The sequence below is a fragment of the Hydrogenophaga laconesensis genome (assembly GCF_031457235.1).
Classification (GTDB): domain Bacteria; phylum Pseudomonadota; class Gammaproteobacteria; order Burkholderiales; family Burkholderiaceae_C; genus Hydrogenophaga; species Hydrogenophaga laconesensis.
Window position 1 is genome coordinate 55,819 of record NZ_JAVDWE010000012.1, and the last position, 57,064, is coordinate 112,882.

The following is a 57,064-nucleotide window of genomic DNA, read 5'->3' on the forward strand; positions in this document are numbered from 1 at the left end:
CACAATGCTCTCGGGACTCTGATCGTTCTCCATGTAACGCTCGATGATCGCGTCCAGCACGGCGTATTCGGGCAGGCTGTCCTGGTCTTTCTGGTCAGGCCGCAGTTCGGCGCTGGGTGGACGCGTGATGATGCGCTCGGGGATCGGGTTGGTGCCGGTGCCGTAGGGGTCGTGTGCGTTGCGCCAGCGCGCCAGCTTGAACACCATGGTCTTGGCCACGTCCTTGATCACGGCGAAGCCCCCTGCCATGTCACCATACAGCGTGCAATAACCCGTGGCCATCTCGCTCTTGTTGCCCGTCGTCAGCACGATGCTGCCGAACTTGTTCGACAGCGCCATGAGCAGCGTGCCCCGGATGCGGGCCTGCAGGTTCTCTTCGGTGGTGTCCTCTGGCAAGCCGGCGAACTCGCCGGCCAGGCTGGCCTTGAAGGCTTCGAACTGGGGAGCGATGGCGATTTCGTCGTAGCGCACGCCCAGGCGTGTCGCCATATCGCGTGCGTCGATCCAGGAGATGTCTGCTGTGTATGGCGAGGGCATCATCACCGTGCGCACGCGGTCCTTGCCCAGGGCATCGACCGCAATGGCGAGGACCAATGCCGAATCGATGCCGCCCGACAACCCCAGGATCGCGCCCGGGAAACCGTTCTTGCCAAGGTAATCCCGCACACCCAGGACCAGCGCATGCCACAGATCGGCTTCCGGGCTGTGCGCCCGGTCGGTGTCGGCATCGATCTGCCAGCCCTTGCCCTGCCGGGTGAAAACCACGTCAAACAAGGTTTCTTCAAAGCTCACGGCGCGACCAGCCAGTGTGCCGTCAGCCGCCAGCACAAAGCTGCGTCCCTCAAACACGATCTCATCCTGCCCACCCACCAGGTGGGCATACAGCAAGGGCAGGCCCGTGGCGCTGACGCGTTCGCGCATGGTGGCTTCACGTTCCCCGCCCTTCCCCGCATGAAATGGTGAAGCGTTGATGACGGCCAGCAATTCAGCGCCCGCCGCCTTCGCGTCGGCGGCTGGCGCGTCGAACCAGGCGTCTTCGCAGATGAGCAGCCCCACGCGCACGCCTTCCACCTCGATCACGCAGGGCTGGTCGCCAGGTACGAAATAGCGGCGCTCATCGAACACCTGGTAGTTGGGCAGTTCTCGCTTGGCATAGGTATGGGTCACGTGGCCTTCGCTCAGCACGCTGGCCGCGTTGTACAGCCGGGCCACGGCCACACTGCGATCCCGGCGTTCCGCTGCGTTCGGGTGCGCACGCAGCGGATGTCCCACCACGATGTGCAGGCCTTTGAGGTGGGCCGTCCCGGTCGCGACCGCTTTGAGGGCATCATCACAGGCGTCGATGAAAGCCGGCCGCAGAAACAGATCCTCGGCGGCGTAACCGCAGAGGGCCAGTTCAGGGGTGAGCAACAGGCGCACACCACGGGCATGGGCCTGAATGGCAGCCTCGACAATTTTCCGGGCATTGCCCGCCATGTCACCCACCACGAAGTTGAGTTGGGCCACGCAAATGGAGAGAGTCATGGGGTCTGGAAACCTTGCAGGAAAGGCCGCGAACTGGCGGCCGGCGGGAGCCGTGCTTGTCTGAAATCGATTATGTCACCCGGGTCTTCTCGTCTCCGCTGGACATTCCCGCCGACGACTGGAACGCCCTGCTGGCGAACGGGGCAGATCCCAGCCCGTTCATGCGCCACGCGTACCTCGCGGCGCTTCACGAAAGCGGCTGCGCGCGTGAGCAGGCAGGCTGGCAACCCCGGTTCATCACACTGTGGCGGGGTGTGGAACTGCATGCAGCCTGTGCGATGTACCTCAAGAACCACTCGTATGGCGAATACGTGTTCGACTGGGCCTGGGCCAACGCTTATGCCCAGCACGGCCTGGACTACTACCCCAAGGCGCTGGTGGCGGTTCCCTTCACACCCGTGCCCGGGGCTCGCCTGCTGGCGCGCAACGACGCTGCACGCCGGGCATTGGTGAAAGCGCTGATCAACCACACCCAGGACGAGCAGCTGTCGTCCCTGCATCTGCTTTTCGCTCAACCGCAGGATGTTGACGCCTGCCACGCGGCCGGCATGCTCCTGCGGCACACCGTCCAGTTTCACTGGACCAACGCCGATGCGTCAGGCCAGCCCTATGAGGATTTTGGACACTTTCTCGCCAGCCTTCAGCAGGAAAAGCGCAAGAAAATCCGGCAGGAACGCCGCAAGGTGCAAGACGCCGGTGTCAAATTCCGGTGGTCGCGGGGCCCAGCCATTTCAAACGCCGACTGGGACTTTTTCTACCGTTGCTACGAGCGCACCTACCTCGAGCACGGCAATGCGCCCTACCTGAACCACGATTTCTTCCAGCGCATGGCTCGAACCATGCCAGAGCACTGGCTGCTCTTCGTGGCCGAGCGCGAGGGCCGCGCCATCGCCTGCAGCCTGATCGGCATCGATGACCACAGCCGCACCGCCTACGGGCGCTACTGGGGCGCGCTGGAACGGGTCGATTGTCTTCACTTCGAAGCCTGCTACTACCAGCCGTTGGACTGGTGCATCGCGCACGGTTTCCTGCGCTTCGAGGGTGGCGCCCAGGGTGAGCACAAGATGGCCCGCGCCCTGCTGCCGGTCAAGACGACCAGTGCCCACTGGCTGGCCCATCCTGCATTCGCCGATGCGGTCGAGCGGTTCCTGCAGAGAGAAGGCCAGGGGATCGGGCATTACCTCGATCACCTGGCCTTGCGAAACCCGCTCAAGGCTCAGCCTTGAGGGGAACAAGAAGAGAAAGGCCGATCAGGCCTGCTGCGACTTCTGGTAGTTGGCAATGCCGTCAAGGATTTCCTTGTGCGCGGCGTCCTTGCCTTCCCAACCCAGCACCTTCACCCATTTGCCGGGCTCCAGGTCCTTGTAGTGCTCGAAAAAGTGCTGGATGGTCTTCAGGCGCATCGGGTTCAGGTCTTCAGGCTTCTGCCATTGGGTATAGATCGACAGGATCTTGTCGGTCGGGACGGCCAGCACCTTGCCGTCTTCGCCTGCTTCGTCCTGCATCTTGAGGATGCCGATGGCGCGGCAGGGCACCACCACGCCGGGGATCAGTGGCACGGGGGTGATCACCAGCACATCGACCGGGTCGCCGTCGCCCGAGATCGTCTGGGGCACATAGCCGTAGTTGGTCGGGTAATGCATGGCCGTGCTCATGAAGCGGTCCACGAAGATCGCGCCAGTTTCCTTGTCCACCTCGTACTTGATCGGGTCGGCGTTCATCGGGATTTCGATGATCACGTTGAACGATTCGGGAACGTTTTTGCCAGGGGTGACGTTGTCAAGAGCCATGGTGATGAAAGGTTGGTTTGGAAACGTGGGAGCAGCCCGATGAACGGTCTGCAGGTGAACAAAGGCGCGCCGGAACAGGTCGGGCGCGCCTAGGATTTACCCTGATTTTACCGACTCCAGGCTGACAAACCTTGCGCAGACGCATTGCCGTGTGGCATTTCCCCGCTAAATTCAAGGTGTTGGCCAATCGCCCTGTTTCAACGCTGTGCAACGCAGCGCAAAGGCAGCGAGGAAGCAACGCAGCGGGGGCAGCCCCGGAGGCGTTGCCCCCTCCAAGTCGAAACAAGCAGGAGTAACTCTCATGGTTGGACAATCTGCTCTGATCTTTGCGTTGGTCTGCGGACTGGTGGCCGTCATCTACGGTTTCTGGTCGCGCAGCTGGATTCTTTCCCAGGACCCGGGCAACGCCCGCATGCAGGAAATCGCCGGGGCAATTCAGACCGGCGCTGCGGCCTACCTGGCCCGGCAGTACAAGACGATTGGCATCGTCGGCGTCGTGCTGGCCGTGCTCATCGGCATCTTTCTGGATGGCCCCACGGCGATCGGCTTCGTGCTGGGTGCCGTGCTCTCGGGCGCCTGCGGCTTCATCGGCATGAACATCTCGGTGCGCGCGAATGTGCGCACCGCGCAGGCTGCCACCAAAGGCATCGGCCCGGCGCTGGATGTGGCCTTCCGTGGCGGTGCCATCACTGGCATGCTGGTGGTCGGCCTGGGCCTGCTGGGCGTGACGGGCTTCTTCTGGTTCCTGGCGGGCAACGGCAACCTCACGCCAGCCGCCAACCTGGCCAAGCTGCTCAACCCGCTGATCGGCTTTGCCTTCGGCTCTTCGCTCATCTCGATCTTCGCCCGACTAGGCGGCGGCATATTCACCAAGGGGGCCGACGTGGGGGCCGATCTGGTGGGCAAGGTGGAAGCCGGCATACCGGAGGACGACCCGCGCAACCCGGCGGTGATCGCCGACAACGTGGGCGACAACGTGGGCGACTGCGCAGGCATGGCGGCCGACCTCTTCGAAACCTATGCCGTGACCTTGATCGCCACCATGGTGCTCGGTGCGCTCATGGTTGCCGCAGCGCCGATGCAAGCGGTGCTCTATCCGCTGGTGCTGGGCGGCGTGTCCATCATCGCGTCCATCATCGGCTGCTTTTTCGTGAAGGCGAGCCCGGGGATGAAGAACGTGATGCCGGCGCTCTACAAGGGTCTGGCGATCGCGGGCGTGCTGTCGCTGATCGCGTTCTGGTTCGTCACCGCATGGATCATTCCGGACAACGCCATCACCGCCACGGGCAGCCAGCTGCGCCTGTTCGGCGCCTGTGCGGTCGGCCTGGTGCTCACGGCGGTGCTGGTCTGGATCACCGAGTTCTACACGGGCACCCAGTACTCGCCGGTCAAGCACATCGCCCAGGCATCGACCACCGGCCACGGCACCAACATCATCGCAGGCCTGGGCGTGTCCATGCGGTCCACGGCCTGGCCCGTGCTGTTCGTGTGCGCGGCCATCGTCGGGGCGTACCATCTGGCCGGCCTCTACGGAATTGCGGTCGCAGCAACGGCCATGTTGAGCATGGCGGGCATCGTGGTGGCACTGGACGCCTACGGCCCGATCACCGACAACGCGGGCGGTATCGCCGAAATGGCCGAGCTGCCCAGCGCCGTGCGCGACATCACCGACCCGCTGGATGCCGTGGGCAACACCACGAAGGCCGTGACCAAGGGCTACGCCATCGGGTCGGCAGGGCTGGCCTCGCTGGTGCTGTTTGCCGACTACACGCACAAGCTGGAAACCTATGGCGCCAAGGTCAGCTTCGATCTGAGCGACCCGATGGTGATCATCGGCCTGTTCATCGGCGGCATGATTCCCTACCTGTTCGGCGCGATGGCCATGGAGGCCGTGGGTCGCGCCGCCGGATCGGTGGTGGTGGAAGTGCGCCGCCAGTTCAAGGAAATCCCCGGCATCATGGAAGGCACGGCCAAGCCCGAGTACGGCAAGGCGGTGGACATGCTGACGTCGGCCGCCATCAAGGAAATGATCATCCCCAGCCTGCTGCCGGTGATCGTGCCCATTCTGGTTGGCGTGTTCCTCGGCCCGAAGGCGCTCGGTGGCCTGCTCATGGGAACGATCGTGACCGGCCTCTTCGTGGCCATCTCCATGTGCACCGGTGGTGGTGCCTGGGACAACGCCAAGAAGTACATCGAGGATGGCCACCACGGTGGCAAGGGCAGCGAAGCCCACAAGGCCGCCGTGACCGGCGACACCGTGGGCGACCCCTACAAGGACACGGCAGGCCCGGCGGTGAACCCGTTGATCAAGATCATCAACATCGTGGCACTGTTGATCGTGCCCCTGCTGCCGCTGGCGGCCTGAGGCCGGCAGCGCCTGGTCAACTGGCCCGCTTCGGCGGGCCTTTTTGCCGGGGAACCGCCATGGAAGGCTCCAGGGGCACCCCGGCGAGCAGCCGCACAACGGCACTGGCACTGGGCGTGAGGCGCCCCAGCTGCGCGGCCTCTCCTCGTTCGATGGCCTGCAAGACCAGCTCCTGGATGCCGCCCACCGCGGCCACCGCCATGGTCGGCGTGAGCACCTCTTCGCCGGCATTGATGGTGTCGAGCATGAAGTCGGCCAGATGCTGCATCACCTCTCGGCGCACCCGCGCGCCAGCCTCACCCAGATGGTGAATCTCCACGAACAGCATCCGGATGAGCTGCGGACCACTGGCCAAGTGAGCAAAGTACGCGTCCAGCGCATGCTCCACCTGGTCCTGCCAGGGTCGATCCGCCTGAACCGAATCGCGCAGCGTGCGCAAAGCGGACCCACTGGCGGCTCGGTACAGCGCAAGGAAGCAATCGTCCTTGTCCGTGAAGTGCTCATAGAAAGTCCGCTTGGAGACCCCTGCTTCGGCCACGACGGCCGCGATCGACGTGGCCGCCAGGCCTTGCGCGGCGGCCACGGTGGCCATCGCCTGAAGCAGCCTCGCGCGGTGCTCGTTCGGTGCCGCGCTGTCCGCGCTGGTGGTGCTCTTGGACTTCATGTACGGGCATCTTAGGGCCTGCGAACTCACTCGCCCGCGGCTTGACAGGAGAGGATGAAACCCGCACCATCGCGAAATGGTACCAACTCGTACCAAACCCAAATACCACGAAACCATGACTGAACTTGTCGTCCGACGCCTGCTGATCGACCTGGAACAACCCGTGGCGCGCCACTGGTGCGGGGGCGATGCGTTTCTTACCGCCTGGTTCAATGCGCTGTCGATGAGCTTTCCCATCGGGGAACAGTTCTTCATCGACTCGGTGCGCAATGGTTTCAAGACCCTCCCGCCAGACCAGCAGGCTCCCTTGCAGGCAGAGGTTCAGGGTTTCGTGGGCCAGGAAGCGACGCACCGGCGCATCCATGCCCTCTTCAATGCGCAGATCGAGAAGCATGGCCTGGTCAACGACTGGGAGCCCCGCGCCCGCAAGCGCCTGAAGTTGATGGAGGGTACCGATCCGCGCCACGGTCTGGCGATCACGGCCGCCAACGAACACTTCACAGCCCTCTTCGCCGAATGGCTGCTGTCGCACCCGCAATTGCTCGATGGCTGCGAGCCACGCCTGAAAGCGCTGTGGCTGTGGCACAGCGCCGAGGAAGCCGAGCACAAGTGCACGGCCTTCGATCTCTATCAGGTACTGGGCGGCAGCCATGCCTGGCGCACCCGCTGGATGCGACGCGTCACACTGGTTTTCCTCACCGACACCCTGCGCCAGACGGCCAACAACCTTCGGCGCGATGGCAGCCTGTGGCGCTGGAGCACCTGGCGCAGCGGCGCGCGCCACATGCTCGGCCGCGACGGCCTGCTGCGCCAGACCTTCAAGCCGTGGCGCGCCTATTTCCAGCGCGACTTCCACCCGGACCAGCAGGCCAGCGACCTTTCGGCCAACTGGCTGCGAGACAACGCCACGCAGTACACGCGTGTGGGCAGGGCCGAACCGGCCTGAGCGCGCCCCACCACACGCATTCCCTCGTGGAAACCCGGATACCCCAGGGCGTATGACGGCGCGCTAACGTCACTCGCCCATAATCGGTGCATGTCCGAACGCGTCATTCCCCTGATCGACCAGCGCCTGGTGTCTGTGGCCGCGCGCGTACCTCGGGTGTCGGTCGCGCCGACCGGCCTGCTGGCCGATGCACTGGGCCGTCCTCTGCGCGATCTGCGCATCAGCGTGACCGATCGTTGCAACTTCCGCTGCAGCTACTGCATGCCGAAAGACATCTTCGACAAGGACTACCCGTACCTGCCGCACAGCTCGCTGCTGACCTTCGAGGAAATCACGCGTGTGGCCAGGCAGTTCGTCGCGCATGGCGTTCAGAAGATTCGCCTCACCGGTGGCGAGCCCCTGCTGCGCAAGAACCTCGAGATCCTGATCGAACAACTCGCCGCGCTGCGCACGGTGGAAGGCCTGCCACTGGACATCACATTGACCACGAACGGCTCCCTGCTCGCGCGCAAGGCACTCGCCCTCAAGGCAGCCGGTCTGCAACGGGTCACCGTCAGCCTGGACGGCCTGGACGACACCACCTTCCGCGCCATGAACGACGTGGATTTCCCCGTCGCGGACGTGCTCGATGGCATTGCCTGCGCACAGGCTGCGGGCCTGGGCCCGATCAAGGTCAACATGGTGGTCAAGCGCGGTACCAACGACGACCAGATCCTGCCCATGGCACGCCACTTCAAGGGCACGGGCATTGTGCTGCGCTTCATCGAATACATGGACGTGGGCGCGACCAATGGCTGGCGCATGGACGAGGTGCTGCCCAGTGCGGAAGTGGTTCAGCGCATCCACCGGGAACTGCCCTTGGTGCAGCTGGAGCCCACCTCCCCGGGTGAGACCGCAGAACGTTGGGGCTATGCCGATGGCTCCGGCGAGATCGGCGTCATCAGCAGCGTGACGCAGGCGTTCTGCAGCGACTGCAACCGCGCCCGCCTGTCCACCGAAGGCCAGCTGTACCTCTGCCTGTTTGCCAGCCAGGGCCACGACCTGCGCCACCTGATCCGCGGCCAGGCCACCGATGAACAGTTGGCCAGCGCGATCGCCGCCATCTGGCAAGGCCGCGCGGATCGGTACTCCGAACTCAGAGCCAGCCTCCCACCCGATGCGGCCCTTGGTCCCCGACGGGTGGAAATGAGCTACATCGGCGGCTGAACAAGAGAATGATTCCATCTCACCACATCACCGGCCTCGTGCTCGCCGGCGGCCGAGGCTCCCGCATGGGAGGGGTCGACAAGGGGCTGCAGAACTTCAACGGAACGCCACTGGCCTTGCACGCCTTGTTGCGCCTGCAGATGCAGGAAGGCGCGTTGATCGGCGAACAGATGATCAACGCCAATCGCAATCTAGGCGCCTACGACGCGTTCGGTGTGCCGGTATGGCCGGACACACTCACCGACTATGCAGGCCCTCTTGCGGGCTTCCTCACCGGCCTCGAGCGTTGCGAAACCCCGTATCTGCTCACCGTCCCTTGCGACACGCCACTCTACCCACTCGACCTTGCGGCACGGCTGGCCGAGGCTTTCGAGGACGAGAGCACGGAAATCGCCATGGCTGCGGCACGCGAAGAGGATGGTCATATCCGTCCCCAGCCTGTGTTCTGTCTATTGCGACTCGAGCTGCTCGAAAGCCTGGTGGTCTTCACCCAGGCCGGTGGCCGGAAAATCGACCGCTGGACCGACCAGCACCGCACGGTGATCGTGCCCTTCGACCGGCCGGACGACGACCCCAAGGCCTTCTTCAACGCCAACACCCTGGCCGAACTGCACTCGCTGGAAAAAAGCTAGCGTTCCGGTCCTGATTGCCCCATGAAATCCATCGAGCAGATCGCGGCCGAACTGCAGGGCTACGACCCTCAGGCCATCAGCGCCGAGCGCGTGAACGACTTCCTCTCCCGGCTGGTCACCCCCATCACGGCCACCGAAGACATTGGCGTCTTCGACGCCCTGGGACGCGTGCTGGCGCGGGACGTGATCTCGCCGATCAGCGTGCCACCGCACGACAACTCGGCCATGGACGGCTTCGCGTTTGACAGCGCGCAGCTGCGCACCGCCGAGCCATTGCGCCTGCGCGTGGTGGGAACGGCCTTCGCCGGGAAGGGCTGGCCTGGCCGTCTGGCCGATGGCGAGTGCCTCAAGATCATGACCGGTGCGATCATGCCGGCCGGCCTGGACACCGTGGTGCCCCTCGAATTCGTGAAGCAGGAAGGCGACACCATCGCGTTGCCTGCCGGCGTGGTGTCGGCGGGCGACAACCGCCGCCTGCTCGGCGAAGACATCATGGCCGGACAACCGGCCTTGCGTCAGGGCCAGACACTGGGTCCGGCCGCCCTTGGCCTGCTGGCCAGTCTCGGCTTGCCCACGGTGAACGTGTTTCGCCGCATCCGCGTGGCCTATTTCTCCACGGGCGACGAAATCCTCAGCCTGGGCGACGCACCGCGTGAAGGGGCCGTGTACGACAGCAACCGCTACACGGTCTTCGGCATGCTCACGCGCCTGGGAGTGGACGTGGTCGACCTGGGCGTGGTGCCCGACAAGCCCGCACAGCTCGAAGCCGCCTTCCGCGACGCCGCCGCCAAAGCCGACGCGATCATCACCAGCGGTGGCGTGAGCATGGGTGAGGCCGACCACACCAAGGCAATGATGAAACAACTGGGCGACGTCGCCTTCTGGCGCATCGCCATGCGTCCCGGCCGCCCCATGGCCGTGGGCCGCATCGTGGAAGGCGGCAGAAGCGCTGTGCTGTTCGGGTTGCCGGGCAACCCCGTTGCGGTGATGGTGACCTTCCTGGCCTTCGTGCGCCCCGCCCTGCAACGCCTCATGGGCGGCGTGGCCAGCGAGCCCGTGCTGCTGCAGGCGCGCAGCGCAGAAGCCCTGCGCAAGAAGCCGGGGCGCACCGAGTATCAGCGTGGCATCGTCTCCCGTGCTGCAGACGGTTCTCTCAGCGTGCGCACGACGGGCAACCAGGGCTCGGGCGTTCTGAGTTCGATGGTCCAGGCCAACGGCCTGATCGTGTTGCACCACAACCAGGGCAATGTCGCCGTGGGCGATGCGGTCGATGTGATGATGTTCGACGGCGCGATCTGACCGGTCTCAGCGCCTGTTTCTACTTGGCGGGGACAACATCCTCACGACCTTCGTGCTGCGCGGCTTTCTCCATTGAATGCGACTTGTCGCGGGAGAGCAGCGTGTACATGGTGGGCACCACGAAGATCGTCAACAGCGTGCCCACACTCATCCCGCCCACGATCACCCAGCCAATCTGCTGGCGGCTTTCAGCACCTGCGCCCGAGGCCAGTGCCAGTGGAATCGCGCCCAGCACCATGGCACCGGTGGTCATCAGGATGGGCCGCAGGCGCAGCGCGGCCGACTGCCGGACCGCCTCGATTTTTTCCAGCCCCTGGTCGCGCAACTGATTGGCGAACTCCACGATCAGGATGCCGTGCTTGGTGATCAGGCCCACCAGCGTGATGAGCCCGATCTGGCTGAATACGTTGATGGTGCCGCCTGTGAGCTTGAGCGCCAGCAATGCGCCCATCATGGACAGTGGCACGCTGAGCATGATGATGAACGGGTCGATGAAGCTTTCGAACTGTGCGGCCAGCACCAGGTAGATGAACAGCAGCGACAGTGCGAACACGATGGCCAGCGAACCCGAGGCATTGCGGAATTCGCGGCTCTGGCCATTCAGATCGGTGGTGTAACCCGCAGGCAGTATCTCGCGCGCGGTCTGGTCCATGAACTGCAGCGCCTCGCCCAGCGAGTAATCGGGCGCCAGGTTGGCGGTCAGCGACGCACTGCGGCGCTGACCAAAGTGGTTGAGCTCGCGCGGCACCACCACCTCGCTGATCTTGACCAGCGAGGCCAGCGGAATCATGGCGCCGTTGCGCCCCCGCACGAACAGACGGTCGATGTCTTCAGGCGTGCTGCGGTTGCCCGAAACGGTCTGCACCACCACGTCGTACTGCTCGCCATCGCGCTTGTAGCGCGTGACGATGCGCCCGCCCAGCATGGTTTCCACCGTGCGGGCAATGGCGTCAACATTCACACCCATGTCGGCGGCACGCTCGCGGTCCACATCCATGCGGATTTCGGGTTTGTTCAGGCGCAGGTCGGTGTCGATCTGCACGAGGCCCGGGTTCTTGCCGAGGGCGTCCTGGAAGCGGCGCACCGTCTGCGCGAGATTCTCGTAACTGTCGGAGGTGACGATCACGAAGTTGACCGGGCGTTCCCGGAACCCCTGCCCCAGCGAGGGCGGTGTGATGGGGAAGGCGCTGATGCCTGGAAGCCCCGCCAGCTTCGGCGTGAGTTCGCGGGCGATCTGCTGCGTGGACCGCGTGCGTTCCTCCCACGGCAGCGCGCGCATGAACACCGTGCCCTGCGCCACCGACGGGTTGCCGACGTTGGCAAAGACGCGATCGAACTCGGGATAGTCGCGGCCGATCGCCTCGATGGCTTCGGCATAGCGCCGGGTATAAGCAAGCGTGGCGCCGTCCGGCCCGTTGATGTTGGCCAGGATCACCCCACGGTCTTCGATCGGCGCGAGCTCCTGGCGCATGGTCTGCAACATCCACCAACTGCCCAGCGCGCTCGCTGCCATCACCACCACCACCAGCCAGCGCACGCGCAGCGATGCGCTCAGCACCCGGCCGAACCCCCGCGTGACGGCGTTGAGCACCGACTCCATGCCCCGATCGAAGCGCCCCGGGTCCGGGTTGTGCCGCAGCAGCTTGGAGCACAGCATGGGCGAGAGCGTGAGCGCGACGAAGCCAGAGACCACCACCGCACCCGCCAGCGCGAGCGCGAACTCCGCAAACAGCCGACCGGTGCGCCCTGGCGTGAAGGCCAGCGGGGCGTACACCGCCGCCAGCGTGAGTGTCATCGCGACAATCGCGAAGCCGATCTCTCGCGCCCCCTGGATCGCCGCGTCGAACGGCTTCATGCCTTCCTCGATATGCCGGTAGATGTTCTCCAGCATCACGATCGCGTCATCCACCACCAGCCCGATCGCCAGCACCAGCGCCAGCAGCGTGAGCGTGTTGATGGAAAAGCCGAACAGCGCCATCAGGGCGAAGGCACCGATCAGGCTGACCGGGATCGTCACCAGCGGAATCACCGAAGCCCGCAGCGTGCGCAGGAAAACGAAGATCACCAGAGCCACCAGCACCACCGCCTCGGCGATCGTGGTGTACACGGCCTTGATCGAACGGTCGATGAACACGGAGTTGTCGTTGGCGATGTCGACATTGACACCGGCGGGCAGGTCCTGCCGGACACGGTCCAGCATCTGGCGCACGGCGGCGGAGAGCTCCAGCGGGTTGGCCGTCGCCTGGCGGATCACGCCCAGCGAGACCGCGTCGCGGCCGTTGAGGCGCACGGAGGTGCGCTCGTCCTGCGGCGCCTGCATCACACGGGCCACATCGCCGATGCGGATCGTCTGGCCGTTGACGTTGCGGATGGCCACCGCCGAGAACTGCGCTGGCGTCTGCAGGTCCGTCGCAGCGGTGACGTTGAACTCGCGCAATGTGCTTTCGATCCGGCCCGCCGGCACCTCGAGGTTCGAACGCCGCAGGGCATCCTCGATGTCCTGCACGGTGAGCGCGTACGCGGCGAGGCGGTCCGGGTCCAGCCAGACGCGCATGGAGTAGCGGCGCTCGCCGTACACCCGCACCTCGGCCGCGCCCGGCGCCGTCTGCAGCAGTGGCTTGGCCATGCGGTTGGCAAAGTCGCTGAGCTGCAAGGCGCTGTGGGTGTCTGACGTAAGGGCCAGCCAGATCACGGGCGAGGCGTCGGCCTCCACCTTGGCGATCACCGGCTCGTCCACGTCCTGCGGCAGGCGTTGGCGGACCCGGCTGACCTTGTCGCGCACGTCGGCAGCGGCAGAGTCGGGGTCGCGCTCCAGCTTGAAGCGCACCGTGATCTGGCTTTGCTCCTGCCGGCTGATCGAGGTGATCACGTCCAGCCCCTCGATGCCCGCGAGCGAATCCTCCAGCGGCTTGGTCACCTGCGATTCAATGACCTCGCTGGAGGCCCCGCCAAAGCGCGTGGAGACGGTGACGGTCGGCTCATCGATCTTCGGGTACTCGCGCACCGTCAGGCCGTTGAACGACACAATGCCCACCAGCAGGATGAGCAGCGACAGCACCGAGGCGAAAACCGGGCGCCGGATGGAGATTTCAGGCAGTTGCATGAGGGTTCCCGGGCGGGTGCGGCCGTGTCAGCGGGCCGGAGCAGGCGGCGCATCGCCGGTTGTCGGGGCGGGCATGTTCACCACGCGCACCGCCGTGCCGTCGCGCTGCAGCCGCTGCTGGCCCGCGACGACCACGGTGTCGCCCAGTTGAAGCCCGCGGAGCACTTCCACCTCCGAACCCCGGCGCGCACCGAGCGCCACCTCCACGCGGCGCGACAGGCGCTTCCTGGCATCGCCCTCGCCCTGCACGTCGAGCACGTAGGCGTATTGCTTGCCGGCCTGCGGCACCAGCGCTTCCTCCGGCACGACGAGCGCACGTTCATTCACGGAAAAGACGATCAGCACCCGCGCGAACATGCCTGGGCGCAACACGTTGTCGGCGGCAGGCGGCATCGCCGCGCGCACGGCGATGGAGCGACCGTTCGCATCCAGCAGAGGGTCGACAGCGAGCACCTTGGCCTCGAACGGCCGGTTGGGCAGGGCATCAAGCTGCACCTGCACCGCCTGCCCGGGTGCGAGCTGTGTCTGGTACCGCTCGGGCAGGCGAAAGTCCACGGTGAGCATGGAGGTGTCCTCCAGATTCACGAGGTCGTCGCCATCCTTCACATAGGCGCCAAGGTTGATGCTGCGCAGGCCCACCGTGCCCGCGAACGGGGCGGTGATGCGCATGCGCTTGAGCCGCGCCTCCGCCAGGGCCACCTGCGCCTCAGCCACCTGCAGGGCGGCCTGACTCTCCTCCACCACGCGCTGCGCCACGAAGTTCTGCGCCACCAGTTCCTGGTTGCGCTTGAGGTTGGCCCGTGCGATCGACAGTTGCGCCTGTGCCTGGCTGAGCTCAGCCCGCTGCAGTGTGTCGTCGAGTTGCACGAGCAGCTGGCCCGTGCGCACGCGCGCGCCCTCGGCAAATGCAATCTGCGACACCCGCCCGCTGGTCTCCGGCTTGAGCGTGACGCTCTGGCGCGAACGCAAGGTACCCACGGCCTGTGCATCGTCCTGCAGGCGGATCGCCTTGACCTGCGTGACCTCCACACCGGGTGCACTGGAGCCCGCCCCCGCACCCGATGCGGCCGGACCAGCGGCAGCGGCTGTTCCCGGCGCATCCCGATGCTGCAGCCACCAGCCCACACCCGATGCCAGCCCGATGCCGGCAACGGCCACACACACGTAAAGCGCTTTGTTCGCCATGGATTCCACTGCCAGGGAGGGGAAAGCCACGCCCTGAAGGGGCATGGAACCGGTCAATGAAACGAAATGTAGCAGCGGCGAACACGATCGGCGACAGGATTTCCCCTGTACACCGGTGGACGGTGCGGCCCGGGAGCCTAGCCCGGCACGCCCCGATTGGCCAGGGCGTCGGCGCGTTCGTTGCCGGGATCGCCGGCATGGCCCCTCACCCAATGCCATTCGATCTGGTGCGTGCCGCCGTGCACCAGCTCATCCAGCCGGCGCCAGAGGTCGGCGTTCTTGACCGGCTGCTTCGCCGCCGTGACCCAGCCCTTGCGCTTCCAGCCGTGAATCCACTCGGTGATGCCCTGGCGCACGTACTGGCTGTCCAGATAGAGCGATACGCGGCACGGGCGCTTGAGCGCCGCCAGCCCCTCGATCACCGCCGTGAGTTCCATGCGGTTGTTGGTGGTGGCGCGTTCACCGCCCCAGAGCTCCTTCTCGAAACCCTCGGATTTGAGGTAGACGCCCCACCCGCCGGGCCCGGGGTTGCCCTTGCAGGCACCGTCGGTGTAGATCACCACGTGGTTCAAAAAAGACTCCTGAATACAAGAAAGAAAAATGGAAGGGCCAGCCAGGGGTGTTTCAGTGCCGGTGGGTCACCGATACCGGCGCGGACGACGTGGCCCGCCGAGGCTTCCATGCCGGGCCAAGCAGGCGCATGCCACGCACACGCTTGACCGCCACCACGAAGTAGACCGCCCCGAAGATGGGCCACCAGCGAGCACCTGCGCGGTCCAGCCAGGCGTAGCGCTGCAACCAGGCCTCGGTGCGCATCGCGGGGCGATAACAGCCAAACCGATCCGCTTCCACCTCGAACCCGAGCAGGCGCAACCAGTCGCGCAGCCGCCAATGGCCGATGAAGTCACCGGCTTCCGGCAGGTAAAGGCTGGACGCACCAAACGCGTTGAGGCCCAGCCGACCACAGACCCGGCCACGCGCCTGGCGCAAGCCCCAGAGGCTGGTCGGGTTGAAGCCAGAGATCACCACGCGCCCTTCGGGCACCAGCACGCGTTCCACCTCGCGCAGCACGTGGTGCGGATCGGCGCTGAATTCCAGCGTGTGCGGCAGCACCACCAGGTCCAGACTGGCGGCAGGAAACGGCAGGGCCGCGGCATCGGTGATCAAGGCCACGCGTGGGCTGCTGCCTTCGGGCGCCATCGCATCGCCCAGCAACTCTTCGGGCAAGGCCAGCCAGCGGTGCGGCATGCGGTTGGCCTGCAGGCCATCGAGTTCCGCCAGGCCCAGTTGCACCGCGTTGTAGCCGAACAGATCGGCCACGGCCAGATCGAACTGGGCCTGCTCCCAGGCCAGCAGGTACTGCCCGGGTGCGGTCGCAAACCAATCGGTCAACCCTATAATTTTTGCGGTCATGTGCTGTGGGGGGCCTCTCGCCGATTCCGGCAGGAAGTCTGCGACACTGCAAACCCCCGGGAAGGCCAGCCCCGCACTCTACACGCCCTCACCCGACAAGGCCCCATGAACCTCATTCCCATCCCTGCTTTCAGCGACAACTACATCTGGGCACTGCACGACGGGCAGCAGGCGCTGGTGGTGGACCCCGGCGAAGCCACTGGGGTGCTGGGCTGGCTCAAGCAGACGGGCCTGCGGCTCGACACCATCCTGATCACCCACCACCACGCCGACCACACCGGCGGCGTGGCCGAACTCCGCGAGGCCACCGGTGCGAACGTGATCGGCCCGGCCTACGAGCCCATGCCAGAGCCACTGCGGCGCGTGGGCGAAGGTGAAGCGGTGGACGTGCTCGGCTTGCGTTTTGACGTGATCGAGGTCCCCGGACACACCGCCGGCCACATCGCCTACTACACGCCCGACATGGATGGCCTGCCGCTGCTCTTCTGTGGCGACACGCTGTTCTCGGGTGGATGCGGCCGTCTGTTCGAGGGCACCCCTGCACAAATGCTGGACTCGCTCAACAAGCTGGCCGCCCTGCCCGCCGACACGCGCGTGTGTTGCACCCACGAATACACGCTTTCCAATCTCAGGTTCGCGCGCGCCGTGGAGCCCGGCAATGCCGAACTGGCGGCCTACACCGCCCGATGTGAGGCGCAACGCGCGCAGAACTTTCCCACGCTCCCCAGCTCCATCGGGCTGGAAAAACAGATCAACCCCTTCCTGCGCACGGGCGAAACCGCGGTTGTGCAGTCCGCCCAGGCCCATGAGCCGGGCAGCCCCACCGATGCCGTGTCGGTTTTTGCCACGCTTCGCGAATGGAAGAACGTTTTCAGATGACCCCTGCTTTCTCGCCCGCCGCCCCGTCTTTGTCTCCAGTTCCCTCTTTCTCCCGCCGCTGGCTGGCTTTCGCCGGTACCGCCCTCGCGCTGCTGGTGTCTGGCTGCGCCACCACGGTGGTACCCGAAGCGCCTGCCGACCCCTCCGCCAACCCCAGCCCGCCGCCGGCCATCGCCAGCGCGCCGCGCCTGCCGTCCTATCGCCTGCCAAGCAACGTCCCCCTGAGCACGATCGGCATCGCAGAGACCAGCGCACCCAGCGTGATCACGCTCGACGCGCCGGCCGATCTCTGGGACCGCATCCGCCGGGGCTTTGCCATGCCGGATCTGGAAGGCGATCTGGTGCGCGACCGCGAGCAGTGGTACGCCACCCGTCCCGACTACATGCAGCGCATGACCGAACGCTCCAGCCGGTATCTGTTTCATATCGTGGAGGAGATCGAGCGCCGCAACCTGCCCATGGAACTGGCCTTGCTGCCCTTCATCGAGAGCGCCTTCAACCCGCAGGCCGTCTCCAGCGCGCGAGCCGCCGGCATGTGGCAGTTCATGCCCGCCACCGGTCAGTCGTTCGACCTGAAGCAGAACGCCTTCCGTGACGACCGGCGCGATGTGCTGGCGTCCACCCGTGCCGCGCTGGACTATCTGCAGCAGCTCTACGCCCGCTTCGGCGACTGGCACCTCGCCCTTGCCGCCTACAACTGGGGGCAGGGCAACGTCAACCGCGCCATCACCAACAACCAGCGCGCAGGCAAGCCCACCGGCTATACCGACCTCAGCATGCCAGCCGAAACGCGCATGTACGTGCCCAAGCTGCAGGCGGTGAAGAACATCATGGCGCGGCCCGACGCCTACAACACCACCCTGCCTCTTATCGGCAACCACCCCTTCTTCGACACCGTCACCGTTGAACGCGACATGGATGTCGCGCTGATCGCCCGGCTGGCCGAAGTAGAAGAGAAAGACTTCCGAGCACTCAACCCGTCGCTGCGCCAGCCCATCGTGATGGCAGCCGGCACGCCCCATGTGCTGCTGCCCTGGGACAACGCGGTGATCTTCCAGCGCAACCTGCAGCACCACACCGGCCCCCTGGCGACCTGGACGGCCTGGGTCGTGCCCACCACCATGTCCGTGTCACAGGCCGCAGCCCGCACGGGCATGAGCGAATCGGAACTGCGCTCCGTCAACAACATCCCGCCGCGCATGCAGGTTCGTGCAGGCTCCAGCCTTCTGGTGCCGCGCACCGAGAAGCGCAATGGCGACGTGCCGGTGCACGTGGCCGACAACGGCCAGATCAGCTTCCAACCCGAGGTCGTGCTCCGCCGAACCGTGGTCAAGGCCCGCAAGGGCGAGAACGTGACACGGCTGGCCCAACGCTATGGCGTGAGCGCGGTGAGCGTGGCCGGCTGGAACAAGCTCGCGGTGAACGCCCCCTTGAAGCAAGGCCAGAACGTGACGCTCATGCTGCCCCAACGTGTCGCTTCGGCCAAAGTCACTGCGTCGAAGAAGCCGACCACACAAAAGACCGCGGCCAGGACGCCCACGCGCAAGGCATCTCCCACGGCGAAGCAACCGGTGAAAGCCCAGGCCAAGAGCGCGACCAACAACAAGACGCGCGTGGCCTCGAGCGGCAAGTCCGAGAAGAAGAACTGAAAAGCCAGGTCAGGCCCGGAAGCGGACCTTGGCCTTGCGCGCGAAATCATTGGTGTAGGTCTGCGCCAGATCCACGCGTTGCAGTGAACCTGGCTCCTCGAACTGGGCCAGCATGCGCGCCGCCGTGACCGGGCCGGTGTCGGGCATCAGACCATCGACCGTCCAGGCCTCGCGCACCCGGGTGAATGCTGCGAGATAGAGGGCACGATCCCCCTGGAAATGCCGCTCCGGCACCGCCTTGATGATGTCGGACAGCCCCGCAGTCTGCAGCCACTTGAGCGCGTGCACCATCGCGTCCGCCAGCGCCTGGCTGGCCCTGGGGTACTGCGTCAGAAAAGAACCGGGCACGCACAGGCAGCCGGAGGGCATGGGACCGCCGAACACCTCGGCGGTGCCGCGCGTGCTGCGCGTGTCGGCCACGACCTTGAGCGCCCCCATCTGTTCCAGGTGCGTCACGGTGGGATCGGTGTAGCTGATGGCATCGAGCTCACCACGCCGGAACGCCTGCACCGCGGCCGCCGAATTGGCCAGCGGAACGTACTGCACGTCCGTGGCGCGCAGCCCCACCTTGCCGAGCACCAGGCTCGCCACCCTGTGCGAGGCGGCGCTGGTGGCCATGACGCCCACCCGGCGGCCTCGCAGATCGGCCACACCACGGAAGTGCCCCATGGTTTCGAGCGACACGCCCACCACCACCTGCGGCGCACGGCCCTGCAACACGAAGGACTGAAGGCTCTGCCCCCTTGCCTGCTGCGCAATGGTGCTGGCATAAGGGCCCGAGAGCACATGTGCCGCCCCCGTCTGCACCGCGTGCAGAGACTGCGCCGAATCAGGAAACTCGCGCACCTCGACGTCGAGCCCTTCCTGGGCGAAATAGCCCAGGCGCTCGGCAATGGTCAGCGGGAGGTAACAGAACGAGGTGCGGTTGTCGACGGCAATCGCCAGCCGCGTTGCCCCGGGGCGCGGTGCTGCCGGCGCGACAGGTGCCGTCTGCGCGCGCAGGGCAGGCATGGCGACGGCGGCAACGCCCAGTGCACAGACACGACCCCAGTTTCGGCGGCTCCATTTCACGCGCTTGTCCTCTCTCGACACATTCTTCTTGATGGGTCTTGAGACTAGAGGCAGTACCGCGAACCCGCATCAGGACCAATCCCGACCGGGTTTGTACCAAGCGCAAATGCAAGCCGATGTAACGGTCCGCGACCGCAATGCCGTCAGACGAAGAGGATGGCGATGTTGACCACGAGCGCAACCGTCCACACCGCGCTGCGCGCAGTGGGCATGTTGGCCACGTACATCATGATGTGAAGCACCCGCAGCACGACAAACAGAAAGGCCAGGATGTCCAGCCGTATCTGCGCCGCGCCCAGCTGGTGGGCGATGATCACCGCACCAATGAAGAGCGGTAGTGCCTCGAAACTGTTCGCCTGTGCTGCATTGGCGCGAGCGCGCCAGTCGTGTTGCCGGGCCAGCCAATCGCGCGGGTTCTGGTTGTCAAAACCACCCTCGCGCCGAGGCTTCGAAAACATGCCCGACTTCGCCAGCCAGGCGCAAGCGATGGGCAGCAGCGCGGCTGCCAGAACCGACCAGTAAGCCACCGTCAATCCAGCCAGTTTCATGATGTGTGCCTTGCAACGAGAAGGCGCCGATCAGCGCCGGTCCACCAGGGCATGGGCAATGGTGCCCAGGTCCACGTATTCGAGTTCACTGCCCACCGGAACGCCGCGCGCCAGCCGGGTCACCTGCACATCCGTGCGGCCCTTGAGCGCCTGCGCGATCACATGGGCCGTGGTCTCGCCTTCGGCCGTGAAGTTGGTTGCGAGAATCACTTCACGCACTTCGGGTTCTCCCGGCGCAGCGGGCGCGGCGATGCGGTCGAAGAGCTTCTGCAGGCCGATGTCTCTCGGACCCACGCCATCGAGCGGGCTGAGTTTGCCCATGAGCACGAAGAACAGGCCTTTGTAGGCCCCGGTGCGCTCCATCGCGGCCTGATCGGCAGGCGTCTCCACCACGCAGAGCTGGGTGCGGTCGCGGCGCGGATCCTTGCAGGTGGGACAGACGTCGTCCTCGGTGAAGGTATGGCAGAGGCTGCAATGCTTCACCGATGCGGTGGCGTGCTCCAGCGCCCGAGCCAGTTGCAATGCACCGTCGCGGTCGTGCTGCAACAGGTGGAACGCCATGCGCTGCGCTGACTTCACGCCGACCCCGGGCAGGCGGCGCAAGGCCTGCACCAGCAGTTCAAGCGAGTGGGTTTCAGCCATTGGTGGGGTTCGTGACCCGCGAGATGCCGATCAGAACGGGAACTTCATCCCGCCAGGCAGACCCGGCATGCCCGCCGTGATCTTGCCCATCTTCTCCGCCGAGGTTTCTTCGGCCTTGCGCACGGCCGCATTGAAGGCTGCGGCAACCAGGTCTTCGAGCATGTCCTTGTCGTCCGCCAGCAGGCTGGGGTCGATGGTCACGCGCTTGACATCGTGCTTGCAGGTCATGAGCACCTTCACCAGACCGGCACCGGATTCGCCCGTGACCTCGATGAAGGCCAGCTCGTCCTGGGCTTTCTTCAGGTTGTCCTGCATGGCCTGGGCCTGCTTCATGAGGCCGGCGAGTTGTCCTTTGTTGAACATGTTTTTCCTTGGGTTTCCGATTGAAAGAAAAAAGGGGCGTCAGGCCGCGGTGGCCTTGAGGGTGCCAGGCACGATTCTGCCGCCAAAGTCTCGCATCATGGCCTGCACGAACGGGTCGCTCATGATGTGTTCTTCAGCCTCGCGCTGGCGGCGCGCCGCCTCTGCGGCGATGCGTCGGGCTGGTGAATCGGAAACACTGCCGATCTCCACCACCAGTCGCACGTGATGGCCGAGCGTGTGCAACGCGGCGCTCAGGCGGTCGCGGGTGCTGCCCTGGTTGAGCGAGCTGCGCTCCACGCGAAGCATCCATTGGTCGGTGTCCCGCGCCACCAGTTGCGACTGCAGACCCAGCTCACGCACAAGCGCGTTGATCGCCTCGGCGCGCACAAGCTGCATCACGGTGTCGAACCAGAAATCACCCTCGACGCTGCCTCCGGGCGCGGCCGGCAGCACGGTCTGGGCGCCATGGGCTTCGGGCGGCACAGGCTGGTCCAGCGGGCCCGGTTCGCCCGCATCGCGCACGGGAATGGCGACCACGCGCTGGGACACTGGCGCGGCCTCTTCCCACGGCGGGCCATCGTCCTCGGGCCAGGGTGCATCGTCGATAGGCTCAGGAGGCCGCGACGCCGCCACCGCGGTGGCGGCCGGTGCCGGACGAGCCTCCAACGGCGCCGCGACAGGCGCAGCCACAGGTGCTTGTACAGATCGCACCGGAGGCGCTTCCACCACCGGAACACGCACCATCGGTGGCGGCAGCGGCGCCGCCACCACGGACGCTTCAGCCGTTTTCAGTGTTTTTTTTTCCGCCGCGGCGCGCGGGGCCGTGTGGGCGGGCTTGAATGCCATGAGCCGCAGCAGCACCATCGTGAGGGCGGCGTATTCGTCGGGCGCCAGGCCCAGCTCGCCCCGGCCATGCAGGCACAGGCTGTAGAGCAACTGCGTCTCGTCGGCGGGCAGGCTCTGGGCCAGTTCGGCGATCCGGGCCTCGTCGGGGTCTTCCAGACCCTCGGCCTGCGCACGGCCAGGCACCGCCTGCAGCACCGCCATGCGTTGCAGCACCCCGGTCATCTCCTCCAGCGTCGACGCGGCATTGAGGCCGTTGACGCGCAGCGCATCCACCGTGTCGACCACATCCGCGCCATCGGCCCGTGCCAGCGCGTCGATCAGGCGCAGCACATAGGAACGGTCCACCGCGCCCAGCATCTGGCGCACCGTGGCTTCCTGCAACTGACCGCCGCCAAACGCAATCGCCTGGTCGGTCAAGGAGAGGGCGTCACGCATCGAGCCGCGCGCGGCACGCGACAACAGGCGAAGGGCCTGGGCATCCGCCGGCACCTGTTCCGCCTGCAGCACCTGCTGCAGATGCTCGAGCACCGTCTCGGGTGCCATGGGCCGCAGGTTGAACTGCAGGCAGCGCGAAAGCACCGTCACCGGCACCTTCTGCGGATCGGTCGTGGCCAGGACGAACTTGAGGTATTCGGGCGGCTCTTCGAGCGTCTTCAACATGGCGTTGAACGCCGTGTTGGTGAGCATGTGCACCTCGTCGATCATGAAGACCTTGAAGCGCCCTTGCACTGGCTTGTAGACCGCCTGCTCCAGCAAGGCCTGCACTTCGTCCACGCCCCGGTTGGAGGCAGCATCGAGCTCGGTGTAATCCACGAAGCGGCCGCTGTCGATGTCCGTGCAGGCCTGGCACACACCACAAGGTTCGGCGGTGATGCCACCCTGCCCGTCCGCGCCCAGGCAGTTCAGCGACTTGGCCAGGATGCGCGACACCGTGGTCTTGCCCACGCCCCGCGTACCAGTGAACAGGTAGGCGTGGTGCAGGCGCTGCGTCGTCAGGGCGTTTGAAAGCGCTTGCACCACATGGCCCTGCCCCACCATTTCGGTGAAATTGCGCGGGCGGTACTTGCGGGCCAGGACGACATAGGACATGGCAACGATTCTACGCGGCGGGGTATTGCCACCCGCCCCGGCAAAGGCACACCCCATCGCCTACAATCGACCCCGACGGGCCTTCCCGCATGGTGAAGCGGCCAACCGGGTCAGGTGGGGAACCAAGCAGCCCTAACTGTGTAGCCAGTGCCGGGGTCAAGGCTCGTCACCCTCATTCCCCCTCCCATGTCCGTGCGCAATCCCGCCTCCATCACCAGCTGGCATGCCCACGTGTACTTCGATGCCGGCACGCGCGACGCGGCATGGTCGTTGCGCGAGGTGATCGAGCGTGAGCTCTCCGCGCGGGTGCAGATCGGGCGATTCCATGAGAAGCCCGTCGGGCCACACCCGGCGTGGACCTATCAGCTCGCTTTCGACGCCGATCAATTCGCGTACGTGGTGGGCTGGCTTTCCCTCAACCATGGCGCGCTGGATGTCTTCATTCACCCCAACACCGGCGATGCGCTGAGCGATCACCGCGATGGTGCGCTCTGGCTCGGCAAGTCGTATGCGCTGAACCTGAGCGCCCTGTCGGAATGACCCACCCGTGACCGCCATCAGCCCCTGGATCTTTCTTGGTCTGGCCATTGTTGCCGAGGTGATCGGCACGTCTGCCCTGAAGCTGAGCGAAGGCTTCAGCCGGCTCTGGCCTTCGCTGGTGGTCGTGGTGTCGTACGCAACGGCCTTCTACCTGCTGGCACTGACCCTGCGTGCGATTCCCGTGGGGGTCGCGTATGCCGTCTGGTCGGGCGTGGGCGTGGTGCTCATCGCGGTGATTGGCTGGCTGGTCTTCGGCCAGAAACTCGACACAGCCGCGTTGGTGGGCATGGGCCTGATCGTTGCCGGGGTGCTGGTGCTCAATCTGCTCTCGAAGACCTCGGCCCACTAACCCCTGCGCTGCAGCCAGCGCCGCGCACCCTCACCGGCCACCACGCCGCTGGCCAGGCAGGCCGTCAGGAGATACCCCCCCGTCGGGGCCTCCCAGTCCAGCATCTCACCGGCACAGAACAGGCCCGGTCGTGCCTTGACCATGAGGTGCCCGTCCAGCCCTTCCCAACACACCCCACCGGCACTGCTGATCGCTTCGTCGATGGGCCGCGCGGCCACCACGGTGACAGGGACCGCCTTCAAAGCCATCGCAAGACGAGCGGGCTCGTGCAACACGGTCTTGTCGATGAGCTCATTGACGATGGCCATGCGAATGCCATCCAGCCCCAGGCGGCTCTTGAGATGGCTGGAGAGGCTGCGCGATCCGCGCGGGTGGCTCACTTGTGCCAGCACCTGCTCCGGCGAACGATCGGGCAACAGGTCCAGCTCGAAGCGGGCGCGGCCATGGCGCTGGATATCGTCGCGCAACAAGGCTGACACCGCGTAGATCAAGCTGCCTTCCACGCCGGTGGCGGTGGCCACGAACTCACCCTTGCGATGGAAGCTGCGGCCCTGGCTGTCGGTGGCGCGGATCGCGACGGACTTGAACGGCTGACCGGCAAAGCGCTCTGCGAAGAAGGGGGTCCATCCACCTGCCACGTCAAAACCGCAATTGCTGGGCTGCAGCGACGCAACCTCAACGCCCTGCTCGCGCAGCCACGCCACCCACGCACCGTCGGACCCCAGCCGCGCCCAGCTCGCACCGCCCAGCGCAAGCAGCGTCGCGCTCGCGCGCACCGACAGCGGCCCCTGCGGCGTCTCGAAGCACAAGGCATCGCCGTGCCAGCCAGTCCACCGGTGGCGCATGTGAAAGCCCACTGCGACACCACCTTCCGCGGGATGGCGCAACCGTTGCAGCCAGGCACGCAACAACGGCGCGGCCTTCATGTCGGTGGGAAAGACCCGCTGCGAGCTGCCGACGAAGGTGGCGATGCCCAGGCCATCGGCCCAGTCGCGCACGGCCTGCGGACCAAAGACGTCAAGCAGTGGCCCGATCTGCGCGGCCCGCTCGCCATAGCGCGTCAGGAAGGCCGGCAAGGCTTCGGCATGCGTGAGGTTCATGCCCCCTTTGCCTGCAAGCAGGAATTTGCGGCCCACCGAGGGCATGGCGTCGAACAGATGCACGCCCAGGCCCGCACGGCTCAGGCACTCTGCGGCCATCAGGCCGGCAGGCCCTCCGCCGATCACGGCGGCATCGACGGACAGTGAAAGGGAAAAATCGGTCATGAAGAGAAAAAGGCATCCGCCAGCTCGATGAGCCGGCCTTGCGCATTGATGAAAGCCAGGCGCACCGGTTCCCCTGGGCGCGCCTGGGCCATGGCCGCACGGTAGCCGTGCATCTGGGCCACCTTTGCCGGATCGAGCTCAGGTCGCGCAGCGCTCTTGTAGTCCAGCACCCACCATTCACCGCTGTCGCGGCGCCGCACGAGTCGATCAAGCCGCAGCAACTCGCCTTGGTGGAGCAACGCCACCTCGTTGCCCCAGTGATCCAGCGCGGCATCGTCCCATACCCAGGCGGCCTCGCCCGCCACGATGCGGCCGGCGGTGGCCAGAACGTGCTGTGACTGCACGGTGTCCAGTGAGAACTCGCGGGCGACTGCCTCCACATGTTCGGGCGTCCACTCAAAATCCCGCACCGGTGTGGGCCGCCATTCCAGCAGGCGGTGCAGCGCCAGCCCCATGCGGTTGTAGGTGTCGTCCACCGGCGCCTGTTCAACCGGCGGGGCCGGGGAAGCGAACTCGACGGTCAGCGCAGGCAGGCTCGGCAAGGTGAAGGCGGGTGCCAGTACTTCAGTGAATGGGACCTCTTGCGCAAATGGCGTAGGCGCCCCGACCGGCGCGGTGAGAGGTTGGAGACGGTCGAACCAGGTGGTGGCGCTGCGCTGGTGCGGCTCGAAGCTGGAGATCACCAGGCGGGACTCGGCCCGCGTGAGCGCCACATACAGGGCGTTGAGCTCTTCGAGCGAGCGCGCTTCCTGCTCCTGCCGCAACGCGTCCACCACGCAGGCCGGTGGCGTTTTCTCGCTCGCCAGAAACACGAAGCGGCGCGGCAGCGCCTCTTCCCCAGGCCAGTCCACCAGCACCCCCATGCTTTCAGGCCTCGCAGATCCACTCGCGGTGTCCAGAATGAGCACGGTGTGGGCTTCAAGCCCCTTGGCTCCATGGATGGTGAGCAGGCGCACAGCGCCATGCGTGCGCACCGGCGTGGCCTGGATGCCCCCTGCCTTGAGCGCCCGCACCAGCCGGTAGGGCGTGAGAAAGCGCCCGCCATCCTGCGCGAGGGACTGCGACAGCAGATCGCGCAACTGCGCCAGCACGGCATCGCGCTGGTTGACCGGCACGGCCTGCGCGAACCGCGCCAACACGTCGCCGTGGTCGTACAGCGCGGACAGCGCATCGTGTGGCGGCAGACTCCGCAGCCAGCCCCGGTACAGGGCGAGGCGCTCCGCGCTTAGGGTGAACCGCCGGGCCTGCTCGACCGAGGTGGCCGTGGCCGCCTGCTCTTGTGGCGTCAAGGTGGCAAAACGGCTCAGCACATCCCACCAGGCGGGCCGGGACACGGTGGCACTGCCCTCGGTACGTGGTGGCGTCCAGCGCAACCGCAGGCGGGCCAGCTGGGCGAGGTCGTCGTCTCTCCAGTCGAACAAAGGCGACTTGAGCGCCCGTGCGAGGCTGAGGTCGTGCCGCGTGGACACTAGCGCGTCGAGCAAGGCGACCACGTCCTGCACCGCCGGCGCCTCGCCCAGTTCGAGTTTTTCGGGCTGCTCGCTCGCCAGCCCACGCTCGCGCAGCGCCTCGTGCATCCAGCCCAGCCGCTCTCGGCGGCGCGCGAGCACCATCACGTCGTCCAGCGCGAGGCGACCCGCGGCCACCTCGGCGGCGATCCAGTCGGCCGCCTGCCGCGCCTCGAGAACGGCCAGGCCATCCTCAGTCGAGACGCGGGGTTGGCTCAGGCTGTCGCGCCACACGGGCTCTCCATCCTCGCCGCTGTTCTGCTGCTCACGCAGGCTGCGGGGCACCTGCGGCAGGCACAGCACCTCGCCGGGTTCCTTGCTCTCGGTGGTGTGGGCGCGGTAGTCGCTCCCGTACTCACCTGCCAGCACGGCAGCACCCATGGCCGCATTGAGTGCGTCCACCACTTCGGGTGCGCAACGGCGTGTGTGGTCACAGCTCAGCAAGGCGCCAGACAGCCCCTGCACCACGAACGCCTGCGCAGCCTTGAACACCTGGGGTTCGGCGCGGCGGAAGCGGTAGATCGACTGCTTGGGATCACCGACGAGGAACACACACGGGGCTTCACCGGGACCAGCGCCCGCATAGGCCGAGAGCCAGCCATAGAGGGCTTGCCACTGCAGCGGGTTGGTGTCCTGGAATTCATCGATCAGCACGTGGCGCAAGCGCGCGTCCAGCCGCTGCTGCAACCAGCCCGACAGCTCGGCATCGGCCAGCAGGCGCCGCGCAGCGCCTTCCACATCGTTCATGTCCACCCAGCCGCGCTCGCGCTTGAACGCGGCGAAGGTATCCAGCAGCACCCGCGTGAGGCGCGACAGCCGCTGGTGGTGCTGCCAGGCGCGGTGCTGTCGCAACGCTTCGATCGCGCGCATCGCCAGCTGCTGGGCCGCGCGCACCGCCTCGATACCAGCGAGCTTGTCGTTGAACTTGCGCGGTTCATCCTTCTGCGTCAAGAGTGCCGCCAGCACTGCGGCACCATTGGAGCCCGAGAGCGCCTGTTCCAGCTCCACACCCTTGGCGGAGAACGTGACCGCGCTGGCACGACCCAGTGCCTGGGCGGCTTCTCGCATCAATGTGACGGCGCGGGCGTCGCGCACAAGCCATTGCACCGGGCTGTCGCCATCACCGAACTCCGGGTAGCGGTGCGCCATGGGTTCGACCGAGACGTCCACAATGCCGGCCGCATCCGCCAGCGTGAACTCCACGCGCTTCTGCAAGGCGTTCTGCAGCGCCTTCAAGGTCTGGTGACGGCCATGTCCGGCCACGCTGTCCATGAAGTCCTGCCGTTCGGCGGGGCTGGCGGCCAGGGCGGCATAGAAACGCGGCCAGACCTGGGCCACCGCCCGTGCGTCGTCTTCGAGCAGCTCGTACTGAACCGGCAGCTGCAACTCCTGCAATACCGACAGCGGTGCGCCACGCAGCAGCGCGGCAAACCAGCTGTGGAAGGTGCGCACCTGCACCGATCGTCCCAGGGCGGTCACCCGCTGGTACAGGCTGCGCGCCTCCGGCACGCGCCGCATGGCATCCGCTTCGCTCATGCCACGGGCACGCAGTTCCCCGGCCAGTGCCTCGTCGCTCAGGCCCGCCCAGCGCCGCAACTCCGTGTTCAGGCGGTCGCGCATTTCACCCGCTGCCTTCTTGGTGAACGTGATGGCCAGCACGTCCTGCGGCGCGCAGCCGTCCAGCAGGGCGCGCAGGATGCGCGAGACCAGCATCCAGGTCTTGCCCGCGCCAGCGCAGGCCTCCACCGCGATGCTTCGCGTGGGATCGCAGGCGAGCACGTAGAACGCCTCGCGCGAGACCGGTGTGCCGTTGATCCGGTAGGCGGGCGCCGTCATGCAGGGCTCCAGAAGTCCTTGCGACAGAGGCCGCGCGCGGCGCAGAAGTCGCACACGCGGCCCTCGCCGAGCGCGGGCATGGGTTCGCCAGCAGCCATCCGCGCCATGTCATGCGCGAGGCCGGTGCGCAGGTGCTCGCGCGCCATCAGCACGTCGGGCTGCTCCACCAGCCACGTCGGTGTGTCCTTGCCAGTGTCGCCACGCTTGTCGGTGATGCTGAGGTAGGCCGCACGCAGGTTGTCGTCCGGCAGCAGGGCGGCGTAGAAGGCCAGCTGGGTGTCTTCCAGTGGCTCCTTCACGCGGTCATGGGTCCTGGCGCGGCTCTCGGTCTTGTAGTCGAGCACGAAAGGAATCGGCCCCTCCGGGCTCTGCTGTGCATCGATGCGATCCAGCTTGCCGTAGAGCTTCCAGGGGCCGACGGCAGCCATCCGCTCTGCCTCGGCCTCGACGAAGCGCGGGCCCGGCCTGCCTTCAACCGCCTCGAAGCCATGAAGCCAGTCCAGATAGCCATCGCGCAACGCGGGCCAGACCGCCTGGTACGGCAGGAATCCCGCCCCACCCTCGCCCGCGTTGAGGCCCATCGCCATCGCGGTGTCATCCGCCAGCTGGTTCAGCCTTGCAAGGTCCGCCTCGCGGCCCAGCCGGGCATCACCCCGTTCTTCGTGAAAGGCGCGCAGCACGGCATGCAGCCAGTTGCCCATGTCCCGCTGATCGGGTTCGGCCTCGAGCTCGGCAGCCTCCACGAGCCGCAACTGGCGCAGGGCGAAGAAGCGGTACGGGCAGTCGCGCAGATCCTGGTAGGCACTGGCCGACAGCGCATCGGGCAGCACGTCGGCCGCCGAAGGCGCAGGCCGTCGCTGCGGCATGGCGCCAAGCGAGCGAGGGTCGCGCGGATCTTCAGCCAGCGGGGCGTCCAGCGCCTGTACCCATGCACTGGGCAGCACAGCTTCGCCCCGGTCTTGCGTGCGCCACAAAAGATGGAGCTGCGGCAAAACCACCGTGGCCTTCCAGGCACTGGCAGCGGCAGCGGCCAGTGCCTCGCGGGAAGGCAGGCCCAACAACTCGCGCTGAGCAGCCGTCCATTCACCAGGGGGCTCGGGGCTCGGCGTCAGGTGCGCCTCGTCGCAGCCGGGGACCACGGTCGCCGCGAAAACGCGACCGAGCAACTGCGCCATCGGCAAGACCACAACCGCGGCATCGCCTGCGCTGCGCGGTGTGAAACTGGCCCCCTCCAGCACGTCGCGCACCCAGGCGGTGAAGGCACTCAGCGTCAGGCGGGTACCGCCTCGCCGCGCACCGTCAATGGACTGCGTCACGCCAGCGAGTTCCATGGCGGCCCCGTCCCCCAGACGAAGGCATTGCAGCACCTGCTGGCCCGCGGCATCGGCCTCGAAAGACGGCCAGAGACCACTGGTCTTGAGCGCGAACGCCAGATCGCCCAGCCACGCGGTCAATGGTCGAGCAGACTGAAGGCTTTCGATCCACGCGGGCACGCCTTCAGGAATGGCTGCCGCCAGACGCGCGTGCTGCAAAGCCGCCTTCCAGCGCGACACACCCGCGTCCCGTGCGAGTTGTTCCAGCTGCTGCACCTGCGCTTCTGGCCAGGCCCGGGCGTGCTTGAGCATGTCCAGCACATCGTCCATCGACGCACGTGCGTCGGCTGCCCGCAACACGCTCATGAGCTGCGCGGCCGCGTGGGTAGTGGAGAGCTTCCAGCCGGTTTCATCGCGAACCGGCACCCCCGCGCTGTGCAACATGGCACTGATGCGGCGGGTCAACAGGCGGTCGTTGGCCACCAGCGCCACAGGCATGTGCCCCTGGTTGATTTCAGCGATGACGCAGGCGGCCGCTCGTTGCGCCTCGTCTTCGGCATCGCCACAGGCGTGCAGATGGCAGCCATCACGGACCCCGTCATCCGCATCGTCCAGAGGCAGCAGCAACGCGTGCTCGCCCCACCGGTTCACGAGCGCCCGCGCCAGGGGATCATCCTGAAAGCCGGGCAGCACAACCAGCAGATCGGCCTGTCCGCCCGGCAGCGCTTCCACGCTCCACAGCACGTCCGTGGCGTAGGCCGAGGTGCTGGCCCAGGTCAGCGCAAGGGTCGCGAGCATGCCCTCCCAGTTCAGCGACGGCATGGGAAGGGTCATGGCATCGCGCAACGGCTCGGCCCAGGCGAGCCGTTGCTCGGGCGGCACCGCGGCGGCCAGCGGCGCGAGCTGACGGGCCGCCTCCACCAGGCGGCCCACCATCAGGGCCCGCAATGCGGAGTCGGCCCGGGCTGGCGCCACCCGGTCGATCAGGGCCGCGGCCATCAGACTGTCGCGGGCCATGTCCATGCTGAGATCGCCCGCACCTGGCAGAAAGGGGCGCATGCTGGTGGCCCAGTTGCGGCTGGATTCGAAACGGGGCGCAAAACCGCTGGGATGGGCGATCGCCCATGCACGCCGACCCGCCTCCATCATTTGCGCATAGGGCACCACCACCACCACGCGGCTCGCGGGTACGCCGCGCGCATTCGCGAAGTCGTCGATGCGGGCAATGCAGCGAGCCCAGAAGCCGAGCGCCGGATGACCCTCGCCCGCGGCCGGCAAGCCGGTGTCGCGGATCGGGCTTACAGGCGGCATGGAAATGGGCGTTTCTGTCACAATCAGGCGGACCATGCGCTCAGAAGGTGTGATGACACCTTGAACTGCCGGCATGTGACCCAAACTGTAACCCCTCTCCGTTCAACGACTTTTAGGACGAATCATGGCCAGCGACCTGATCAAACACGTTTCCGATGCCAGCTTCCAGGCTGATGTGCTGGACGCCGGAGCGCCGGTGCTGGTGGATTTCTGGGCCGAATGGTGCGGTCCCTGCAAGATGATTGCGCCCATCCTCGATGAGGTGGCAGGCTCCTACAACGGCAAGCTCCAGATCGCCAAGCTCAATGTCGACGACAACCGCGATGTGCCCGCCAAGTTCGGTATCCGCGGCATTCCGACGTTGATGCTGTTCAAGGACGGCCAGTTGGCCGCTACCAAGGTGGGGGCCGTGAGCAAGGCGCAACTCACCGCGTTCATCGACCAGCAACTGGCCTGAAGACTTTCATCGAGAGCGCCTGGGTGCAACGCCCTCGCGCTCTTTCCCTGGCCGCGTAAATCCTGTCATAATTTGCGCCAGCGGGCCTCACAGGCACCGCCCTTCTCTCCGCGCACCGTCCGCCATCCGGACGCCGGCGCCCCCTCCCCCGGTTTTGACTCAACTCCCCCTCGGAGTGAATTCCATGCACCTTAACGAACTCAAGGCACTGCACGTGTCTGAAGTCCTCAAGCAGGCGGAAGCGCTTGAGATCGAAAACACCGGCCGCATGCGCAAGCAGGAGCTGATGTTCGCCATCATCAAGAAGCGCGCCAAGGGCGGTGAGCTGGTGTACGCGGATGGCGTACTGGAAGTTCTGCCCGACGGCTTTGGCTTCCTGCGGGCGCCAGACACCAGCTACACGGCCAGCACCGACGACATCTACATCTCACCCAGCCAGATCCGCCGCTTCAACCTGCACACGGGCGACATGATCGAGGGCGAGGTTCGCATCCCCAAGGACGGCGAACGCTATTTCGCGCTCAACAAGCTCGACAAGATCAACAGCCTGCCTCCTGAGGACAACAAGCACAAGATCATGTTCGAGAACCTGACGCCCCTGTTCCCCAAGGAACAGATGCGCCTGGAACGCGACATCAAGAGCGACGAGAACATCACCGGCCGCGTGATCGACATCATCGCCCCCATCGGCCGAGGTCAACGTGCCCTGATCGTGGCACCGCCCAAGAGCGGCAAGACCGTGATGATGCAGCACCTCTGCCATGCCATCACGGCCAATCACCCTGACGTGGTTCTCATGGTTCTCCTGGTGGACGAGCGCCCCGAGGAAGTGACCGAAATGCAGCGCACCGTGCGCGGCGAGGTGATCGCCTCCACCTTTGACGAGCCCGCCGCCCGCCACGTGCACGTGGCCGAAATGGTGATCGAACGCGCCAAGCGCCTGGTCGAACTCGGCAAGGACGTCGTGATCATGCTCGACTCCATCACCCGCCTCGCCCGCGCCTACAACAATGTTCTGCCTTCCAGCGGCAAGGTGCTGACCGGCGGTGTGGACGCGAACGCCCTGCAGCGGCCCAAGCGCTTCTTTGGCGCCGCCCGCAAGATCGAGGAAGGCGGCTCGCTCACCATCATCGCCACCGCCCTGGTCGACACTGGCAGCCGCATGGACGAAGTGATCTTCGAAGAGTTCAAGGGCACGGGCAACTGCGAAATCCATCTCGATCGCCGCCTCTACGAAAAGCGTGTCTTCCCGTCGATCCAGCTCAACCGCAGCGGCACCCGCCGCGAAGAACTGCTGCTGCAGCCTGAAATCCTGCAAAAAACCCGCATCCTCCGCCAATTCATGTACAACATGGACGAAATCGAGGCCATGGAGATGGTGCTCAAGAGCATGAAGTCGACCAAGAACAATTCCGAGTTCTTCGACATGATGCGCCGCGGTGGTTGAGGCTATAATCCAAGGCTTTGCAAATTGCGGCAAGTACAGCGAAGTGGTTTCGCTGCGGCTGCGGCACCTGACCTGAAGGAAACGCCATGAAAGAAGGCATTCACCCCAACTACCGCGAAGTCTGCTTCCAGGACCTCTCCAATGGCTTCAAATTCGTGACCCGCTCCTGCGCGAACACGAAGGAAACCATCAAGATGGAAGACGGCCGCGAGCTGCCGCTGTTCAAGCTGGATACCTCCAGCGAATCGCATCCTTTCTACACCGGTACGCAGAAAAGCGTGGACAACATGGGTGGCCGCGTGGAGCGCTTCCGCAACCGCTACGCCAAGACCGCCAAGTAAGCATCGGTCGCCCGGGGAGCCGGGTGTCTGCAACTTGCGCAGAAAAAGCAGCCCGAGCAGGCTGCTTTTTTTTCGCCCATTCAGCGCCGGGGTGGATCGCCCTCAGCCGCACGCCCCCTGTATATTCGCCGCAGTGAATCAGCCCACCCCTGCCATCGTCACCCAGTCGGCTGTGCGCCGTCTGCCCCGGCTCGCGCTCATCCTGTTCTGCGTCGCTTACGTGCTGCCCGGTTTCCTGGGCCGTGAACCCTGGAAGAACGCGGACGTGTCGGCTTTCGGCGTGATGCTGGAGATGGCGGCGGGCCACAGCAGCTGGTGGAGCCCGCAGGTCCTCGGCGTGGCCGCGGAGGAAGCCGGCCCGCTGCCGTACTGGCTGGGAGCCGCCTTCATCAAGTTGCTGCCATTCGTTTCGCCCGATTTCGCTGTGCGCATCCCGTTCGCGCTGCTCCTGACCCTCACCCTCATCTGTACCTGGTACACCGTGTACCACCTGGCTCGCCAGCCCGCCGCGCAGCCGGTGGCCTTTGCCTTCGGCGGTGAAGCCCGCCCCACCGACTACGCGCGCGCGCTGGCGGATGCTGGCTTGCTTGCGTTGATGGCCTGCCTTGGATTGGCACAGCTGTCCCATGAAACCACCCCCGATCTGGCCCGCCTGGCCTGGGTCTCGCTGTTGCTGTTCGCCGCTGCCCGACTGGCGCACGCCGGCAACCGTCAGCCCGGCCGGAGCGTGCTGACGTGGGGGGTGGCGATATTCGCCCTGGTGCTCAGCGGCGCACCCTGGGTGGCCACCTTGCTCGCGAGTGGCTTGCTGCTGGTCCTGTGGCGCTCCAGGCGAGAATCCCGGCTCCCCGATCCGGAAACCGACTGGCCCCTCGAAGCCCCTGTCACGACGCGAGACCCCCTGCTATGGGCAACCCTGTTCCTCGCCGCCGCATTCGCAATTGCGACATACGCCGGCCTGGTACCGCCACCTGCCTTGCAGACGCCACTGGATGAGGTGGAATGGCGCAGCTGGACAAAACTGCTGATCTGGTTCACGTGGCCCGCCTGGCCTCTCGTGCTCTGGACCCTGTGGCGATGGCGTCATCAGTTGCTTCGCCCTCACGTCGCCCTTCCGCTGTGGGCCACGCTCGTGAGTGTGGTGGACAGCGCCCTGTCCGACGAACGCGACCGCGCCTTGCTGCTGGCCCTGCCCGCGCTGGCCTCGCTCGCTGCCTTTGCCCTTCCGACCCTGCGCCGCAGCGTGTCTGCGTTGGTGGACTGGTTCACCCTGGTGTTCTTTTCGGGCTGTGCGCTGGTGATATGGGTGATCTGGGTGGCCATGCAGACCGGCGTGCCCGCCAAACCGGCGGCCAACGTCGCCAGGTTGGCACCCGGCTTCGTTCCCGAGTTCTCCTTCCTGCTTTTCGCGCTCGGTGCCCTGGCAACGGCAGCGTGGATCTGGCTGGTCGCGTGGCGCGTCGGCAAGCACCGCCAGGCGCTCTGGAAGAGTCTGGTGCTGCCGGCGGCGGGCAGCACACTCTGCTGGCTCCTGCTGATGACACTGTGGCTGCCCCTGCTCGATTTCGGCCGCAGCTACGGGCCGATATCGCGCAGCATCGCCAACCTCGTCTCAACCCAGGGCTGCGTGCTGGCGGATGGCCTGAGCCAGGCACAGATCGCCGCGCTGCAGTACCACGGACGTTTGGTGGTGGTGCGCACGCGTGCCAGCGGTGAGGAGCAATGCCGCAACCTGATCGTGGACCCCGATAACCAGCCAACGCTGGACCAGCGCGTCGATCTCACGCAATGGGCCTTCAAGGCCACCGTGCGCCGCCTCACCGACAACAAGGAACGTCTGCTGGTGTACCAGCGCGTCAGTCGCTGACGCGCTCGCGCACCCGGGATGGCGGCAGGGCAATCGCGAAGGTGGAACCCTCGCCAAGGGTGCTCTTCACCTCGATATGCCCACCATGGCGTTGCGCCACGTGCTTCACGATCGCCAGCCCCAGGCCCGTGCCGCCCGTTTCGCGGGATCGGCTGCGATCCACGCGGTAGAAACGCTCGGTCAACCGCGGAATGTGCTCCGCCGCGATGCCCGGGCCCGTGTCGCTGACGAAAAACTCGACCCAACCGTCGGGGCGCAGGCGCCAGCCGGAGCGAATGCGCCCACCGCCAGGCGTGTAGCGCACCGCATTGCTCATCAGGTTCGACATGGCGCTGAGCAACTCCGTGCGGGCGCCCGAGATCCAGAGGTCCGGACCACTCACCGGATCGATGTCGTGTGGCGTGGCAGCGATGGCTTGCGTAAGCCCCCGCGCTTCGGACAGCACGTGACGCAACAGCTCGTCCGCGCCGATCCATTCGCCCGGCCCCGGCGCGGGGCTGCCTTCCAGCCGCGACAGCGTCAGCAGGTCGCTGACCAGGGTCTGCATCCGGTGCGCCTGCTGGCTCATGAGATCCAGATAGCGGGTGCGATCGGCCTCTTCGAGCGGAATGCTCTGCATGGTTTCCACGAAGCCACTGAGCACCGTCAGCGGGGTGCGGATTTCATGCGACACATTGGCCACGAAGTCGCGGCGCATGGCCTCGGCCAGCTGCACGGCGGTCACATCCCGCGTGATCATCAGCTTGCGCTTTTTGCCGTAAGGGTGGATCTGCAGGGAAATCTTGGTCGGCTGCGAAGGTCGGGGACCGGGGCCATCGATCTGGATCTCATGACCGAAATCACCGCCTGCCAGATAGGCGGTGAACGCAGGGCTGCGCACGAGGTTGCGCACATATTGTCCAAGGTCTCGCTGGGGATCAAACCCAAGATGATTGGCCGCGGTGAGATTCGACCATTCAATGCGGCCGGAAGAATCCAGCAGCACCACACCATTGGGCGAGGCCTGGATGGCAGCAAGAAAGTCTTCCAGGCGCGCGTCGCTGCTTTGCGCCTTTTTCTCCAGCTTCTTGATGACCTTGCGGCAGCGCTCCACGAGCTCGCCCCAGGCACCGCTGAGGTTGGGCGCGCGCGTGGCTTCACCCTTGTTGAGCCAGCGCATCACGCGGCGAGCCCGCAGTCCATCCATGAAGGACCACGCCAGCGCCCCCACGAGGCCGCCCGCAAAAGTGATGGCAGCAGATTCCTGTGCCCAGCCCCAGACCGCCCCCAGTGCAACCAGAAGCAGCAACTCGATTGCGCGTCGGGTCATGCGGCCGAGATCGGGGCGCTCTGAGCCGGTGTTCCGGTGTGTTTCATCGCCGTGAGGCGGTAACCTGCGCCACGCACCGTTTCCACCATGGGTGACGCTTCGCCCAATGACTCTCTCAATCGCTTGACGTGCACGTCCACGGTACGCTCCTCGATGAACACATGGTCTCCCCAGACCTTGTCGAGCAGCGTACCACGGGTGTGCACCCGCTCCGCGTGTTTCATGAGGTAATGCAGCAGCTTGAATTCGGTGGGTCCCACCTTCAATTCGGTCCCACGGAACGTCACCCGGTAGGTGGCCGCGTCGAGCGCCAGTTCACCCACCTGCACCGAGTCGTTGACAATTTCCGGCGCACGGCGGCGCAGTACGGCGCGGATTCGCGCGAGCAGTTCCTGCGTGGAAAAAGGCTTGGTGATGTAGTCGTCGGCGCCCGCATCCAGCCCCTGAACCTTGTCACTCTCGTCGCTGCGCGCAGTGAGCATCAGGATCGGCACGGTCTTGGTGCGCTCATTCTTGCGCCACTGGCGGGCCAGCACAGCTCCGCTTTCGCCCGGCAGCATCCAGTCGAGCAGGATCACATCGGGCAACACCGCGTCCACTTCTCGCTGGGCGGCGGCGCCGTCAAACACCACGGTGGGCGCGAACCCGTTGTGGCGCAAGTTGACTGCGATCAGCTCGGCAATGGAGGGTTCGTCCTCGACCACGAGGACGCGTGGCAGCTTTCTCATCCGACCACCGACTCCACAGCCGCCATCGGCACGTGCCGCACGTCCTCGCCCTTGACGATGAAGATGATCTGTTCGGCGATATTCTTGGCGTGGTCGCCGACGCGCTCGATCGACTTGGCCAGGAACAGCAGGTCCAGACTGGGTGAAATGGTGCGCGGGTCTTCCATCATGTAGGTGATCAGCTTGCGCAGGAAGCCGTTGTATTCGTGGTCGATGGCGTCATCGCCCTTGATGATCGCCACGGCCATGTTGGTGTCCAGGCGCGCGAACGAGTCCAGCGACTTGCGCAGCAGCGCTGCGGCCAGATCGGCAGCCATGCGCAACTCCGAGCTGGGCAGGTTGCGCGGCGAGCCGTTCTGGATGATGGACTTGACCATGCGTGCAATGCGCGCCACTTCGTCACCCGCGCGCTCCAGATTCTGTGTGGTGCGCGAAATCGCCATCAGGAAACGCAAGTCGCGGGCAGTGGGCTGGCGCCGGCCGATGGTGGAGATGATCTCGTGATCGATCTGCACTTCCATCTGGTTGATGCGGTTTTCGTTCTCCATCACCTGCTCGGCCGACTCCAGGCTCATGTGGATCAGCGCGTAGACCGCCTGGTGCAACTGGGACTCGACCAGGCCGCCCATTTCGAGCACATGCGTGGAAATGGAGTTCAGCTCGGCGTCGAACTGGCTGGAGATGTGTTTGTCGGTCATGAATGGCCTCCTTGGGTCGCTGAATGAGCGGGCTCAGCCGAAGCGGCCCGTGATGTAGTCTTCCGTCTCCGTCTTGCTCGGCTTGAAGAAGATCTGCTCGGTGGAACCGAATTCGATCAGTTCGCCCAGGTACATGTAGGCGGTGTAGTCGCTGCAGCGGGCGGCCTGCTGCATGTTGTGCGTGACGATCGCGATGGTGTAGTCCTGCTTGAGCTCATGCACCAGTTCCTCGACCTTGCCAGTGGAGATCGGGTCCAGCGCGGACGTGGGTTCGTCCAGCAGCAGCACGGAAGGCTTCACCGCCACGCTGCGCGCAATGCACAGGCGTTGCTGCTGGCCACCCGAGAGCGACAGGCCGCTCTGGTTGAGCTTGTCCTTCACCTCGTTCCACAGCGCGGCCTTGGACAGTGCCCACTCCACGCGATCGTCCATTTCGCCCTTGCTCAGGTCTTCGTACAGCTTCACGCCGAAGGCGATGTTGTCGTAGATTGACATGGGAAACGGCGTCGGCTTCTGGAACACCATGCCGATGCGGGCGCGCAGGAGGTTGATGTCCTGCTTGGGGTCCAGGATGTTCTGGCCGTAGAAGTTGATCTCCCCCTCGGCACGCTGGCCGGGGTACAGGCTGTACATGCGGTTGAGCGTGCGCAGCAGCGTGGACTTGCCGCAACCCGAGGGGCCGATGAAGGCGGTGACCTTGCGCTCCTCGATGTTCATGTTCACATTCTTCAGGCCCTGGAACTTGCCATAGAAGAAGTTCAGGTTGCGCAGCTCCAGCGCATTCTTGCCTGCGACGGGGGATGCAGCGGTTGCAGTGGCGGTGTTGGGCATGATGGATTCCGTATCTGTTGTTCGTTGTGCGGGCGGCGCTGGGACTCAGCCCACCTTCTTCTCGCGCAGGAAGACCCGCGCCACGATATTGAGAGCCAGGACCGAAAGCGTGATCAGCAACGCACCGCCCCAGGCCAGGCGAATCCAGTTGTCATAGGGGCTCAGTGCGAACTGGAAGATCACCACCGGCAGGTTGGCCATGGGAGCGCCCATGTCGGTGCTGAAGAACTGGTTGTTCAGTGCAGTGAACAGCAGAGGGGCCGTTTCGCCGCTGATGCGCGCCACGGCCAGCAGCAGGCCGGTCATGACACCACTCCTGGCTGCGCGCAGCGTGACCAGCGTGGCCACCTTCCATCGCGGTGCGCCCAGGGCGAACGCTGCTTCACGCAGGCTGCCCGGCACCAGACGCAGCATGTTCTCGGTGGTGCGCACGACCACCGGCACGGCGATCAACGACAGCGCCAGGCTGCCGGCCCAGCCGGAGAAGTTGCCGACTGTGGCCACGGCGATCGCGTACACGAACAGACCCAGGACGATCGATGGGGCCGACAGCATGATGTCGGTGACGAAGCGCGTGAGTTCGGCGGTTTTGCTCTGGTCACCGTACTCGGCGAGGTACACGCCGGCGAAGATGCCGATCGGCGTGGACACCAGAACCGAAAAGCCCACCATCATCAGGCTGCCCACGATCGCGTTGGCCAGGCCTCCGCCGTCCGTGCCCGGAGCGGGCGTGGAGTGGGTGAACATGTTCCAGTCCAGTGCGGCCAGGCCGTTGCTGAACAGCACGCTCAGGATCCAGAGCAGCACGAACAGGCCCAGCACCATGGCACCCATGGACAGGGTCAGGCCGATGGCATTGGCGCGCTGGCGGCGCTTGTAGAGGGAGTGGTTGAATTCCATGGGATGAGGTTTCGTTCAGGGCTCAGAGACCTTTGGCCTTTTCGGCTCGGATCAGCATGATCTTGGCTGCCGACAGCACAATGAAGGTGATGACGAAGAGCAGGAAACCGAGGGCAAACAGCGTGGACAGGTGAAAGTCGGCGGCTTCGCCGAACTCGTTGGCCAGCGTGGAGGCGATCGACGTGCCGGGAGAGAACAGCGAAGTGGGCAGGCGGTTCGCATTGCCGATCACGAAGGTCACGGCCATGGTCTCGCCGAGCGCACGGCCCAAGCCCAGCATGATGCCGCCGATCACGCCCTTCTGCGTATAGGGCAGCACCACACGGCGCACCACCTCCCAGGTCGTGCATCCCAGGCCATAGGCCGATTCGCGCAGGATGGGCGGAACGATCTCGAACACGTCGCGCATCACGGCAGCGATGAAAGGCAGCACCATGAAGGCCAGCACGATGCCGGCGGCCAGGATGCCGATGCCGTTGGTGGCGCCACCAAACAGCGGGCCGATCAGAGGCATGGAGCCGAGCAGACCCTGCATGCCTGGTTGAACGTAGTCGGCGAACAGTGGTGCGAACACGAACAGGCCGAACATGCCATAGATGATGGAAGGCACGGCCGCCAGCAGCTCAACCGCAGTTCCCAGCGGACGGCGCAGCCAGACCGGGCAATTCTCGGTCAGGAAAAGCGCGATGCCGAAGGCCAGTGGCACGGCGATCAACAGGGCGATACCCGCGCTGGCGAGTGTGCCGACGATGGCGATCGCAGCACCGAATTCTTCGTTGACGACGTCCCACTCGACGCGCCACACGAACCCCAGGCCGAACTTCTGGAAAGCCGGCCAGGCGTTGACAAACAGGGAAATGATGATGCCCAGCAGCGCGATCAACACCAGAAGCGAGAAGCCCTGGGTGATGCGATGGAAGAAGATGTCCTCGATGCGTTGCCGTTTGGCAATCGATACCATGCCGGGGTTGCCGGATTCCGCCGGCGCTGATTTCGAACTCATGGTTGTTCCCACGCTCATGTTGACTCCGTATTGTGATCCTGAGAACAACAGAATCCGCCGACCGGCCCTCACCCGCCGGCGGATGTCATCGAACAAGATGCCGGCTTACTTCTGGATCTGGTTCCAGACCTTGGAGCGGATGGCGTTCGTCAGGCTGTCTGGCAGGGCCACATAGTCGAGATCGGCGGCCATCTGCTTGCCGTTCTTGAACGACCAGTCGAAGAACTTCAGCACTTCGGCGGACTGGGCCTTGTCGGTCGGCTCCTTGTACATCAGGATGAACGAAGCGGTGCTGATGGGCCAGCTGTCGGCACCCTTGGCGTCCACCATGGACACGCCCATGCCCGGAACGCTGAACCAGTCCACGCCGGCGGCAGCCGCAGCAAACGACTTGTCGTCCGGACTCACGTACTTGCCATCCTTGTTCTGCAGTTGCAGGTAGGGCATGTTGTTCTTCTTGGTGTATGCATATTCCACATAGCCCAGCGAACCCTTGACGCGGGTCACGTTGGCGGCCACGCCTTCGTTGCCCTTGCCGCCAACAGAAGAGGCGGCCGGCCACTTGACGGCGGCACCCTTGCCCACCTTGTCCGCCCAGTCCTTGCTCACTGTGGCCAGGTAGTCGGTGAAGTTGAAGGTGGTACCCGAACCGTCCGAGCGGTGGATGATGGTGATGGCCTGGTCGGGCAGGGCCTTGCCGGGGTTCAGGGCGGCCAGCTTGGGGTCGTTCCACTTGGTGATGTTGCCCAGGAACATGTCGGCCAGCACAGGGCCGGTGACGCGCAGCTCGCCTGGCTTGAAACCGTCAAGATTGATCACGGGAACGGTGCCACCGATGATGGCGGGGAACTGCACCATGCCGTCTTTGTCCAGGTCAGCGCCGGACACAGGAGCATCGGTCGCGCCAAAGGCCACCGTCTTGGCCTTGATCTGGCGAATGCCGCCCGACGAACCGATGGATTGGTAATTCAGGCCGACATTGGTCTCTTTCTTGTACGCCTCAGCCCACTTGCCGTAGATCGGGTACGGGAAGGAAGCGCCGGCACCGGTGATGTCGGCGGCGAATGCGGCACCCATGCCTGCGGTGGCCATGGCGGCAGCGGCCACAGACTTGAGGAAGATGCGTTTGGTGATCATGAAGGGACTCCTGTCAGTTGGGGTTCGGGAACAAGGAGAACTGTATGGAGGCAATATGACATCCCCGTGACAGCCTGCATCTGTCACATTCCTGGCCTCCCTCAGCCTTGGGGAGAGGTGGCAGCCATGCGTCACAATCCGGGTTTTCCCGCTCAATCAGCCCCCTGGCCTCCCAGGTCCAGCGCCAAATTCCAGCATGCAAAACGGAACCCTTCTCGCCGCCATCGACCTCGGCTCCAACAGTTTCCGGCTGGAAATCGGCCGTTACCACTCGGGCCACATCGAGCGCATCGAGTACCTGAAGGAAACCGTGCGCCAGGGCAGCGGCCTGGACGAGGACAAGAACCTGAGCCAGGCGGCCATGGAACGCGGCTGGGAATGTCTGGCCCGTTTCGCCGAGCGGCTTCACGGCTTCAAGAAGCAGCAGGTCCGGGCGGTGGCCACGCAGACCCTTCGCGAGGCGCGCAACCGCGACGAATTCCTGCGCAACGCCCAGGCCATCCTGGGCTTCTCGATCGATGTGGTCTCCGGCCACGAGGAGGCACGCCTGATCTACCAGGGCGTCTCGCGTCTGCTGCCCTACTCCGACGAGCGCCGGCTGGTGGTGGACATCGGGGGCCGCTCCACCGAGATGATCCTGGGCGAGGGTTACACAGCACGCGCCATGGAGTCGTACCGGCTGGGCAGCGTGGCCTGGTCCACCCGCTACTTCCCACGTGGCCAGTTCAGCGCCTCGGCCTTCAAGACCGCCGAAGTGGCCGCCAAGGCAGTGATCGACGAAGCGCTGGACAAGTTTCCACCGCCCGAGTGGACCGTGGCCTATGGCTCCTCGGGCACCGTGGGCGCTGTCGCCGACATGCTCGCCACCAACGGCTGGGCATCGGGCGTGGTCACACGTGCAGGGCTGGACTGGTTGACCGAACGGATGATCAAGGCCGGGAGCGTCGACCAGCTGCGCATTGAAGGTCTGAAGGACGATCGGCGCCCGGTCATTGGCGGCGGCGTGAGTGTGCTGCGGGCGATTTTCGACCTGTTCGGCATCGAGCAGATGCTGCCCGCCCAGGGAGCCTTGCGCCACGGCGCGCTCTACGACCTGATCGACCGCGATACGGACGGTGGCGACGTGCGTGAGCGCACCGTGCGCTGGCTGGCTCATCGCTTTTCGGCCGACGAGGTACAAGCCAAGCGGGTCAGCGAGGTCAGCACCGCCCTCTTCTCGCAGATTGCCGCGCTCGATGCGCAGAACGAGCGGTACTCGCAGAAACTGGCCTGGGCCGCACGGCTGCACGAGATTGGTACGCACATCTCGCACGACCGCTCACACCATCACGGCGCCTACATCCTCGACAACGTCGACGCCCCCGGCTTCTCCCTGCCCGAACTGCACCGCATGAGCCAGCTGGTGATGGGCCAGCGCGGCAAGCTGCGCAAACTCGAAGAAGCGCTGCTGGATGAACTGTTTGCCAAGCAACTGATGGCGCTGCGGCTTGCGGTCCTGCTCTGCCATGCGCGGCAGATGCCGGAGTACCAGTCGGTCAAGCTCAGCTACAAGCCTCGGGCCTTTAAGCTCTCCACCAACCCCGGCTGGGCCAAGCGTTACCCGCAATCCGCCTGGCTGCTCGGCGAGGAAGTGGTCGCCTGGCAGAAGTCGGCCTGGAAGTTCACCGCGGACATCCGTTGACAAGGCGCCCACCGCCGCACTGTCACATGAACGTCACAATTCTGCGATAGACGGGAAACGGTATATACGGTTTATACTCCGGCCCCTTTTCAATACCCCCGGAGCGTATTCATGGCCAGTCAAAGCAGCAAAACCAGCCCCAAGAAGCCCAAGCTGGTGCGCGACAGTTTCACCATTCCCAAGACCGAATTCGCCGCCATCGACAAGCTCAAGAGCCGCGCGGTTGCCCTGGGTACCAGCGTGAAAAAGAGCGAGCTGCTGCGAGCGGGACTGATGGCGCTCCAGAGCCTGAACGATGCCGCCTACAAGGCCGCGCTGGCCGCTGTGCCTACGCTCAAGACGGGCCGTCCCACGGTGAGCACCAAGGCGCCGAAGGCTGTCGCCAAACCCGCAACGCCTGCTGCGGCAAAGCCACCGGTGCAGCCTGCTGCACCGGTGGCGGCCAAGCCGGCCACCAAAGCCGCTGCCAGGCCTGCGGCCAGAAAGCCTGCCGCAAAGACTGCCAGCCAACCCGGCGTGAAGGCCGCAGCAAAACCGGCTGTGAAGGCCGCCGCCAAGCGTCCTGCCACCCGTCGCACCATGCCCGCGAGGAAATCGGCCTGATCGGATGTGCGCCTCCCTGGCGCACGGGCTCAGATCAGTTCGGGTGTCTGTACCGTGACCACCACGGTCTGGCCCGAGCCATCGCGCTCGCGGTGGCGCAGCCACCAGACGGCGCCCTTCTTCACAGAGCAATCTTCCTCGGTGAGCCCCAGCAGGCGGGCCACCACGCGGCCGAGCGTGGGCTGGTGGCCCACCACCACCACGGGGGATTTGCCGTTGGGCCACTGCACCAGTTCCAGCAAAGCCAAAGGGTCGCCTTCAGGCGACAACTCATCGCGCAGCTTGAACTTGCGGCCCAGCGCCAGCACGGTCTGTTCGCAGCGCACCGCCGGGCTGGCCCAGATGCGCGCACCTTCCGGCAACTGCCGGTCCAGCCAGGCCGCCATGCGAGAGGCCTGCTTTTCGCCCCGGGTGGTCAGGCGCCGTGCCAGATCCAGCGCGTCGCCCGGTTTCCCGGTCAGCGGCTCGGGGTGTTCATGCGCCTCGGCATGGCGCCAGAGAATCAGGTCCATGGTGCGGCTTTCCATGATCTCAACCCCTGCTGCCATAGAGTGCCATCAGGCTGGCCTGTGCGGAATGAAGCGTTGCGCGCCCTTTTCCTGAACCACTGGCGCCAGCCGGCACGTAGGTGCCATCGGGCCGCAGCAGCCAAGCGTCCTTGGTGTCATGCAGATAGGCTTGCAGGCATTCATCGATGATGCGGTTGCGCAGAGCGTGGTCGGTCACGGGCCATGCCAGTTCGATCCGCCGCAACATGTTCCGGTTCATCCAGTCTGCGCTGGAAAGCCACAGTTCGTCCGTCTCGCCAATGCGGAAGTAGGACACCCGTGAATGCTCCAGCAGGCGCCCGATCACCGAGCGGACCCGAACGTTGTCGGTGAAGCCTGGCACCTGGGCCGGCAGAATGCAGGCCCCCCGCACCACCAGATCGATCTTCACACCATGCTGCGACGCGACGGCGAGGGCGCGTGCCAGAGGTTCGTCGGTCAAGGCGTTCATCTTCAGCACAATGCGCGCGTCCTGCCCGGCCTTCGCTGCGGCGCCGGCCGCCTCCACCTTGTCGAGCATGGCCTTGTGCAGATGAAACGGTGCGATCAAGGCCTTGTTGAGCCTGGGCAGACGGTTCTGGCTGGCCAGATGCAGGAATATCTGTTCCAGGTCGGCGGTGAGCGCGTCATCGGCGGTGAGGTAGCTCAGATCGGTGTAAAGCCGCGCGGTGGCTGGGTTGTAGTTGCCGGTGGACAGGTGGGCATAGCGGCGCAGGCCGTTCGCCTCCCGCCGCGTCACCAGCAGCATCTTGGCGTGGGTCTTCAGCCCCACCACGCCATACACCACCTGCGCCCCCACCGACTCCAGGCGCTCTGCGTAGTTGATGTTGGCTTCCTCGTCGAAGCGGGCCTTGAGCTCCACCACGGCGGTGACTTCCTTGCCACGTCGCACCGCTTCACGCAGCAGATTCATCAGTTCAGACTTCGCGCCGGTGCGGTAGATGGTCTGCTTGATGGCAAGCACATCCGGGTCTTCCACCGCCTCGCGCAGGAAGCCCAGCACGGCATCGAAGCTCTCGTACGGCTGGTGGATGAGCACATCGCCCTGGCGCAACCGCTCGAAGTAGGACTGCCCCGGCGTGAGCTGCGCCGGCCAGCCGGCGTTGTAGGTCTCGAAGCGCAATGCCGGTGCGTCCACCTGGTCGATCAACTGGTTCAGGCGCACCAGGTTGACAGGACCGGGCACGCGGTAGAGCGCCCGTTCGGGCAAGGCAAACTGCTCCAGCAGGAAATTGGAGAGGTGAAGCGAACAGCCGGCCGACACCTCCAGGCGCAACGCCTGGCCATAGTGGCGCTGCTGCAGCCCCTTGCGCAGCGCGGTGCGCAGATTCTTCACCTCCTCCTCGTCCACGGCGAGATCGGAATGCCGCGTGACGCGGAACTGCGAGAACTCGGTCACCTGCCGGCCAGGAAACAGGTCGTTCAGGTGCGAACGGATGAGGCTGGAGATGGAGACAAAGTGCGTCTGCCGGGATCCCTTGACCGGTGGCATGCGAAAGAAACGCGGCAGGATGCGCGGCACCTTCACGATGGCGATCTCGTTCTCGCGGCCGAAGGCGTCCTTGCCGGTCAGGCGCACGATGAAGTTGAGCGACTTGTTGGCTACCTGCGGAAACGGGTGCGCCGGGTCCAGCCCCACCGGCATCAACAGCGGCTGCACTTCCTTGATGAAGAACTCCTTCACCCAGCGCCGCTGGCGCGCATTGCGCTCACCGTGCGAGATCAGCTTGATGCCCTTCTTTTCCAGCAGCGGCAGCAGCTCATCGTTGTAGATGGCGTACTGCTGCGCCACCACCGCGTGCACCTTGTCCGACAGTTGCTCGTAGGACGAACTGGTGTACGGCCCCCGCTGTTCATTGGCCCGCGCGGCCGTGAGGTGCGGCGCGACCCGGACTTCGAAGAATTCGTCCAGGTTGCTGGAGACGATGCTGAGGTACCGCAGGCGCTCGAGCAAAGGCACATCGGGCCGGCGTGCCCAGTCCATGACACGCTCGTTGAACGCGAGGATGCTGTGGTCGCGATCGAGGAAAGATTGCTTCTGTTGCAGTGGGTTGCCGATCATGGATACCGCAGGAGTCGAGGAGGCCGCCCGTTGCCTGCCGTTCCCGGCCGGTGTCTCCTGGCGGACCATGGTGCCGATTATTCAACGATTGGGCGCGGTTTGTGCGGCGGTTTGACGCCCCCCGCTCCACCCAGGGCCCACGGGCCCGGCCGCTGGCGGCGCGGGCGGGACAACACGCTGAGGTACGACACGAACAGGGTCGCTGCGCGGCCCCAGCCGAACTGCAGCGCCCGATCACGTGCCTCATGGCGCTTGACCTTGAGCGCATCCATCCACGCTTCGCGCAGATCTTCGCGCAAGGCGCCCGCGCCACTGTCGCCAATCACCTCCAGCGGGCCGTCCACCGGGTAGGCGGCCACAGGCACGCCGCACGCCATGGCCTCGAGCATGACCAGTCCGAATGTCTCACTGCGACTGGGAAAGACGAACACATCGGCCGATGCGTAGACCTGCGCCAGTTCATGGCGAGGCAGCACACCCAGCCAGTGCACATTGGGGTAACGCTGGCGCAGCGCCGATGCCAGCGGCCCCACGCCACACACCACCTTGCTGCCAGGCACATCCATGCGCAGGAAGGCATCGATGTTCTTCTCGTAGGAAATGCGCCCCACGAACAGGCTGACCGGGTGCGCCAGCGGCCCCAGAAGCGGGTAGCCTGTGGGCGGGTCCGCGAGGGAGAACAGGCGCGTGTCCACGCCGTGCGTCCAGGCGCGCAGGTTGCGGAATCCGCGCTCCTTGAGCATGTTCAACACGCCCTGCGTGGGCACCATCACCCCGTTGCTGGGGCGGTGGAACCAGCGGAACAGTGCATAGCCCCACGACACGGGAATGCCCAGCGCGGCGTGCAGGATCTCGGGGAATTTGGTGTGGAACGCAGTGGTGAATGCGAGCTTGCGCCGCAGGCAGTGGCGGCGTGCGGCCCAGCCCAGTGGGCCTTCCGTGGCGATGTGGATCGCGTCGGGCTCGGCCGCATCCATCAAATCGCGCAGACGCCGCCCCGGAAACAGCGCGATATCGATGCCCGCATAACCCGGGCACGGCCGGGTACGGAACTGCCCCGGCTGGATGACCACCACCTCGTGGTCGCTGGCCTGCAACTGGCGCACCAGTTCCACCAGGGTGGTCACCACGCCATTGACCTGAGGCTGCCAGGCATCGGTCACGATCAGTATCTTCATTCTTGTCTCCCCGGGTCCGGCCACCTCAGGAGGGCAGGACTTCGGCTTGCGGTTCGAGCGACCGCTCCATCTGCCCCGCCACGCCGCCCCAGTGCACGAGCTCGAGCCGGCCGTCCATGTGCTCCACGAGCGCCGTGAGGCTTTCGACCCAGTCGCCATCATTGCAGTACAGCGTGCCATCGATCTGGCGCATTTCCGCGCGATGGATGTGCCCGCAGACCACGCCCTGGTACCCGCGAGAGCGCGCCTCGGCGGCCACGGCCCGCTCGAAATCGGTCACATAGTTCAGCGCACTCTTGACCTTGTGCTTGAGGTACTGCGAGAGGGACCAGTACGGCAACCCCATGCGCGCACGCAGGGAATTGAGATGGCGGTTCAACCGCAGGGTGAACTCGTAGGCGTTGTCGCCCAGGTAGGCCAACCATTTGGCGCACTGGATCACGCCATCGAAATGATCGCCGTGCACGACCCACAACCGGCGGCCGTCGGCCGTGGTGTGCACGGCCTCGTTGGCGACCTCGATGCCCCCGAAACTGTGGCCGTCGAACTGGCGGGCGAACTCGTCATGGTTGCCGGGCACGAACACCACCCGGCAACCCTTGCGCGAACGGCGCAGCAGCTTCTGCACCACGTCGTTGTGCGCCTGCGGCCAGAACCATTTGCGGCGCAGTTGCCAGCCATCGATGATGTCGCCAACGAGGTAAAGGGTCTGACTGGGGTGGTGCTTCAGGAAATCCAGCAGGGGGCGGGCCTGGCAACCGGCCGTGCCCAGGTGCAGGTCGGAAATGAAAACGGCCCGATAACGGGCCCGCTCGGCAGGTTCATGGGCATCGTCCTCAGCACCTGGACCGGAGGCCCGGACGCGGTCGGCGTCCGGCAGACCGGACCTCACCGCCCAGCCACCGAGGACGTCAAGCGCCGCGCGCATCAGGCCCCCAGGAAGTGTTTGCGGTACCGCGGCGGCAGATCCGCGATGCGCATGAGCATGGGCAGATCGGCGGCGTTGAAGTCCGGATCCCAGGCCGGCGGGCCCAGCACCTTGGCGCCGAGCCGCAGGTAGCCCTTGATAAGCGCTGGCGGCTCGACGTCGAGCGTGTCGTCGAGCCGATCGATCGGCAGCGGCAGGCGCGGTCGCACATGGCAGTCGATCGGGGCCAGATGCTTTTCCTTCACCTGGCGCCAGATGCTCGCGGCAGCGTGGCCACCGCCCACCCGGCCATGCGGGCCGTCGTGCTGCATCGGAATGCTGGCGCAACCGATCATGGTGTCGAGCTGGTTGCGGACCATGAACTCGGCCAGGGCGCCCCACAGCGCCATGATCACGCCACCGTGGCGGTGATCGGCATGCACGCAGCTGCGACCCAGCTCGACCATGCGCTCACGCACACCGCGCAGTCGGGTCAGGTCGAACTCGGTGTCGCTGTAGGTGCTGCCCACGCGCCTGGCCTGTGCCGGTGTGAGCACGCGGTAGGTGCCAATGACACGCTGGCTGGCGGCATCGCGCACCAGAAGGTGCTCGCAGAAGTCGTCGAACAGGTCCACGTCGTGGCCAGGCACCTGCTGCGGCAGGCGTGCGCCCATTTCGGTGGCGAACACATCGAATCTCAACCGTTGCGCCTCACGAACCTCATCCAGATGCCGCGCCCACGAGACAGCGATGCCTCCGTTGGCGGGCTGCGCCTCTGGCGTGAAAATCGGTCGCGGATGAAGTGACCCCCGTGGCAACGAGACCGGCGAAAGGTCCAGCGTGGGAGTGGGCAGTTCTTTCATGGCGGGCTCCTGGAACAGTGCACCCGGCACGGGCGCGGAGTTGAGTGAAGCTGTGGTCATGAACAGGCAGTGTGCGAACTGCAGGTGTCCTGTGGATGGCAATCCCATGAAGTTTTGGTGACAAAAACCGCCTTCTGAAGGGCCTGCCAGAATACGAAGCTGTGACACCCAGCCCAGCCCCCCTCCGCGCCCAGTTGCGCTGCCACCCCGCCATGCCAGCCGGCGTGCCCTTGTCCCTCTCGGTGGAGATCCGGTCGCAGGCAGACGCGCTGCGCTTGCGCTACACGCTGCGTGGAGACACGGCAGCCCTGCGCATCCCCAGGCCGGCGGCGCCTGTGCCCACGGATGGGCTGTGGAAGCACACCTGCTTTGAGGTTTTCGTGGCCGCCCAGGGCGAAGCCGCCTACCGCGAGTTCAACTTCTCACCGTCGAGCGAGTGGGCCGCCTACCGCTTTTCATCCGCGCGCGAGCGCGACACCGCATCGGAAGAGCGGGAGCGTGTGCTGCTGGCGCCCTTGCTGGCACACACCACGCCGCGCACCTTCACCCTCACCGTTCGCGTGCCAGCGACCGCCTTGCCGCGCAGCCCCGCCATGCTCGCTCTGGGACTCAGCGCCGTGATCGAAGAAAAAGATGGCCGCCTGAGCTACTGGGCCTTGCACCATCCATACGACCAACCCGACTTCCACCACAGCGACGGCCGCACGCTGCGCCTTGCCGCACCCCTCACCTGACACCCCATGCAATTCGGTATTGAACGCTTCCTGCAGGACGCGGCACTGCGCAAGCCCCTGAATGGCCGGCGCGTGGCCCTGTTGGCCCACCCGGCTTCGGTCACACGCGAACTGATCCATTCCATGGACGCCCTGGCTGCCCTGCCCGACCTGCGCCTGACCGCCGCTTTCGGCCCTCAACACGGCCTGCGGGGCGACAAGCAGGACAACATGGTCGAGTCGCCCGACTTCAACGACCCCAGGCTGGGCATCCCCGTGTTCAGCCTCTATGGCACGGTCCGCCGCCCGACCGACGCCATGATGGACAGCTTCGATGTGCTGCTGGTCGATCTGCAGGACCTGGGCTGTCGCATCTATACCTTCATCACCACCCTGCGCTATGTGCTCGAGGCGGCCGCACGGCACGGCAAGGCGGTCTGGGTGCTGGACCGCCCCAACCCGGCGGGGCGTCCCGTCGAAGGCCTCACCTTGCGCGAAGGCTGGGAAAGTTTCGTGGGTGCGGGGCCCATGCCCATGCGCCACGGCATGACCATGGGCGAACTGGGCCACTGGTTCATCGACACCCTCGGCCTGCAACTCGAGTACCGCGTGATCGCCATGGAAGGTTGGCAACCGGACGCTGCACCCGGTTTTGGCTGGCCGGAAGGCCGCACGTGGGTGAACCCGAGCCCGAACGCGGCCAACCTCTCCATGGCGCGCGCCTATGCAGGAACCGTGATGCTCGAAGGCACCACCCTCAGCGAGGGGCGCGGCACGACGCGGCCACTCGAACTGTTCGGCGCGCCTGGCATCGACACCCGGCGCCTCATCGCCGACATGCGCCAACTCGCCCCGAAATGGTTGCAAGGTTGTGTGCTGCGCGAGTGCTTTTTCGAGCCCACCTTCCACAAACATGTGGGGCAGCTCTGTGCCGGGGTGCAGATCCACGTGGAAGACCCGACGCACTATGGCCACGCCGCCTTCAAGCCCTGGCGGCTGCAGGCCCTGGCGTTCCGGGCACTGCGGCTGCAGGCGCCCGACTACCCCCTGTGGCGGGACTTCGCCTACGAGTACGAACACAACCGGCTCGCCATCGACCTCATCAACGGCGGACCGCTCCTGCGCGAATGGGTGGACGACGTCTCGGCCGCGCCCGATGTGCTGGAGGCTGCCTCGGCGGCCGACGAGGCCGCCTGGGCGGAAGCGAGACGACCCTTTCTGCTCTACTGAGCCTTCAAAGCCACTTCTGCAGGAAGCGGGCGGTGCCCATGGCCGGGTCGAGCTGGTAGCCGGCAAAACCCATGCGCTCGTAAAGCCGCATGGCCGGCTGGTTGCCGGAGAGCACCTCCAGTGTGAGCTTGACCGCGCCACGCTCGCGGGCGATGGACTCGGCCTCGGCCAGCATCTGCTCAGCAATGCCACGGCCACGGTGACTGGCAAGCACCGCCACGTCATGCACGTTCACCAGTGGGCGGCACGCAAAAGTGGAAAAGCCCTCGATGCAGTTCACCAGGCCCACCGCCTGATCGCCGTCGAAAGCCAGCACGCTGTACGCCTGGGGACGCGCCGCGAGGCTGGCCACGAGGTTCTCTCTGGCAAAAGCCGACAGCGCTTCACCACCGCCCGCGGGATCGCGTGCGTAGGCGTCGAGCAGCATGACCATCGCCGCGGCATGGCGCGGGTCGGCATAGTTCGCCCGCCCTACGGTAACCGCACCCGCCATCAGGCCACCACCTGGGCCTGCACGGCGGCCGCCAGGCGCTCAGCACACGCCCGGGATTGCTGGGCGTCGCGCGCCTCCACCATCACACGCAGCAGGGGCTCCGTGCCGCTGGCGCGGATCAGCACCCGGCCGGCATCGCCCAGTTCGGCCTCGACCGCCCGCGTTTCATCTGCCAGCAAGGTGTTGGCCTTCCAGTCCTGCCCAGGTTGCAGGCGCACATTGATCAGCGTCTGCGGGAACAGGGTGACGTCGGCCAGCAACTGAGCCATGGTTTTGCCACTGTCGATGCAGGCATGCAACACCTGCAGCGCCGACACCAGCCCGTCGCCCGTGGTGTGACGGTCCAGAACCAGCAGATGGCCAGAACCCTCGCCACCGAGCTTCCAGCCGTGACGCTCCAGTTCTTCTAGCACATAACGGTCACCCACCTTCGCGCGCACAAACTTCACACCCCGGGCCTTGAGCGCGACCTCGACCGCCATGTTCGTCATGAGCGTTCCCACAACTCCTGGCACCGGTTCGTCGCGCGCGACGCGGTCGGCCACGATGAGATAGAGCAACTCGTCACCGTTGTACAGCCGCCCCTGGGCGTCGACCATCTGCAGGCGGTCGGCATCGCCATCCAGGGCAATGCCGTAGTGAGCACACTGCGCCTTCACCATGTCGAGCAAGGCCTGCGGATGCGTGGCGCCCACGTTGTGATTGATGTTCAGGCCATCGGGCGAGCAACCGATCTTGATGACCTCGGCCCCCAGCTCGTGGAACACGGCGGGTGCGATGTGGTACGCCGCCCCGTTGGCGCCGTCGACCACGATCTTCAGTCCCTTCAGCGAGAGAAGGTGGGTGCAGCTGCTCTTGCAGAACTCGATGTAACGCCCGGCTGCGTCATCAAGCCGGCGCGACTTGCCCAGCAGGGCCGATTCGACCCACACCGGCGGCTCTTCCAGTGCCGCCTCGACGGCAAGTTCCCACTCGTCTGGCAGTTTCGCGCCCAGGGCGCTGAAGAATTTGATGCCGTTGTCCGCAAACGGGTTGTGGCTCGCGGAGATGACTACGCCCAGGCTGGCACGTTGCGCCCGTGTGAGATAAGCCACCGCAGGTGTCGGCACGGGGCCCAACAGCACCACATCGACACCTGCGGAATTGAAACCGGACTCGAGGGCCGACTCCAGCATGTAGCCTGAGATGCGGGTGTCCTTGCCGATCAGCACGGTGGGATGCGCCTCGGTGCGCCGCAGGACGCGGCCCACGGCGTGCGCCAGGCGCAACACGAAATCCGGCGTGATCGGGGCCTGGCCCACGGTGCCCCGAATGCCATCGGTGCCAAAGTACTTGCGCGCCATTGTCTTTTCCTCTCTTGCTATGTGCCTTGTTCGGCCTCCCGCATTATCGCGGGCGGCCCGTCCCTCAACCGGCTTGCAGGGCCTGCCAGACCTTCAGCGCATCCACGGTATCGCGCACGTCGTGCACACGCACCACGCGCGCGCCCCGCTCCACCGCCAACAGGGCAGCTGCCACACTGGCCGCCGCACGGTCGGCGGGCTTGTCGTGCCCCGTCACCACGCCCAGCGTGGATTTGCGCGACCACCCGGCCAGCAAGCCGAAACCCAGGCCCAGCAACTCGGCCTGGCGAGCCAGCAAGCTCAGGTTCTGAGGCACGGTCTTGCCAAAGCCAACGCCGGGATCCAGCACGATGCGTTCGGGGACCACGCCCCGGCTGGTGAGAGCGCTCGCGCGCTCCGCCAGGAACGCCCCTACAGTCGGCAGCACGTCGCCGTCCATGGGAGCCACCTGCATCGTCTGGGGATCCCGATGCATGTGCATCAGGCACACCCCGCAGCGCGGATGAGCAGCCACCGTCTCCAGTGCACCTGGTCGCCGCAAGGCCCAGATGTCATTGACGATGTCGGCCCCCGCGTCGAGCACTGCCTGCATCACCTCGGGCTTGTACGTGTCCACCGACAGCGGCACCTGCAGCGAGATGGCAGCCTGCACCACGGGCATCACGCGCGCCAGTTCTTCCTCCAGCGGCACGGCAGGGCTGCCGGGTCGGGTCGACTCGCCACCAATGTCCAGGATGTCGGCACCTTCCCTCAACAGCAACTCGCAATGCCGCAAGGCCGCAGCCGTGTCGGCGTGCAGGCCCCCATCGGAAAACGAATCCGGCGTGACGTTGACGATGCCCATGACACGGGGGCGTGACAGGTCGATATCGAAACGGGTGGTCTGCCAATGCATGGGACGAGAAACGGTGGAAACGACAACGGGGCCGAAGCCCCGTGTGCATGGAGTGCCTTGCCGAGTCAGGCAGCCGAAGGTGTCGGATCGGTGCTCACCGCAGGCGTTCCACCGCCGCCACCACCGCCCACGGGCGGGTTGCGCGGCGTCCAGTCCTTGGGTGGCCGTGGCGGCTTGCCCGCCATGATGTCGTCGATCTGGTCGGCATCGATGGTTTCCCACTCCATCAGCGCCGTGGCCATGGCGTGCATCTTGTCGCTGTGCAGCTCGATCAGATCGCGGGCCAGCTTGTACTGGGCATCGATGATACGGCGCACCTCGGCGTCCACTTTCTGCATCGTGGACTCGCTCATGTTGGTGGTCTTGGTCACCGAACGACCCAGGAACACCTCACCCTCGTTCTCGGCGTAGACCATCGGCCCGAGCGCGTCGGTCATGCCGTAGCGCATCACCATGTCGCGGGCGATGGTGGTCGCACGCTCGAAGTCATTCGAGGCACCGGTGGTCATCTGGTTCATGAACACCTCTTCAGCGATGCGTCCACCGAACAGCATGCTGATCTGGTTCAGCATGTAGTCCTTGTCATAGCTGTAACGATCCTGCGACGGCAGGCTCATGGTCACGCCCAGGGCACGACCGCGAGGGATGATGGTGACCTTGTGCACCGGGTCGCACTTGGGCAGCAGCTTGCCGATGAGTGCGTGGCCAGACTCGTGGTAGGCCGTGTTGCGGCGCTCTTCCTCGGGCATGACCATGCTCTTGCGCTCCGGCCCCATGAAGATCTTGTCCTTGGCCTTCTCGAAGTCCTGCATCTCCACTACACGGGCGTTGCGGCGGGCGGCCATCAGGGCGGCCTCGTTGCAGAGGTTGGCCAGGTCGGCGCCACTCATGCCCGGCGTACCGCGTGCGATCACGCTGGCATTCACGTCCGTACCCAGCGGCACCTTGCGCATGTGCACATTCAGGATCTGCTCGCGGCCACGGATATCGGGCAGCGTCACGTAGACCTGACGGTCGAAACGGCCTGGGCGCAGCAACGCGGCATCCAGGATGTCAGGGCGGTTGGTGGCCGCGACCACGATCACACCCAGGTTGGTCTCGAAACCATCCATCTCGACCAGCATCTGGTTGAGGGTCTGCTCGCGTTCGTCGTTGCCGCCACCCAGGCCCGCGCCACGCTGGCGGCCCACGGCGTCGATTTCATCGATGAAGATGATGCAGGGTGCGTTCTTCTTGGCGTTCTCGAACATGTCGCGCACGCGGGCCGCGCCAACGCCGACGAACATTTCCACGAAGTCGGAACCGGAAATGCTGAAGAAAGGCACCTTGGCTTCGCCGGCAATACCCTTGGCCAGCAAGGTCTTGCCGGTGCCAGGAGGACCGACCAGCAGCAGGCCACGGGGAATGCGCCCACCCAGTTTCTGGAACTTGGCGGGATCCTTCAGAAAGTCAACAACCTCCTTGACCTCTTCCTTGGCCTCGTCGCATCCGGCGACGTCGGCGAAGGTCACGGTGTTGTTGTTCTCGTCGAGCATGCGAGCCTTGCTCTTGCCGAAGCTGAAGGCACCACCCTTGCCACCCCCCTGCATCTGCCGCATGAAGTAGATCCAGACCCCGATCAGCAACAGCATGGGGCCCCAGCTGACCAGCAAGGTCATGAGCAGCGAGCTTTCCTCGCGCGGACGCACGTCGAACTTGACGTTGTTGTTGATCAGGTCGCCAACCAGGCCACGGTCCAGGTAGGTGGCTGTGGTGCGCACGCGACGATCATCCTGAGTGACGGCCACGATTTCGGTGCCCCCCTGGCCCTCCTGGATGGTGGCGCTCTTGATCTGATGGGTTCTCACCGCATCAAGAAACTCCGAATACCCCATGTAGCCCGAGCCGGCTGTCGAGCGGCTGTCGAACTGCTTGAAAACGGTGAAAAGCACCATGGCGATAACCATCCACACGGCGATTTTCGAGAACCACTGGTTGTTCAAGTGCAGCTCCTGGAGACGATAGTGACTGACAAGCTCATATGTTTCCCATTCTAGGACTTTCAAGCCCGCATGCCTTTGAGGCATGACAGGGCAATGTCAATCGAAGGGTTGGGATTTCCCTATGACCGTGGCGAATTTCGCCTTCAAACGGCTTTTTTCAGACCCAGCCCCACCAAGAAGGTTTCCGAGGATTTGTCACGAGATGCCTTGGGCTTAACCGGTTTGACGGTGCGGAAGGTCCGCCGGAACAGCGCCACCATGGGGTCGTAGGCGCCCCCGTGGAACAGCTTGACGACCAGCGCACCGTCGGGTTTGAGGTGATGAACGGCAAAATCCACCGCCAGTTCGATCAGGTCGGTGATGCGCGCGGCATCGGTGGCACCGATGCCCGACAGGTTGGGCGCCATGTCGGACACCACCAGGTCGACCTGTTGCACGCCCTTGTCCACCAAGGCCTGCTCGAGCTCGGCAAGCACCCCGGCCTCGCGGAAATCGCCCTGGATGAAGTGCAC

At 65.5% G+C, this 57,064-nt stretch carries 50 protein-coding genes and 1 other RNA gene (2 of these 51 running past the window's edge); 19 read left to right on the forward strand and 32 right to left on the reverse strand.

The window, feature by feature from the left end; translation table 11 throughout:
- On the reverse strand, window positions 1-1,524 hold the 5' portion of the coding sequence (locus J2X09_RS19275; protein WP_204734894.1) for an NAD+ synthase. The gene continues 156 nt to the left of window position 1, outside the view; the window shows 1,524 of its 1,680 coding nt (coding positions 1-1,524); its start codon is at window positions 1,522-1,524; the stop codon falls past the left edge of the window.
- A gap of 56 nt (window positions 1,525-1,580) precedes the next feature.
- Here J2X09_RS19275 and J2X09_RS19280 point away from each other — a divergent pair, with 56 nt between their 5' ends.
- The gene (locus tag J2X09_RS19280; protein ID WP_204734895.1) at window positions 1,581-2,750 is read left to right on the forward strand and encodes a GNAT family N-acetyltransferase; all 1,170 of its coding nucleotides are present in this window, start codon (window positions 1,581-1,583) and stop codon (window positions 2,748-2,750) included.
- A 24-nt stretch (window positions 2,751-2,774) separates the two neighbouring features.
- Here the strand turns inward: J2X09_RS19280 and ppa are convergent, their stop codons facing one another.
- The gene (gene ppa, locus J2X09_RS19285) at window positions 2,775-3,314 is read right to left on the reverse strand and encodes an inorganic diphosphatase (RefSeq protein WP_204734896.1); all 540 of its coding nucleotides are present in this window, start codon (window positions 3,312-3,314) and stop codon (window positions 2,775-2,777) included.
- 301 nt (window positions 3,315-3,615) lie between these two features.
- Between ppa and J2X09_RS19290 the strand changes: the two genes are divergently transcribed.
- A complete protein-coding gene (locus tag J2X09_RS19290; protein ID WP_204734897.1) occupies window positions 3,616-5,679 on the forward strand; it encodes a sodium-translocating pyrophosphatase in 2,064 nt (687 codons plus the stop codon).
- 16 nt (window positions 5,680-5,695) lie between these two features.
- Here the strand turns inward: J2X09_RS19290 and J2X09_RS19295 are convergent, their stop codons facing one another.
- On the reverse strand, window positions 5,696-6,343 hold the full coding sequence (locus J2X09_RS19295; protein ID WP_204734898.1) for a TetR/AcrR family transcriptional regulator: 648 nt from the start codon (window positions 6,341-6,343) through the stop codon (window positions 5,696-5,698).
- 115 nt (window positions 6,344-6,458) lie between these two features.
- Between J2X09_RS19295 and J2X09_RS19300 the strand changes: the two genes are divergently transcribed.
- The 4 genes from J2X09_RS19300 to moeA all read left to right on the forward strand — a co-directional run bounded on the left by J2X09_RS19300 (window position 6,459) and on the right by moeA (window position 10,426).
- Window positions 6,459-7,289 (forward strand): metal-dependent hydrolase, encoded by an 831-nt coding sequence (locus J2X09_RS19300; protein WP_204734899.1) that lies wholly within the window; start codon window positions 6,459-6,461, stop codon window positions 7,287-7,289.
- 90 nt (window positions 7,290-7,379) lie between these two features.
- Window positions 7,380-8,495, forward strand: a complete 1,116-nt coding sequence (gene moaA, locus J2X09_RS19305) for a GTP 3',8-cyclase MoaA (protein ID WP_204734900.1) — start codon at window positions 7,380-7,382, stop codon at window positions 8,493-8,495.
- A gap of 8 nt (window positions 8,496-8,503) precedes the next feature.
- A complete protein-coding gene (gene mobA, locus J2X09_RS19310; RefSeq protein WP_204734901.1) occupies window positions 8,504-9,127 on the forward strand; it encodes a molybdenum cofactor guanylyltransferase MobA in 624 nt (207 codons plus the stop codon).
- A gap of 21 nt (window positions 9,128-9,148) precedes the next feature.
- Window positions 9,149-10,426, forward strand: coding sequence for a molybdopterin molybdotransferase MoeA (gene moeA / locus J2X09_RS19315; RefSeq protein ID WP_204734902.1), 1,278 nt, complete (start codon window positions 9,149-9,151; stop codon window positions 10,424-10,426).
- A gap of 19 nt (window positions 10,427-10,445) precedes the next feature.
- On the opposite strand, the gene J2X09_RS19320 is transcribed toward moeA, so the two are convergent.
- The 4 genes from J2X09_RS19320 to J2X09_RS19335 all read right to left on the reverse strand — a co-directional run bounded on the left by J2X09_RS19320 (window position 10,446) and on the right by J2X09_RS19335 (window position 16,106).
- Entirely contained in the window at window positions 10,446-13,529 is a 3,084-nt protein-coding gene (locus J2X09_RS19320) for an efflux RND transporter permease subunit (RefSeq protein WP_204734903.1), read from the reverse strand.
- Window positions 13,530-13,556: 27 nt separating this feature from the next.
- Window positions 13,557-14,714: an efflux RND transporter periplasmic adaptor subunit gene (locus J2X09_RS19325; RefSeq protein WP_204734904.1), complete on the reverse strand. Its 1,158-nt coding sequence runs from the start codon at window positions 14,712-14,714 to the stop codon at window positions 13,557-13,559.
- Window positions 14,715-14,851: 137 nt separating this feature from the next.
- Window positions 14,852-15,286 carry a ribonuclease HI gene (rnhA, locus tag J2X09_RS19330; RefSeq protein ID WP_204734905.1) on the reverse strand — a complete coding sequence of 145 codons (435 nt, stop codon included), beginning with the start codon at window positions 15,284-15,286 and terminating at the stop codon, window positions 14,852-14,854.
- Window positions 15,287-15,338: 52 nt separating this feature from the next.
- The gene (locus J2X09_RS19335; protein WP_374726521.1) at window positions 15,339-16,106 is read right to left on the reverse strand and encodes a class I SAM-dependent methyltransferase; all 768 of its coding nucleotides are present in this window, start codon (window positions 16,104-16,106) and stop codon (window positions 15,339-15,341) included.
- A gap of 126 nt (window positions 16,107-16,232) precedes the next feature.
- Between J2X09_RS19335 and gloB the strand changes: the two genes are divergently transcribed.
- Both gloB and J2X09_RS19345 read left to right on the forward strand, forming a co-directional pair.
- The gene (gene gloB, locus J2X09_RS19340) at window positions 16,233-17,006 is read left to right on the forward strand and encodes a hydroxyacylglutathione hydrolase (protein WP_204734907.1); all 774 of its coding nucleotides are present in this window, start codon (window positions 16,233-16,235) and stop codon (window positions 17,004-17,006) included.
- Window positions 17,003-18,655 (forward strand): transglycosylase SLT domain-containing protein, encoded by a 1,653-nt coding sequence (locus J2X09_RS19345; protein ID WP_204734908.1) that lies wholly within the window; start codon window positions 17,003-17,005, stop codon window positions 18,653-18,655. The genes gloB and J2X09_RS19345 overlap by 4 nt, the downstream gene beginning before the upstream one ends.
- Before the next feature lie 9 nt (window positions 18,656-18,664).
- On the opposite strand, the gene J2X09_RS19350 is transcribed toward J2X09_RS19345, so the two are convergent.
- From J2X09_RS19350 to dnaX, 5 genes are all read right to left on the reverse strand, one after another.
- The gene (locus J2X09_RS19350; protein WP_310309056.1) at window positions 18,665-19,726 is read right to left on the reverse strand and encodes an ABC transporter substrate-binding protein; all 1,062 of its coding nucleotides are present in this window, start codon (window positions 19,724-19,726) and stop codon (window positions 18,665-18,667) included.
- Between the two features lie 143 nt (window positions 19,727-19,869).
- Window positions 19,870-20,274, reverse strand: coding sequence for an MAPEG family protein (locus tag J2X09_RS19355; protein WP_204734909.1), 405 nt, complete (start codon window positions 20,272-20,274; stop codon window positions 19,870-19,872).
- A 30-nt stretch (window positions 20,275-20,304) separates the two neighbouring features.
- The gene (gene recR, locus J2X09_RS19360) at window positions 20,305-20,916 is read right to left on the reverse strand and encodes a recombination mediator RecR (RefSeq protein ID WP_204734910.1); all 612 of its coding nucleotides are present in this window, start codon (window positions 20,914-20,916) and stop codon (window positions 20,305-20,307) included.
- A 30-nt stretch (window positions 20,917-20,946) separates the two neighbouring features.
- Entirely contained in the window at window positions 20,947-21,279 is a 333-nt protein-coding gene (locus J2X09_RS19365) for a YbaB/EbfC family nucleoid-associated protein (RefSeq protein WP_204734911.1), read from the reverse strand.
- 39 nt (window positions 21,280-21,318) lie between these two features.
- A complete protein-coding gene (gene dnaX / locus J2X09_RS19370; protein WP_204734912.1) occupies window positions 21,319-23,214 on the reverse strand; it encodes a DNA polymerase III subunit gamma/tau in 1,896 nt (631 codons plus the stop codon).
- A gap of 74 nt (window positions 23,215-23,288) precedes the next feature.
- Between dnaX and ffs the strand changes: the two genes are divergently transcribed.
- From ffs to J2X09_RS19385, 3 genes are all read left to right on the forward strand, one after another.
- An RNA gene (gene ffs / locus J2X09_RS19375) (signal recognition particle sRNA small type) lies at window positions 23,289-23,385 on the forward strand.
- A 15-nt stretch (window positions 23,386-23,400) separates the two neighbouring features.
- Window positions 23,401-23,754 carry a DOPA 4,5-dioxygenase family protein gene (locus J2X09_RS19380; RefSeq protein WP_204734913.1) on the forward strand — a complete coding sequence of 118 codons (354 nt, stop codon included), beginning with the start codon at window positions 23,401-23,403 and terminating at the stop codon, window positions 23,752-23,754.
- Between the two features lie 16 nt (window positions 23,755-23,770).
- Window positions 23,771-24,103: an SMR family transporter gene (locus tag J2X09_RS19385; protein ID WP_204734986.1), complete on the forward strand. Its 333-nt coding sequence runs from the start codon at window positions 23,771-23,773 to the stop codon at window positions 24,101-24,103.
- On the opposite strand, the gene J2X09_RS19390 is transcribed toward J2X09_RS19385, so the two are convergent.
- Genes J2X09_RS19390 through J2X09_RS19400 form a run of 3 tightly spaced genes read right to left on the reverse strand, consistent with a single transcriptional unit; the run spans window position 24,100 to window position 31,372 of the window.
- A complete protein-coding gene (locus tag J2X09_RS19390; protein WP_204734914.1) occupies window positions 24,100-25,368 on the reverse strand; it encodes a TIGR03862 family flavoprotein in 1,269 nt (422 codons plus the stop codon). The two genes, J2X09_RS19385 and J2X09_RS19390, sit on opposite strands and share 4 nt — an antisense overlap.
- A complete protein-coding gene (locus J2X09_RS19395) occupies window positions 25,365-28,712 on the reverse strand; it encodes a UvrD-helicase domain-containing protein (RefSeq protein ID WP_204734915.1) in 3,348 nt (1,115 codons plus the stop codon). The genes J2X09_RS19390 and J2X09_RS19395 overlap by 4 nt, the downstream gene beginning before the upstream one ends.
- Entirely contained in the window at window positions 28,709-31,372 is a 2,664-nt protein-coding gene (locus J2X09_RS19400) for a PD-(D/E)XK nuclease family protein (RefSeq protein WP_310309058.1), read from the reverse strand. Before J2X09_RS19400 ends, J2X09_RS19395 begins: the two co-directional genes overlap by 4 nt.
- An 88-nt stretch (window positions 31,373-31,460) precedes the next feature.
- Between J2X09_RS19400 and trxA the strand changes: the two genes are divergently transcribed.
- The 4 genes from trxA to J2X09_RS19420 all read left to right on the forward strand — a co-directional run bounded on the left by trxA (window position 31,461) and on the right by J2X09_RS19420 (window position 35,448).
- Window positions 31,461-31,793, forward strand: a complete 333-nt coding sequence (trxA, locus tag J2X09_RS19405) for a thioredoxin TrxA (protein WP_066266039.1) — start codon at window positions 31,461-31,463, stop codon at window positions 31,791-31,793.
- Window positions 31,794-31,977: 184 nt separating this feature from the next.
- A complete protein-coding gene (gene rho / locus J2X09_RS19410) occupies window positions 31,978-33,240 on the forward strand; it encodes a transcription termination factor Rho (protein WP_204734917.1) in 1,263 nt (420 codons plus the stop codon).
- 86 nt (window positions 33,241-33,326) lie between these two features.
- Complete coding sequence (locus J2X09_RS19415; RefSeq protein ID WP_204734918.1) at window positions 33,327-33,581, forward strand: type B 50S ribosomal protein L31; 255 nt, start codon at window positions 33,327-33,329, stop codon at window positions 33,579-33,581.
- Window positions 33,582-33,714: 133 nt separating this feature from the next.
- On the forward strand, window positions 33,715-35,448 hold the full coding sequence (locus J2X09_RS19420) for a glycosyltransferase family protein (protein WP_204734919.1): 1,734 nt from the start codon (window positions 33,715-33,717) through the stop codon (window positions 35,446-35,448).
- On the opposite strand, the gene phoR is transcribed toward J2X09_RS19420, so the two are convergent.
- From phoR to pstS, 7 genes are all read right to left on the reverse strand, one after another.
- Window positions 35,438-36,757: a phosphate regulon sensor histidine kinase PhoR gene (phoR, locus tag J2X09_RS19425; RefSeq protein WP_204734920.1), complete on the reverse strand. Its 1,320-nt coding sequence runs from the start codon at window positions 36,755-36,757 to the stop codon at window positions 35,438-35,440. The two genes, J2X09_RS19420 and phoR, sit on opposite strands and share 11 nt — an antisense overlap.
- Complete coding sequence (phoB, locus tag J2X09_RS19430; RefSeq protein ID WP_204734921.1) at window positions 36,754-37,485, reverse strand: phosphate regulon transcriptional regulator PhoB; 732 nt, start codon at window positions 37,483-37,485, stop codon at window positions 36,754-36,756. The genes phoR and phoB overlap by 4 nt, the downstream gene beginning before the upstream one ends.
- Window positions 37,482-38,183, reverse strand: a complete 702-nt coding sequence (gene phoU / locus J2X09_RS19435; RefSeq protein ID WP_204734922.1) for a phosphate signaling complex protein PhoU — start codon at window positions 38,181-38,183, stop codon at window positions 37,482-37,484. Before phoU ends, phoB begins: the two co-directional genes overlap by 4 nt.
- Window positions 38,184-38,216: 33 nt before the next feature.
- The gene (pstB, locus tag J2X09_RS19440) at window positions 38,217-39,014 is read right to left on the reverse strand and encodes a phosphate ABC transporter ATP-binding protein PstB (RefSeq protein ID WP_204734923.1); all 798 of its coding nucleotides are present in this window, start codon (window positions 39,012-39,014) and stop codon (window positions 38,217-38,219) included.
- 45 nt (window positions 39,015-39,059) lie between these two features.
- Complete coding sequence (gene pstA, locus J2X09_RS19445) at window positions 39,060-39,914, reverse strand: phosphate ABC transporter permease PstA (RefSeq protein ID WP_204734924.1); 855 nt, start codon at window positions 39,912-39,914, stop codon at window positions 39,060-39,062.
- Window positions 39,915-39,936: 22 nt separating this feature from the next.
- Window positions 39,937-40,917, reverse strand: a complete 981-nt coding sequence (pstC, locus tag J2X09_RS19450; RefSeq protein WP_310309062.1) for a phosphate ABC transporter permease subunit PstC — start codon at window positions 40,915-40,917, stop codon at window positions 39,937-39,939.
- A 105-nt stretch (window positions 40,918-41,022) separates the two neighbouring features.
- The gene (gene pstS, locus J2X09_RS19455; protein WP_204734926.1) at window positions 41,023-42,054 is read right to left on the reverse strand and encodes a phosphate ABC transporter substrate-binding protein PstS; all 1,032 of its coding nucleotides are present in this window, start codon (window positions 42,052-42,054) and stop codon (window positions 41,023-41,025) included.
- A gap of 196 nt (window positions 42,055-42,250) precedes the next feature.
- On the opposite strand from pstS, the gene ppx reads away from it, so the two are divergent.
- Window positions 42,251-43,735 carry an exopolyphosphatase gene (gene ppx, locus J2X09_RS19460; protein ID WP_204734927.1) on the forward strand — a complete coding sequence of 495 codons (1,485 nt, stop codon included), beginning with the start codon at window positions 42,251-42,253 and terminating at the stop codon, window positions 43,733-43,735.
- A gap of 111 nt (window positions 43,736-43,846) precedes the next feature.
- Window positions 43,847-44,338: a hypothetical protein gene (locus J2X09_RS19465; protein WP_204734928.1), complete on the forward strand. Its 492-nt coding sequence runs from the start codon at window positions 43,847-43,849 to the stop codon at window positions 44,336-44,338.
- Window positions 44,339-44,367: 29 nt separating this feature from the next.
- On the opposite strand, the gene J2X09_RS19470 is transcribed toward J2X09_RS19465, so the two are convergent.
- The 5 genes from J2X09_RS19470 to J2X09_RS19490 all read right to left on the reverse strand — a co-directional run bounded on the left by J2X09_RS19470 (window position 44,368) and on the right by J2X09_RS19490 (window position 49,896).
- Window positions 44,368-44,850 carry a SixA phosphatase family protein gene (locus J2X09_RS19470; protein WP_204734929.1) on the reverse strand — a complete coding sequence of 161 codons (483 nt, stop codon included), beginning with the start codon at window positions 44,848-44,850 and terminating at the stop codon, window positions 44,368-44,370.
- A 19-nt stretch (window positions 44,851-44,869) separates the two neighbouring features.
- Window positions 44,870-46,948 carry a polyphosphate kinase 1 gene (gene ppk1 / locus J2X09_RS19475; RefSeq protein ID WP_310309065.1) on the reverse strand — a complete coding sequence of 693 codons (2,079 nt, stop codon included), beginning with the start codon at window positions 46,946-46,948 and terminating at the stop codon, window positions 44,870-44,872.
- 77 nt (window positions 46,949-47,025) lie between these two features.
- Window positions 47,026-48,126: a glycosyltransferase family 4 protein gene (locus tag J2X09_RS19480; protein WP_204734931.1), complete on the reverse strand. Its 1,101-nt coding sequence runs from the start codon at window positions 48,124-48,126 to the stop codon at window positions 47,026-47,028.
- Between the two features lie 25 nt (window positions 48,127-48,151).
- The gene (locus J2X09_RS19485; RefSeq protein WP_204734932.1) at window positions 48,152-49,054 is read right to left on the reverse strand and encodes a UDP-2,3-diacylglucosamine diphosphatase; all 903 of its coding nucleotides are present in this window, start codon (window positions 49,052-49,054) and stop codon (window positions 48,152-48,154) included.
- Window positions 49,054-49,896 (reverse strand): GNAT family N-acetyltransferase, encoded by an 843-nt coding sequence (locus tag J2X09_RS19490; protein ID WP_204734987.1) that lies wholly within the window; start codon window positions 49,894-49,896, stop codon window positions 49,054-49,056. The genes J2X09_RS19485 and J2X09_RS19490 overlap by 1 nt, the downstream gene beginning before the upstream one ends.
- Window positions 49,897-50,057: 161 nt before the next feature.
- On the opposite strand from J2X09_RS19490, the gene J2X09_RS19495 reads away from it, so the two are divergent.
- Window positions 50,058-50,630 (forward strand): DOMON-like domain-containing protein, encoded by a 573-nt coding sequence (locus J2X09_RS19495; RefSeq protein ID WP_204734933.1) that lies wholly within the window; start codon window positions 50,058-50,060, stop codon window positions 50,628-50,630.
- A gap of 6 nt (window positions 50,631-50,636) precedes the next feature.
- The gene (locus tag J2X09_RS19500) at window positions 50,637-51,839 is read left to right on the forward strand and encodes an exo-beta-N-acetylmuramidase NamZ family protein (RefSeq protein ID WP_204734934.1); all 1,203 of its coding nucleotides are present in this window, start codon (window positions 50,637-50,639) and stop codon (window positions 51,837-51,839) included.
- 4 nt (window positions 51,840-51,843) lie between these two features.
- Here J2X09_RS19500 and J2X09_RS19505 read toward each other — a convergent pair whose 3' ends face one another.
- The 5 genes from J2X09_RS19505 to J2X09_RS19525 form a co-directional block, all read right to left on the reverse strand.
- Window positions 51,844-52,332 (reverse strand): GNAT family N-acetyltransferase, encoded by a 489-nt coding sequence (locus tag J2X09_RS19505; RefSeq protein ID WP_204734935.1) that lies wholly within the window; start codon window positions 52,330-52,332, stop codon window positions 51,844-51,846.
- Window positions 52,332-53,675 (reverse strand): phosphoglucosamine mutase, encoded by a 1,344-nt coding sequence (gene glmM, locus J2X09_RS19510; protein WP_204734936.1) that lies wholly within the window; start codon window positions 53,673-53,675, stop codon window positions 52,332-52,334. The genes J2X09_RS19505 and glmM overlap by 1 nt, the downstream gene beginning before the upstream one ends.
- Before the next feature lie 64 nt (window positions 53,676-53,739).
- On the reverse strand, window positions 53,740-54,570 hold the full coding sequence (folP, locus tag J2X09_RS19515) for a dihydropteroate synthase (protein WP_204734937.1): 831 nt from the start codon (window positions 54,568-54,570) through the stop codon (window positions 53,740-53,742).
- A 65-nt stretch (window positions 54,571-54,635) separates the two neighbouring features.
- Window positions 54,636-56,552, reverse strand: a complete 1,917-nt coding sequence (gene ftsH, locus J2X09_RS19520; protein ID WP_204734938.1) for an ATP-dependent zinc metalloprotease FtsH — start codon at window positions 56,550-56,552, stop codon at window positions 54,636-54,638.
- Window positions 56,553-56,695: 143 nt separating this feature from the next.
- On the reverse strand, window positions 56,696-57,064 hold the 3' portion of the coding sequence (locus J2X09_RS19525; protein ID WP_204734939.1) for an RlmE family RNA methyltransferase. It continues 303 nt past the right edge of the window; 369 of the gene's 672 nt are visible here — the last part of the coding sequence; its start codon lies beyond the right edge, outside the window; its stop codon occupies window positions 56,696-56,698.

Coding starts and splice junctions, on each gene's coding strand:
- pstC (WP_310309062.1), bottom strand. CDS start 40,917: ATGAGTTCGAAATCAGCGCCGGCGGAATCCGGCAACCCCGGCATGGTA.
- moeA (WP_204734902.1), top strand. CDS start 9,149: ATGAAATCCATCGAGCAGATCGCGGCCGAACTGCAGGGCTACGACCCT.
- glmM (WP_204734936.1), bottom strand. CDS start 53,675: ATGGCGCGCAAGTACTTTGGCACCGATGGCATTCGGGGCACCGTGGGC.
- J2X09_RS19320 (WP_204734903.1), bottom strand. CDS start 13,529: ATGCAACTGCCTGAAATCTCCATCCGGCGCCCGGTTTTCGCCTCGGTG.
- rho (WP_204734917.1), top strand. CDS start 31,978: ATGCACCTTAACGAACTCAAGGCACTGCACGTGTCTGAAGTCCTCAAG.
- J2X09_RS19485 (WP_204734932.1), bottom strand. CDS start 49,054: ATGCGCGCGGCGCTTGACGTCCTCGGTGGCTGGGCGGTGAGGTCCGGT.
- J2X09_RS19465 (WP_204734928.1), top strand. CDS start 43,847: ATGGCCAGTCAAAGCAGCAAAACCAGCCCCAAGAAGCCCAAGCTGGTG.
- J2X09_RS19365 (WP_204734911.1), bottom strand. CDS start 21,279: ATGTTCAACAAAGGACAACTCGCCGGCCTCATGAAGCAGGCCCAGGCC.
- gloB (WP_204734907.1), top strand. CDS start 16,233: ATGAACCTCATTCCCATCCCTGCTTTCAGCGACAACTACATCTGGGCA.
- ppk1 (WP_310309065.1), bottom strand. CDS start 46,948: ATGATCGGCAACCCACTGCAACAGAAGCAATCTTTCCTCGATCGCGAC.
- J2X09_RS19470 (WP_204734929.1), bottom strand. CDS start 44,850: ATGGACCTGATTCTCTGGCGCCATGCCGAGGCGCATGAACACCCCGAG.
- J2X09_RS19325 (WP_204734904.1), bottom strand. CDS start 14,714: ATGGCGAACAAAGCGCTTTACGTGTGTGTGGCCGTTGCCGGCATCGGG.
- J2X09_RS19295 (WP_204734898.1), bottom strand. CDS start 6,343: ATGAAGTCCAAGAGCACCACCAGCGCGGACAGCGCGGCACCGAACGAG.
- pstS (WP_204734926.1), bottom strand. CDS start 42,054: ATGATCACCAAACGCATCTTCCTCAAGTCTGTGGCCGCTGCCGCCATG.
- J2X09_RS19505 (WP_204734935.1), bottom strand. CDS start 52,332: ATGGCGGGTGCGGTTACCGTAGGGCGGGCGAACTATGCCGACCCGCGC.
- J2X09_RS19395 (WP_204734915.1), bottom strand. CDS start 28,712: ATGACGGCGCCCGCCTACCGGATCAACGGCACACCGGTCTCGCGCGAG.
- J2X09_RS19380 (WP_204734913.1), top strand. CDS start 23,401: ATGTCCGTGCGCAATCCCGCCTCCATCACCAGCTGGCATGCCCACGTG.
- phoR (WP_204734920.1), bottom strand. CDS start 36,757: ATGACCCGACGCGCAATCGAGTTGCTGCTTCTGGTTGCACTGGGGGCG.
- J2X09_RS19500 (WP_204734934.1), top strand. CDS start 50,637: ATGCAATTCGGTATTGAACGCTTCCTGCAGGACGCGGCACTGCGCAAG.
- mobA (WP_204734901.1), top strand. CDS start 8,504: ATGATTCCATCTCACCACATCACCGGCCTCGTGCTCGCCGGCGGCCGA.
- J2X09_RS19400 (WP_310309058.1), bottom strand. CDS start 31,372: ATGGTCCGCCTGATTGTGACAGAAACGCCCATTTCCATGCCGCCTGTA.
- phoB (WP_204734921.1), bottom strand. CDS start 37,485: ATGAGAAAGCTGCCACGCGTCCTCGTGGTCGAGGACGAACCCTCCATT.
- ppa (WP_204734896.1), bottom strand. CDS start 3,314: ATGGCTCTTGACAACGTCACCCCTGGCAAAAACGTTCCCGAATCGTTC.
- pstA (WP_204734924.1), bottom strand. CDS start 39,914: ATGGAATTCAACCACTCCCTCTACAAGCGCCGCCAGCGCGCCAATGCC.
- J2X09_RS19490 (WP_204734987.1), bottom strand. CDS start 49,896: ATGAAAGAACTGCCCACTCCCACGCTGGACCTTTCGCCGGTCTCGTTG.
- moaA (WP_204734900.1), top strand. CDS start 7,380: ATGTCCGAACGCGTCATTCCCCTGATCGACCAGCGCCTGGTGTCTGTG.
- recR (WP_204734910.1), bottom strand. CDS start 20,916: ATGGCTGAAACCCACTCGCTTGAACTGCTGGTGCAGGCCTTGCGCCGC.
- dnaX (WP_204734912.1), bottom strand. CDS start 23,214: ATGTCCTATGTCGTCCTGGCCCGCAAGTACCGCCCGCGCAATTTCACC.
- J2X09_RS19355 (WP_204734909.1), bottom strand. CDS start 20,274: ATGAAACTGGCTGGATTGACGGTGGCTTACTGGTCGGTTCTGGCAGCC.
- phoU (WP_204734922.1), bottom strand. CDS start 38,183: ATGACCGACAAACACATCTCCAGCCAGTTCGACGCCGAGCTGAACTCC.
- J2X09_RS19300 (WP_204734899.1), top strand. CDS start 6,459: ATGACTGAACTTGTCGTCCGACGCCTGCTGATCGACCTGGAACAACCC.
- J2X09_RS19480 (WP_204734931.1), bottom strand. CDS start 48,126: ATGAAGATACTGATCGTGACCGATGCCTGGCAGCCTCAGGTCAATGGC.
- folP (WP_204734937.1), bottom strand. CDS start 54,570: ATGCATTGGCAGACCACCCGTTTCGATATCGACCTGTCACGCCCCCGT.
- J2X09_RS19290 (WP_204734897.1), top strand. CDS start 3,616: ATGGTTGGACAATCTGCTCTGATCTTTGCGTTGGTCTGCGGACTGGTG.
- J2X09_RS19345 (WP_204734908.1), top strand. CDS start 17,003: ATGACCCCTGCTTTCTCGCCCGCCGCCCCGTCTTTGTCTCCAGTTCCC.
- J2X09_RS19415 (WP_204734918.1), top strand. CDS start 33,327: ATGAAAGAAGGCATTCACCCCAACTACCGCGAAGTCTGCTTCCAGGAC.
- J2X09_RS19390 (WP_204734914.1), bottom strand. CDS start 25,368: ATGACCGATTTTTCCCTTTCACTGTCCGTCGATGCCGCCGTGATCGGC.
- pstB (WP_204734923.1), bottom strand. CDS start 39,014: ATGCCCAACACCGCCACTGCAACCGCTGCATCCCCCGTCGCAGGCAAG.
- ppx (WP_204734927.1), top strand. CDS start 42,251: ATGCAAAACGGAACCCTTCTCGCCGCCATCGACCTCGGCTCCAACAGT.
- trxA (WP_066266039.1), top strand. CDS start 31,461: ATGGCCAGCGACCTGATCAAACACGTTTCCGATGCCAGCTTCCAGGCT.